This is a genomic window from Nocardiopsis eucommiae (assembly GCF_965344335.1).
In the GTDB taxonomy this organism is placed as follows: Bacteria; Actinomycetota; Actinomycetes; order Streptosporangiales; family Streptosporangiaceae; genus Nocardiopsis; species Nocardiopsis eucommiae.
The window spans coordinates 57,672-115,342 of the sequence record NZ_CBDRIY010000007.1 but is presented as its reverse complement, the minus strand read 5'-3'; the positions used below and the strand labels follow the sequence as shown (position 1 = coordinate 115,342).

Here is a 57,671-nt window from a genome sequence, read left to right as displayed (position 1 = left end):
GAACTGGACGAGTTGGACGTTCTCGGGTCGGTCACTGGTGAGGTGGCGGGCGAGTTCCTGAGCCACGTGAGTCTTCCCGGTTCCGGGTGGACCGTAGAGGACCAGTTGGGGTTTGTCGCGCAGGAGATCGACGCATTCGGCGAGCCAGTCCTCGTCCATGAACACGCGGTGCGCGAGCTCGGGTGTCGGAGAAGGGAGTGCGGCCTCCATCGGTGTCGAGGGACGATGCGAAGCTCCGGAAAGGAGCTCGTCCAGTTCCTGGGAGAAACCGGTGAGGTCGAGCAGGTCAGCGTTGGGTGTGCCGATTCTGGATGCGAGCTCGGTCGAGAGATCCGCGAACACGTCCAGCGGCGCGGATCGTGTGTGCCAGTCAATGCGACGTATCAGGTGGCCTGGCAGGAGCGAGACATTGCTTTCCAGCTCGCTATCGGACACCGTTCCGAGGTGGACCTGCCGACCCACGTTGGTCAGGAGGGTGTCCCCGGCGCGCATCTTGGAGACGAAGCTGTGCAGCGCGTAGCTCAGCTGGTCGTGTTCCCTGACCGACCAGTGCGGCAGTAGCTGCTGCACGGTGTCGCGCACCTCGGCTTCGCTCACCCCTGTGCGCAGGGTGTCGGCGCCTGCCGAGGGTATGGCGCAGATGCCGCGCGCCAACCAGAGCGCATCGACGCTCGAGTCGCCACCGACGCCAGTGCTGCGGAGCAACCAGGCCCTCGGGGGAACGTTGGTTTCCTCCTGTGTGTCTTCCCGCGCGGTCGATCCGAGCAGATCCCGCAACTCCTTGAGGGAGACACGGTAGCTCGTGAGCGTCCAACCTCCGGGCCCGAGGATGGCATCCGCCTCCAACAACTTGTTGGCCTCGGAGTTCTCCCGCTCAGTGAGATGCGCCGAAGCGGGGGACCGGGCTTCCTCGTCGAGAACGCGGTGCCAGCCTTCGGGCCGGACCGCGGAGAGGTGCTGGGCCAAGCACCCCTCGTCCAGGCCCGTCAACATGGCGAGATCGGGCAGAGCCACCCAACCCCCTTCAGGCAGGGACTGGAGCACGGCGTAGGCACATTCGTGTTCGCTCTGCTTCCGCCTCCACGTCAGGTACCGAGTTCGGATGAGGCGGTAGAGCTCACTTCCGTCACTCGCCTCAGAAAGAATGTGCAGGCCCGCCCCAGTCAGCGTCCAAGTGCCGTTGCCGTCCTTGCGTATCCAGCCAGCCTTGACCGCTTCGGTGGCAATCCATCCCATGTGCATGGACGGGGTGGTCGTGCCTTCCACCACCTTGACCCATCCCGTCTCCAGGTCAGGAATCGAGTCGCGAACACGCTCCTGGACCGAATTCTTGTGGAGGCCCTCCGGATGCTCACTCAAGACCTCGAACAGGGCACGTGTGATGCGGGAGCTGAGTTCGCTTCGGGACGCCACGTGGTTCGCCTTCCGGGACAGGGGCACAGCCGGGGAACGAGCGTACAAGTCGCATAGATGCCTGTTGTGCAGTCCTGGACTCGCAGGGCATTCCTTTTGTCGCATGGCCGGTTCCGGTCAGTGGCCGCAAGTCCCTGACGAACGACGTATCCGGCTGGTAGACCTGCGTGGCGGAGTGTCAGCGGGTCGTGACGGAGCGGCCCCTTGTCGGGGAATCGGGAGAACGCGCGCGTGGAGCCGAGCGAGCTGGTGGCCAGGGTCGACTTCGACGAGGACGTCACGGAGGAAGAGGCGGAACAGCACACCCGGGACCTGGTGCTCCTGTTGGAGGACCTGGACGTCGACGAGGTCGGTGTGGCGGAGGGTGAGGCAGCCGAGAGGACCAGGTCCGCTGATCCCGCGCTGCTCGCGGGGGCGGTGGTGGTGGCCGGTGCGATCCTCAAACCGGTGCTCGCCGCTCTGGTGACGCTGTTGGGGCAGTGGATCGAACAGAGCGGCCAGCGGTCGGTGACGGTCGAGTACGGCGACGCCAAGGTCACCGTGAAGGGACGCGTGGCCACGAAGGACGTCGAGGCCTACGCGCGGGCCCTGAACGAGGGGCGCAAGCCCCGGGGGACCGGTGACTGATGCGCCGGACAGCGATCCTCATCGGGGTCAACCGCTACGAGGACCTGGCAGGGCTCGACTCACCGCGCGAGGACGTCCGAGCCATCGAGAGGGTCCTCAAGGCCAACGGGCACTACGACCGGGTCCAGCCCCTGCTGGAACCCACCCGCAACGAGGCCATGGAGGCCCTGGAGACGGCGCTGTCGGAGGGCAGGCCCGACGACCTGCTCCTGGTCTCCTTCTCCGGGCACGGGGTGAAGGACAAGCGGGGACGACTGCACCTGGCACTACGGGACACGCGCCGCAAGCGCCTGGAGACGACCGCGCTGTCCGCGGAGGTCCTCAAGCGGTTGCTGGAGGACTCTCGGATGCGCAGCAAGGTGCTGTTGCTGGACTGCTGTCACGGAGGGGCTTTCGCTGACGGCTTCGCGACCCGGTCCGGTGGTGGGGAGGAGGCCGAACCCCTCGATCTGGAGCGCCAGCTCAGCGATGGTGCGGGGACCTACGTGATCGCGGCCTCGGGCGCCCTGGAACTGGCCCGGGAGGGTGACAACAGAGCGGGTGCGCGTCCGTCCCCTTTCAGTGCCTCCGTGGTGCGGGGGTTGGCGGGCGCGGCCACCGACTCCAACGGGGACGGGTGGATCGACGCGGTCGACCTCTACCAGCACGTCCACCGCGAGGTCGACCACGTCGAGGGCCAACGCGTCACCGTCTCCTCTCTGGGAGTGCGCGGGTCGCTGGTGCTGGCCCGGCACACGGGGTCGGCGACCGCCGCCGACCTGCCGAAGGCGTCCGGATCGGCCGGAACGGGGGAAGGGGGGAGCGCCGGGGAGGGACGTCCGGATGCTCCCACCGGAGAGGAGAGCCGCGGCGCTCCCCGTGCGGGTGGTGTGTGGGGCTGGGGTCCCTACCTCGACTACCTGCGCGACTGCCTGACGAGGCAGAGCGTGCTACAGCAGCTGCCGGACGCGAACGGCCGGGACGCGGCGGTCTGCGACATGGGCTCGGAGGTGCTCCTGAGCAGGGTGGAGGACCGGTGGCGACTGACCGGTCGGGCCGAGGGCCTGGCCCGGGAGGCGGTCGACGAGGGCCGCCCCCTGCGCTACGGCTATCCGACGGTGCTCTTCGATCCGGTGCGGTCCGAGCGCGGCCGTGGCCGCAAAGCCAAACTCGCCCCGCTGTTCGTGATGGACGTGGAGGTCGAGGAGGAGGACGGTGAGCACTTCCTGGTTCCGGTCGGCGAGCCGGAGCTCAACCGGGAACTGCTGGTCTCGGCAGCCGACCTCGATGAGGGGGACATCGAGGAACTGGTCACCTGGTTCGAGGCCGACTGGGACGGCGGTGGGGTCTCGGGCCTGGCGGACAAGGCGCGCACGGTCTGCGTCAAGCTGGACCTGACCAGGGTCGACGACCTGGTCGCCGGGGAACTGCGCTCGTCGTGGGACGTGCGGCACGGTGCCCGCAGGGGTGCCCAGAACGTCGCTGTCCTCTATCGGGGCGACCCCGCCGGGGCGGCCGTCAAACAGCTTCTCGGTGATCTGGACCGGAGCGGTGGCGGGATCCGCCTCGAGAGGATCGGCGGGACGGCGCTGGGAGCCCTGTCCGGCGCCTCTCCCATCGACGGTGCGGCGCGACCGGTGCCGCCCGTCGTGACCGGCCGCAGCAACACCGCGCAGGAGGAGATCCTCGCCTCCGCCATGAGCCAGGTACTGACCGTGGCCACGGGCGCTCCCGGAACCGGTAAGAGCGAACTCATCACCTCCGTGGTCACCACGGCCGTCGCGGCGGGCCAGTCGGTCCTGGTCGCCTCCACCAACAACACGGCCGTGGACGAGGTGGTCACGAGGGTGAACAAGCTCGGACCGGAGGCGGACCTCATGGTGCGCACCGGCAACCAGGAACACCGTGCGCGTGAACCCGAAAAACTCAACGCCCTGTTGGCCGCCGAGTGGGACGAGGCGGACGCGGCCACCGCGCACGCCCGTCTGGCGGTCCATCAGCGGGGGTTGGACACGGGCCGTGACGAGCTGGCGGAGGCGGAGCGGACCGAGCGGCGGCTGGCGCTCCTGGCCGAGGCCCGCAACCGGTTGCGGCGCGGACTGCCGACGGCGGTCGCCGCGTCCGCCTTCGAGAGCACACGGGACCGGAACCGCTGGACCCGCAGGGTGGAGGCGGCGCTGGAGTCACGCTGGGCGGGGTGGTGGCACCGGTGGTTGACGTGTCGTGGGCTCGGCATCTCGGGGACGGACCAGGAACTGTCCGGCATCCTGGCCTACCTGACCACGGAGAACGAGTGGTGGGAGCTGCGCGAGCGGTCGGAGCGGGGGCCGACTCCCGAGCAGACCGTCGACAGGATGCGCGAGCTGCGCGAGGAACGGCGCGAAGCCAGCACCGAGTACCTGCTGGGTCGGGTCGCGGACTCGCTGCGGCGGGGGAGGACCGTCATCGAGGGGCGTCTGCGTAATCTCGCCTCGGGTCAGAACGGGTGGAAGGGCATGAAGGCGCTGGTGCGCACCGTGCCCGCCTGGGCCACCACGTCCCGCTCGGTGCGCGGGGTCTTCCCGCCCGAACCCGGGCTGTTCGACCTGGTGGTGATCGACGAGGCCAGTCAGTGCACGGTCGCGGATCTGGTCCCGCTGCTCTACCGGTCGCGACGGGCCCTGGTGATCGGCGATCCCTACCAGCTGCAACCGGTCAATCCCATGACCGCACGGGACGACCGGCGAATCCTCTCCGTCCACGGGTTGCCCGCGGTGGAGACGGAGGAACGGTCGCTCTCCTTCGGTGGGTCCTCCGCGTACCACGCGGCGGCGTCCGCGCTGGTCGCAAGCGGTGGCGAGGTCCTGTGGCTGGACGAGCACTACCGGTGTCACCCCGACATCGTCGCACCGGTGAACCGGCGCTTCTACGGCGAGCGCCTGGCGGTACGCACCAACAGCGCGGCACTCGTCGCGGCGGGGGACCCCGCCGTGCGGTGGATCGACGTGCGCGGTGCCTGCGAACGTCCCGGGGGACGGTCCTGCCTCAACCGGGAGGAGGCGGAATCGGTGCTCGACCTGCTCCGCAAACTGTGGCTTTCCCTGCCTCCGGAGGCGAGCATCGGTGTGGTGTCGCCCTTCGCCCCGCAGGTGCGCCTCATCGAGGAGAAACTCGGGGACGGGGCCGCCGACCGCATTCGCGTGGGCACGGCTCACCGGTTCCAGGGTGGGGAGCGCGACGTCGTCGTGATCTCACCGGCGGCGGCGACCGGTGTGCACCGGAGCAGCGGGAACTGGGCGCGTCAGCAGCAGAACCTGTGGAACGTGGCGGTCACCCGCGCTCGCTCGCGCCTGTACGTGGTCGGCGACCGCGAGTACTGGGCCGACCAGGGCGGGCTGTTGGGTGACCTCGCGGCGCAGACGGAGGATCCGAGCGGCGGCGGGGGGCTCGACGAGGCGGGCAGCCTTCTGTTCGAGGCGCTCACCACGCGCGGAACGGGCCCGAGGGTGGGCCACCGTGTCGAGGGGTACGCCTGTGACCTGTGGGTGCCGGGGAACACGGACACGGCCGTGATCGTCGACCGTGCCGGGGTCGGTTCCACGGCCGCTCCTGCTCCGGGGCGGACACTTCAGCGGGTTCTGGACAGGGCGGCCCTGTTCGAGGAGGTCTCCGGCGTTCGTACGGTGCGCGTTCCCGCCTGGCGATGCCTCGTCGAACCCGAGGCGGTGGCCGAGGAGCTCACCACGGCCTGAGCGGGGCGGAGCCGTCATCCGGCTCGGCCCCGCACCCCCTCGGTCAGAGCTGCTCGGGGGCGTGGTGCCAGGAGTGGCCCGAGACCCCCGGGGTTCCCCCATGTGAGGGAAGGTCCAGGTCGGGTTCCCAGCCCTGGGCCAGCAGCCAGGCGCGGACGTCGTCGCGCTCCTCGCGGACGCGCCGGTAGGCGTCGCGGACCCTCGCGTACCGGTCCCCGCGTCCGGGGCGTTCGCGCCGGAGATCGCGACGGGCCCGGGTGATCCTGCGTCCGTAGTACTCCTCGACCACCGCGGCGGCGTTGAGGTGGCTCAGGAAGCCGTGCTCCTGCCAGTCGGACAGGTCACGGGCGCGGAGTTCCTCCAGGTCCCGGCCGGTGCCGTTCGGGTCGGCGCCCGAGGCCCGCGCGGCGCGTGCCGCGCCCTGGGTGCTCTCCAGGCGGCCGGTGAGGAACTCCTCGATGGCGGCCAGCGCCGTGGATTGCGTGGCCCGTGCGTCCGACGCCATGGTCGCCTCCGGTCTCGGTCCTGCTCGGTGCGGGTGCGTGACTGCGGGTCACCCACGCCCAGGTTCGCACGGCGGCGGGGACGAGCGGTACGCGGCGGCGGGCCATGGGGTCGAACGGCCGGTGTTCAGCTCCCCGTGTTGAGCCACCAGATGGAGAAGTTGAGCGCGGTCGCGAACGCCACCCAGGCCCAGTAGGGCACCAGGAGGGCGGCGGCCCAACGGGACACGCGGGCGAACAGGACGATGGTCACCGCCAGCGCGCCCAACAGCAGGACGATGTCGACCAGGGCGGTTCCGCGAAGCCCGGCGGTGAAGAACAGGGGGGACCACGCCGCGTTCAGGAGCAACTGGACCGCGAACAGGGACAGTTCGGTACGGGCTCCCCTCCAGCCCCGCTGGCGCCACACCAGCCAGCCGGACACGGCGATCATCACGTACAGCACCGTCCAGACCGGGCCGAAGAGCCAGGACGGCGGTGCCCACGACGGTTGTTGCAGAGCGGCGTAGTCCGTGGCGGTCCCCGGGTTGGAGAGCACCCCGACGAGCGCGGCCGCGGTCACGGCGGCGCCGAACACCAGGGCCGCGAGGAGCGCGGACGTCGTCGACGGGGTGTTGCTGGGCGTGGCGGCGGTCATGGGTTCCCTTCGAGCGCGGGAGCGCTGGCGTGTGGTGCTCCTGGAGTGGTGGTTCCACCGTGGAGCTCATTACTCGTATACCAAGTAGCTCGGATTCCAAACGTTTTTGGTCGCACTGAGTAGGCGATCCTGAGCGCGGCGTTCGGGCAGCCCTGCCTCCCCGCTTCGGGTCGGGGTCGGCCGCATACTGCCCTCAGGGGCGGACACGGCCGTCGAACACCGGGGTCGAGGGCCGACCGGGCCGGGCCGCACGTCGCCGGGAGGGCGTCACCCGGGGTGGGCCGGGCGCGGAGCCCGGTGTTCGCGTCTCGCACGATCCGACACCCGACACCGGAGAGAGCAGGTCCAACATGACCCAGGACAAACCGTTGTGGTTGTTCGGTGACCAGCTCGGCGGGCACTTCCACGGAACCCGGCGGAACCGGGGCAGGCCGATCCTGCTGATCGAGTCCGAGCGGGCCCTGCGGCACAGGCCCTACCACCGGCAGAAGCTGCACCTGGTCCTGGCGGCCATGCGGCGGCTGGCCGAGGACCTCGGTGAGCGGGTCACCTACGTTCGGGCGGCGACCTACCGGGAGGGGCTGCGCCGGTTCGGTCGGGTGGTGGACGTGCACGAACCCGGGTCCCACGCGGCGTGGGCCCTGGTCGAGCGGCTGCGGGACGAGGGCCTGGTCCACGAGGTCCTGCCCACCCCCGGGTTCGCGTTGGGCAAGGCCGGGTTCGCCGAGTGGGCGCAGGGTCGGTCGGGCTTCCGGATGGAGGACTTCTACCGGGACCAGCGGCGGAGGTTCGGTGTCCTGCTGGAACCGGACGGCGGGCCCGTGGGCGGCGGGTGGAACTTCGACAAACACAACCGCGAGGGGCCGCCGGGAGCCTCGACGCTGGGCGTGCCCGCCCCCTACCGGCCCCGGGAGAACGACGTCGACCGGGGGGTGCGGCGGGACCTGGACGCGTGGTGCGGGGAGGCCGGGAGCAGGGTGGTGGGCGGGGACGGCCCCCGTCTGTTCGCGGTGAGCCGTGCCGAGGCCGGGCGGGCGCTGCGCCGGTTCCTCGACGAGCGGCTGCCGACGTTCGGCACGCACCAGGACGCCATGCTGGAGGACGACTGGAGCATGTCGCACTCGCTCCTGTCGGTCCCGCTCAACCTGGGGCTGCTGGACCCGCTCCGGGTGGTCGAGGCCGCCGAGCGCCGGTACCGGGAGGGCACCGCTCCGTTGGCGTCGGTCGAGGGGTTCGTCCGGCAGGTGCTGGGCTGGCGGGAGTGGACCTGGCACCTGTACTGGCATCTGGGCCCGGAGTACCTGCGGTCGAACCACTTCGGTGCGACGGCGGAGCTGCCCGGGTGGTGGCGCGCACTCGACCCCGAGGGGACCGAGGCCCGGTGCCTGAGCCGGACCATGGCGGGGGTGCGCGAGCGGGGGTACGCCCACCACATCGAGCGGCTCATGGTGCTGGGCAGCCACGCCCTCCAACGGGGCTACCGACCCGACCGGCTGAGCGCGTGGTTCGCGACCTCGTTCGTGGACGGCTTCCCCTGGGTGATGGCCACCAACGTCATCGGGATGAGCCAGTACGCCGACGGAGGGCGGGTGGCCACCAAGCCCTACACCTCCGGTGGCGCCTACATCCGTCGCATGAGCGACCACTGCGGTTCGTGCCGGTTCGACCCCGGAGTGCGGGTGGGCCCCCGGGCCTGCCCGTTCACCGCGGGCTACTGGGCCTGGATGCGGGACAACGAGGAGGCGCTCTCGGGCAACCACCGGATGGCGCGACCCCTCGCGACGATGCGTCGGCTGACGGACATCGAAGCGGTCGTGGAGCAGGAACGACAGCGGAACCAGGGGTGATTCGGGGCTTTCGGGAGTTATCTGCGGTGACCGAAAAGAAACGAGTTCGGTGGTCGTGGATCCGCGAAGGAACCCGGCTATGGTCCGATTTTTGGTCATTGATGGGTGCCTTGGGTGGCTATGTCCGCGTGTTGTGGGCGTCGGGCGGTGGGAGAGATCGGATTCTCATCAGTGCTGCTCATGTTGGGTGTATCGCTGATCTGGGTGGGTGAAGTGAGTCGAAGGTCCCGGTTTGGGAATCGGAGAATGTCAGGATGATCTTCTTGCGTCTGAAAAGGAGATTCCTGGGATTTCGCGGTGGTGTTCCTCGTAAGGTGGGCCGCGGTTTGTGGGGGACGGTTCGGGAGCGGTCGTATTGCGCCTGTCCCAGTGGTTTGCGTCCCCTTCGCCCTCTCAGTCCGTGCACGACGGCCCCACCGTCGGGCACGGGTACACGCGACCACGACGAAGAGAGACACCTTCGATGTCGATCGACTCAGCCCCCGAGGTTCGGACCAGCGAACAGCAGAGCCTGGCGACCGCCGCCGCGCGGAACCTGGCGACCACCACCAAGTCCGCGCCGCAGATGCAGGGGAAGAGCTCCCGCTGGCTGCTCAAGACGCTCCCCTGGGTCCAGACCGACGGCGGCGCCTACCGGGTGAACCGCCGACTGACCTACACCATCGGCGACGGCCGGATCGACTTCGAGCAGACCGGCTCCGAGGTGCGCGTGATCCCGCGCGAGCTCGGGGAGCTGGCCGTGCTGCGCGGCTACGACGACATCGAGGTCCTGGAGGCCCTGGCCGGGCGCTTCACCCAGCGGGAGTTCGAGCCGGGCGAGGTCCTCGCACAGGAGGGCACGCCCGCGGACCGGCTGTTCCTCCTGGCGCACGGGCGCGTCCACAAGACCAGCGAGGGCGCCTACGGGGAGACCAACCGCCTCGGTGTGCTCGCGGACGGAGACAACGTCGGTGAGCGGTACCTCCTGGACACCGACCCCGTCTGGGGATTCACCGTCAAGGCGGCCACCGCGGGCACCCTCCTGGAGCTGCCCCGCCGGGAGTTCATCGCCCTCCTGGACGACTCGCCCAGCCTCCAGGCACAGGTCCAGGCGTTCCTGTCGGTCCCCGGACGCAGCCAGAACAAGTACGGCGAGGCCGAGATCGCCCTCTCCTCCGGGCACTCCGGTGAGGTCGAGATCCCCGGCACCTTCGTCGACTACGAGCTCAGGCCCCGTGAGTACGAGCTGAGCGTCGCCCAGACCGTGCTGCGCGTGCACACCCGGGTGGCCGACCTCTACAACAAGCCGATGAACCAGACCGAGCAGCAGCTGCGTCTGACCATCGAGGCCCTGCGTGAGCGCCAGGAGTTCGAACTGGTCAACAACCGCGACTTCGGTCTGCTGCACAACGCGGACTTCCGCCAGCGCATCCAGACGCACTCCGGCCCGCCCACGCCGGACGACCTCGACGACCTGGTGAGTATGCGGCGCAACACCCAGTTCATGTTCGCGCACCCCCGGGCCATCGCGGCCTTCGGCAAGGAGTGCAACAAGCTGGGCCTCAACATCGGCACCGTCGAGGTCGGCGGCCACCACCTGCCCGCGTGGCGCGGGGTGCCGATCCTGCCCTGCGGCAAGATCCCGATCTCCGAGCACCAGACCTCCTCGATCATCGCGGTGCGTACCGGTGAGGACAACGAGGGCGTCATCGGCCTGCACCAGACCGGCCTGCCCGACGAGGTCGAGCCCGGCCTCAACGCCCGGTTCATGGGCATCGACGACAGGGCGCTCATCTCCTACCTGGTGAGCACCTACTACTCCGCCGCCGTGCTCGTCCCGGACGCCCTCGGCGTCCTGGAGAACGTCGAGGTCCGTCCCCGTGCCTGAACGATCCGCACCGTCAGGGAAGGAGGCCTGAGTGTCACTGCTCTCCCGGATGTCCTCGACCAGCGCCGGGCACTCGACGGCGGAGCTGGTGCGCTCGCTGCTGCGCGACCCGCAACGCCCCGGGAAGGCGGACCTGTTCGCGGCCCCGACCCGGTCCGTCAGCGGGATGGGCCTGCCCGGCGGGCCCACCGGCCTGGGGACCTCGGCCGCCCGGGTCCTGCTGCCCGCCCGGCCGCCCGTGTCCGAGCCGAGGGGCGCGGGGACCGCCACCCTGGTCCCGCCCGCGCCCGCGGGCCCCGGCCTCCCGAAGGACGACGGCGGCGCACCGGTCCCGGTCCTGTACTGCCCTCCCGCCGTCCGGGACGACCCGGCGCTGGGGGAGGAGGTCAACGACCGGCTGGTCGCGTGGGCCGAGGAGGTGGGTGTGTACCCCGGTCAGCTGGACCGGGTGCGCGCGTGCGACTTCGGACGCCTCATCATGCTCGCCCACCCGGAGTCCGACGACCCCGAACGGTTGCTGGCCGCCGCCAAGTGCGCGCTGTCCGAGTGGTCGGTGGACGACCACTACATGGACGGTGAGGTGGAGGAGGCCCGCCCGGAGCTGCTGGGGCAGCGGCTGGCGATCGCCCACTCGGTGATCGACCAGGCGCACCTGCCGCTGCGGTACGCCCCGCAGCTGGAGGAGGTCGTCCAGGCCGACCCGGTCATGGTGGCGCTGCGCGCCGCCCTGGACAACCTGTCCGACCACGCCTCGGCCGCGCAGGTCCGGCGGCTCCGGCACGAGCTGGCGATCATGTTCGTGGCCTACAACCAGGAGGGGGTCTGGGCGGCGACCGGCCAGCGGCCCCCGGTCTGGGAGTTCCTCATGCACCGGCACGAGAACAGTTTCGTGCCGTGCATGGTGCTCATCGACGCGGTGGCGGGCTACGAGCTCTCCCAGGAGGAGTTCTCCGACCCCCGGGTGCGGAGGGTCTTCACCCTGGCGGGGTCCGCCAGCGTGATCGTGAACGACCTCTACTCGATGGGCAAGGAGGACCCCTCCGACTTCAGCGTCCCGAGGCTGATCGCCACCGAGGAGAACTGTTCGGAGCGCGAGGCGATCGAGCGCTCGGTCCTCCTCCACGACGAGATCATGCACACCTACGAAGCGGAGGCGGCCGCGCTCGCCCTCGCCGGATCACCGGAACTGCGCCGCTTCCTCGCCGGTGTGTGGGCCTGGCTCGGGGGCAGCCGTGAGTGGCACGCCCGGACCGCCCGCTACCACGGCGCCGCCGCGCACTGACGACACCCCTCCGGGCGGGGGCACCCGTCCCCGCCCCGGTTCGGCGTGCCCGAACCGACGACGAACATCCATGACAAGGAGCAACACGCGATGACCACGACCATGCCCTCTCACAACCCGGTGCGGAACCAGGTCCTGCGCACCGCCTACCAGAAGTCCGTGGCGGACTACTGGAACGCGGAGAAGGACCCCGTGAACATCCGCCTCGGTGAGGTCGACGGTCTCTTCCACCACCACTACGGGATCGGTGACTACGACCCGTCCGTGCTCGAGGGTCCCGAGGAGACGCGGGAGCAGCGGATCATCGAGGAGATGCACCGCCTGGAGACCGCACAGGCGGACGTCCTCCTGGACCACCTCGGTGACATCACCCCGGACGACCGCATCCAGGACACCGGCTCCGGCCGGGGCGGCACCAGCTTCATGGCCAACGCCCGTTTCGGCTGCCACGTGGACGGCGTGAGCATCTCCGAGCAGCAGGTGGACTTCGCCAACGCCCAGGCCCGTGAGCGGGGCGTGGACGACAAGGTGCGCTTCCACTTCCGCAACATGCTGGACACCGGCTTCGAGTCCGGTTCGCTGCGGGCCAGCTGGAACAACGAGTCCACGATGTACGTGGACCTGTTCGAGCTCTTCAGCGAGCACTCCCGCCTGCTGGAGTACGGCGGCCGCTACGTCACCATCACCGGCTGCTACAACGACGTGACCGGTGGCCGGTCCAAGGCGGTCAGCCGGATCGACGAGCACTACACGTGCAACATCCACCCCCGGAGCGCGTACTTCCGGGCGATGGCCGCCAACAACCTGGTGCCGATCAACGTCGTCGACCTCACCGCCGCCACCATCCCGTACTGGGAGCTGCGGGCGCAGTCCCAGGTCGCGACCGGTGTCGAGGACCCGTTCCTGACCGCGTACAAGGAGGGCAGCTTCCACTACCTGCTCATCGCGGCCGACAAGGTCTGACCCTCCCGCCCGCGCACACGGCCCGGCCTCCGGGGCGCCCCCTCCCTCAGGGGCCGCCCCGGCCGGGCCGTGACCGCGCGGCACGCCACACCACCGTCGAACACGAAGGGCGCTCATGACCACCGACACCCACGCCGGCTCCGTGAACGAGTCCTCGCGGGACGAGCCCCGGCCGATCATGCTCGAGCTGGTCGACGAGGACGGGACCACGACGGGCACCGCCGAGAAGCTGTCCGCGCACCGGGCCCCGGGCCAGCTGCACCGGGCCTTCTCGGTGTTCCTGCTGGACGAGCGGGGACGACTGATGCTCCAGCGCCGTGCCCTCTCCAAGTACCACTCGCCGGGCCTGTGGTCCAACACCTGCTGCGGCCACCCCGAACCCGGTGAGCTCCCCTTCGTGGCGGCGTCCCGGCGCACGGGGGAGGAGCTGGGGGTGGCACCGGCGCTCATGCGCGCGGCCGGAACGGTGAGCTACCACCACACGGACCCGGTCTCCGGGCTCGTGGAACGCGAGTTCAACCACCTGTTCGTCGGGGTGGTCCGGGGTCGGACCCGTCCCGACCCCGAGGAAGTGGCCGAGACGGCCTTCGTGGACGCCGCCGGGCTGGAGCGGCTGCGCGCGGCCGCCGCGTTCTCGGTGTGGTTCCCCACGGTCCTCGACGCCGTGCGTCCGTACCTGAGGGAGCTGGGCCCGGGGGCGGGCTGGTGAGCCGGAGCCGGGACGGCGGGTGCGACACCCGTCGTCCCGGTCGGGACCGGACCAGTGACCGGAGGTTCAGGCGTCGCAGTCCTTGCAGCGGCTGGTGGCGACCCTGTCGGTGTTGCCGTGAGTCGCGCGCAGGGGTGAACTCTCACTGATCCGGCGCCACGCGGCGGGATCGGCGTCGAGGACCCAACCCCACCGGGGGGCGTGGACGCCGCCCGGGTACTGGTGCGGGCAGCCGGGAAGGTGGGCCTTCCCGCTGCTGTGGATGTGGATCTCGCTCACGGGGGGCGCCTGACCGCGACGACGGTCGGTTCCGAGCGCGCAGGCGCAACCGCCGTCCAGGGGGAGTTCGCAGAATTCACAGCGTTTCATCGCACCATCATGCCGAGCCGGTGAACCGTCCGGAACCCCCTCGCCCCGCACGGTCCGGGGCGCACGGTCCCCGCCGCACGGGGCCGGGCCGTGCGGGCCTCGGCCCCCACGGCCCGGAGCGGTCAGCAGCGGGCGTTGATGGTGCCCTGGATGGAGGACTTCTCGGTGCTGGTCACGGACAGCCCGTAGCGGTGCTTCACGTTGACCCAGGCCTTGACGTAGTCGCAGTGGATCGCGGTGCGCGGCGGCATCCAGGCGGAGGGGTCGCGGTCACCCTTGGAACGGTTGCTGCTGGCGGACACCGCCCACAGCTGGGGCGCGGAGACGTCGTTGGCGAAGGCGCGCCGCTGGTTGGCGGACCAGCCGTTGGCGCCCGACCGCCAGGCTTCGTGGAGCGGGACCATGTGGTCGATGTCGAACGAGGACGCGTCGTCGGTCCACACGCCGTCGTACTCGCTGGACCACCGGCCGGACGTCGGTCGGCAGTCGCCGTCCACCTGCACGGTGTGGCCGTCGCGACGCAGGACGGTCTCGCGCGCGTCGCAGGGGCTGGTGATGACCACCCAGTGCGGGAAGAGGCTGCGGTCGTAGCCCGCGCCGTTGTTCTTGGCCCGGACGGTGAGGCCGTTGAGCTGCGACTGCGCGGCGGAGGTGGAGGGGATACCGGGCGGCAGGACGTGGTGGGCCAGGGCCGGGGTGGCCCAGCCGAGGACGGCGACGAGTACGGCGGCGGTGAGGGCGGCCAGGGCGCCGACCACCGTTCGGCGCGCGGGGGTGACGGGGGACGTACGGGGGATCGCGGGCAACGCTGCTCCTTGGGGGAGGAGGTGTCGGTCGAACCCTCACACCATGGAGTGTCGCGGCCGGTCTGACCAGACCCCTCCGCGTGAAATCCGTCCCGGGTTCCGGTTGCGGCGCGGTGACGGACCGGCGGGCGCCCGGTACCCGACGCGCCGACCTCGCCCGTGTGCGGCGCCCTCCCGGTCGCGCCGGGGGTGACCGCCCGTCAGGGGGAGACGCTCCGGAGCGGTCGCCGTGCGTGGGATCACGGACACCCACGGTCTCACCTGTCACACCTGTAACTTCCGTCACCTGATCGTTTCTTACCGGGGTCGCGGTAAACGATGCCTTTCACGTGGGTGAACCATGCCTAACCTGTGGGTGTCCCCACGGGACCACCATCCCGATTTCCCCGAAAGGCCTGATCCGTGATCTCTCAGCGCAGCGCGGCCGCACTAGGACTGGTGGGCGGCACGGCACTCCTCCTGTCCGGCTGCGGCTCCCCCCAGGGCGGCGGAGCCTCCTCGGAGCCGGTGACCGGAGGCGAGCTCGTGGTCGCCTCACTGCCCGCCGTCATCGATCCGCACGCCACCACCTCGCGTTCCAACTGGATGGTCGCGGCGTCGGTGTGTGAGGGCCTGTTCGCCAACGCGGCCGACACCTCGATCCAGGACGGCCTCGTGGAGTCCTACGAGTACGACGTCGACGCGGGCGTCTACACGCTGGACCTGAGGGAGGGCGTCCCGTTCCACGAGGGCGGCCAGCTCACCGCCGCCGACGTCGTGGCCTCGCTCGACCGCTACGCCGACTCCGACCCGGGTGAGCTCTTCAACAGCCTGGTGGAGGAGGTCGCCGAGACCGACGAGCTCACGGTCACGATCACCACCGTCAACCCCACGGGCGCGATCCCCGCCCTGCTCTCCACCCCCGACACCGGCGCCTACGTGATGTCGGCGTCCTCGCTGGAGGCCGCCGGGGACGACGAACTGTCCTCCCTGGACTGCACCGGCCCCTATCGCCTGGACGAGTTCACCGTGGACCGCCAGGCCACGGCCTCCCGGTTCGACGAGTACGCCCCGCGCGACGAGGACCCCGACGGCGCGGCGGGGGCGAAGACCGCCCACGCCGACACCCTGAGGTTCGTCCCGTTCAACGAGTCGAACACGCTCAACCAGCTGCGCACGGCCGAGGTGAACGTCGCCCCGCAGTTCCTCGGCGTCGACCAGCTGGACGTCTACGAGGCCGACCCCTCGCTCCGGGCGGTGCTCAGCGAGGACTCCGAGTTCTCCATCATGCAGTTCAACCTGCGGTCCGAGCTGATGGGCGACGTGCTCATGCGCCGCGCCGTGCTCAACGCGCTGGACTTCGCGGAGATCGAGACCCAGTACCTCGGCGGGACCGACTACTTCACCGAGGACTCCAGCTTCTTCCCACCCGGTTCGCCCTGGTACTCCGACTCCGGGTCCGAGGCCTACACGGACCGCTCGGCAGAGGAGGCGGAGCGCCTGCTCGACGAGGCCGGGTACGACGGCACGCCGGTGCGCGTGCTCTACCGCCCCTCCAACGACAACTACGGCCCCATCGTCCAGCAGCAGCTGGAGGCGGTCGGCCTCAACGTCGACCTCCAGGCGATGGACGCCGCCACCTTCGGCTCCACCCGGACCGAGGAGGACACCTGGGAGGTGTTCCTCGGCGGCGGAGCGGCCTACTCCGACCCCCTGACCGTGGTCTTCCTCAACGACGACTTCCCCGGCTGGTGGGCCACCGACGAGAAGGCCGAGCTCATGGCCGCCGTCACGGAGGGCGAGGACACCGAGAGCCGCAAGCCCGCCTGGGACGAACTCCAGGGCCTCATCTGGGAGGACGTCCCGTTCATCCGCTTCGGCCACGAACCCCGTCTCGCGGTGACCTCCGCGGACGTCGGCGGTTTCGAGGCCACGCAGGGGACCGTCCGCGGTTTCTACAACATCTGGATCGACCAGTAGGACCGCCGCCCGGCGGCCCACCCCGCGGGGCCGCCGGGTTCCGGAACCCACCGCGCACGAAAGACTCCTCATGAGAACCACCCTGCGGTCCCTGTCCAGGGACCCGAGCGCGATGACGGGCGCCGCGATCGTCGCGGTCATCACGCTGCTGGCACTCCTCGCCCCCCTCCTGGGCGGCGACCCCGACCTGCTCCGGCCGAGCGAGCGGCTCCAGGCCCCCGGAACCGGCGGCCCCCTCGGGACCGACGAACAGGGCCGCGACATGTGGACGGTGCTCCTCCACGGCGCGCGTACGTCGCTCGGTATCGCCGCCGCCTGCACGCTGCTCGCCATCGTCGCCGGGTTCCTCACCGGCGTCGTCTGCGGCTACTTCCGCTGGGTGGACGCGATCGTCATGCGCGTCATCGACGGCCTGATGTCGTTTCCCAACATCATCCTGGTCATGAGCCTGGTCGGCGTCCTGGGCCGGGGCGTGGGGCCGGTCCTGTTCGGCCTCACCGTGGTCCTGGTACCGCCGATCGCCCGTGTGGTCCGCGCGGCCGCGCTCACCGCGCGCTCGGCGCCCATGGTGGAGTCCGCCCGCGCGCTCGGGGCCCGTGACTCCTGGATCCTGTTCCGCTACGTGGCACCCGAGTCCGTCTCGGTGCTCATCGTCCAGGCGACCATGGGCTTCGCAGCCACGGTGCTGTCCATCGCGGCCCTGAGCTTCCTCGGTATCGGACTGCCGCCGGACGTGCCCAGCTGGGGCGCGAGCCTGTCCGCCGCGCAGCAGTACGCGGCGGTGGCCTGGTGGATCGGGGTGTTCCCCGGCGCGGCGATCCTGCTGACCGTCCTCGGGCTCATCCTCCTCGGAGACGGGCTGCGCGACGCCATGGACCCGCGGGCCCGGCGCCTGGCCGAGCTGGCGCGCTCCTCGAAGTCCTCGGCCCGGTCCTCGCGCCGGACCCGGACCGCCGTCCGCTCCGACGAGAAGGACGGGTGACCCGTGCTCTCCTACGTGTTCAAACGCTTGCTGGCGCTCATCCCGACCGTCGCCGTGCCGATGGTGCTCCTCTTCGTCCTGCTGCGGCTCACCCCGGGCGACCCGGCCGCCGTCATCCTCGGTGAGAACGCCACGGCGACCGAGATCGCGGAACTGCGCACGGAACTGGGCCTGGACGCCCCGATGTGGCAGCAGTTCCTCGACTGGCTCGCCAGGATGGCGCGCTTCGACTTCGGGGAGTCCATCTTCCTGCACGCGCCCGTGGCCGAACTGGTCCTGTCCGCGGCGCTCGTGACCGGCCAGCTGGCCCTGATCTCCATGCTCCTCGCGCTCCTCATCGGACCCGCGCTCGGCGCCGTCGCCGGAGCCACGAGGTCGAGGGCCCTGGACCGGACCATGGTGGTCGGGTCTGCGGTGGGCGTGGCCATGCCCACCTTCTGGCTGGCCATCCTGATGGTCATGCTCTTCGGGGTGACCCTCCAGTGGCTCCCGGTCGCGGGGTTCACCCCGATCACCGAGGACCCGGTCCAGTACGTGCGCTACATGGCGCTGCCGTGCCTGGCGCTGGGCACCCTGGAGGCGGCCACGCTCTTCCGCTACTCGCGCAACGGCGTGCTCGACGCCAAGCACCAGCCCTTCGTGGCCACCGCCCGGGCCCAGGGCCTGCCCGAGCGCACCATCACCCGCTCCTACGTCTTCCCGGCCGCGCTCGCGCCCCTGGTCACCGTGGTCGGGCTCTCCCTGGCCTCGATGCTCGGCGGAGCGGTCGTGACCGAGAACGTCTTCTCCCTGCCCGGGCTGGGCAAGTTGCTCCTCACCGCCGTCGAGCGGCGCGACTACCCGCTCATCGAGGGCTGCATCTTCTTCATCGCGGTGGCCTTCGTCCTCGTCAACCTGCTGGTCGACGTGGTCGCCGCCACGCTCGACCCCCGGATCAGGCTGGAGGCCAAGGAGTGACCACGAACTCCACCGACGACGTCCTGTTGGACGTGCGCGGACTCGACGTCGACGTCCTGACCCCGGAGGGTCCGCGCCGCGTGGTGCACGCCCTCGACCTCACCCTTCGCCGTCAGGGCACCCTGGGCATCGTGGGCGAGTCCGGTTCGGGCAAGTCCATGACCGCCACCGCGGTCATGGGCATCCTCCCCGAGACGGCGCGCGCCTCCGGGCAGGTGCTCTACCGGGGCCGCGACCTGCTGTCCCTGCCCGCCCGCGAACGGCGCGCCATGGCCGGACGCGAGATGGGCTTCGTGTTCCAGGAGCCCATGAGCGCGCTCCACCCCACCAAGACCATCGGCGCGCAGATGGCGGCGCCCCTGCGCCTGCACCTGGGGCTGACCCGGCGCCAGGCCCGGGCGCGCAGCGCCGAACTCCTCGACCTGGTCGGGATCCCGCCTTCCCGGGGCGTGCTGGACGCCTACGTGCACCAGCTCTCGGGGGGTATGCGCCAGCGCGTCATGATCGCCATGAGCATCTCCTGCGAGCCCGCCCTGCTCATCGCGGACGAACCCACGACCGCGCTCGACGCCACCATCCAGAAACAGATCCTCGACCTCCTGGCCGACCTGCGTGAGGAACTCGGGCTGTCCGTCCTGCTCATCAGCCACGACCTGGGACTGGTCTCCCGGTACACGGACGACGTCGTGGTCATGCTCGACGGTCACGCCATGGAGTCGGGCCCCACCGACCGGGTGGTGTCCGCACCGGAGTCCGGCTACACCCGCGGCCTGCTGGAGGCCTCGCCCCGGCTCGGGCACAGCCCGGACCGCCTCCCCGTCATCGACAAGAGCCGATTCACCAAGGCGGTGCAGTGATGAGCACGACCGACGGCGCGGCGGGAGCCGAACCCGTACTGCGCATGGAGCACGTGACCAAGAGGTTCCGCCTCGGCGGGGTCCTGCGCCGCACCGCGCACGTGGCGGTCCGGGACGCGTCGCTGGAACTGGGCCGCGACGAGGTCCTGGGCCTGGTGGGCGAGTCCGGTTCGGGCAAGTCCACCCTGGGTCGCATGGCGATCGGTCTGATCCGGCCCACCTCGGGCTCGGTGACGGTGCTGGGCCGGGACATCCTGTCCCTGCGCCGGTCCGAACTGCGGACCTACCGCCGCCGCATGCAGATGGTCTTCCAGGACTCGTCCAACTCCCTCAACCCGCGCATGACCCTGCGCGAGCTGCTGGAGGAGCCCTACCGGGTCCAGGGGCTGCACACCCCCGCCGAGCGGGAGGTCCGGGCCCTGGCGCTCGCCGACGAGGTCGGGCTCGCCCGGTCCTGGATGGGGCGCCTGCCCCACGAGTTCTCCGGTGGCCAGCGCCAGCGCGTGTCCATCGCCCGCGCCCTGGCCCTGGAACCCGAACTGATCGTCGCCGACGAGCCGGTCTCGGCACTGGACGTGTCCGTGCAGGCCAAGGTCCTCAACCTGCTCAAGGACATCCGCCGGGCGCGCGGCCTCTCCCTGCTCTTCGTCAGCCACGACATGGCCGTCGTGGACTTCATGTGTGACCGCGTCGCCGTCCTGAACGGCGGCCGGGTCGTGGAGTCCGGCCCCACGTCCCAGGTGCTGCGCGCCCCCGCGGACGACTACACACGCACGTTGATCGAGGCCGTGCCCCGACTCTGACCGCACGTCCCCGCCCGTCCCGCCCCCTTCCGCTCTGGAAGAAGGAGAACATGACCACCCGACACGCGCAGGCGAAGCATGCCCTCATCCGGGGACCCGTCCCCGAGACCGAGGGGGACCGGGCCGTGGTGCTCGAACCCTACGGGGTCGACCGCATCCCGACCTACGACTACGTCCAGGAGGAGTACCTCGTCTCCGGCACGGCCGCCGGCGACCCCTACAGCACCCGCATCCTCATCCGACGTCCCGCGGACATGGCGTCCTACACGGGGCGGGCGCTGGCCGAGGTGAGCCACATCTGGGGCGGGAACTCGGTGTGGCGGGCCTTCAACCGCCAGATCATGCGCGGGGGCTTCATCTGGGTGGGCATCGACTCCCAGGCCCCGTCCGCGCTCGACCTCATCAAGGGGGTCGACCAGCGCCGGTACGCGGAGATGACCTTCTCCTCCGGGGAGCTCGCCAAGGACTTCGCGGGCAGCATCCCCTTCACGGAGAACCCCACACCGGAGGTGCTGGCCCGCGAGTACGACGAGTTCAAGGAACGGTGGTGGCGGGCCACGCCGCAGTCGTTCGAGATCATCGCCCAGGTGGCCAACGCCCTGCGGGAGGGCCTCCCCGGCCTGCCCGAAGCCGCCGTGCGCACCCTGCTGTTCGCCGGGATCTCCCAGACCGGCGGTGTCGTGCGCAGGTTCGTGGAGCGCCACCACGCCGTCCTGCGACGCCCGGAGGGAGGACCCGTCTTCGACGGGTACATGCCCTGTGCCTCGGGAGGCCCCGCGCTGCCGGACGTGGACGTGCCCGTCATGGAGGTCCTGGGGGAGGCCGAGTTCCAGTCCGTGCGCTGGGCGTGCGGGGTGTCGGGCCAGGTGCGGGGGCTGACGCACCGCAGGCCGGACTCGCCGTCCTTCCGGCTGTACGAGGTGGCCGGGATGGCGCACCGGGAGACCCGGCACATGAGTGACCGGGACCGTGAGCGCCTCCGGGACTGCCCGCTGCCGGAGGGCGCCCGGTGGTCCACCTTCCCCAACTCCCACGTGTACAACGCCCTGTTGGAGTCGTTGTCCGCGTGGGCGCGGGGGGAGGCGACACCCCCGGCCTCCCGCCTCCTGGAGACGGAGGGCGACACCGACACCGTGCTCAGGGACGGGTTCGGCAACGCCCGAGGCGGGCTCCGCACCACGTACACCGACGCACCGCTCTCCACCCTGGTGGCCGCCACCCCGATGGGCCGGCCCTCCTGGTACCACGGCAGTGAGACCCCGCTCGGTCGCGAACGGCTCGTCGAGCGCTACGGGGACGCGGACGGCTACCGGCGCGAGCACGCACGGGTCCTCGACCGGATGCTGGCCGCTGGTTTCGTCCGGCCGGAGGACGCCGAGCAGCTGCGGCTGGAGGCGGAGCTGGTCGACTTCTGACCGGCGCGGCTCCCCGTTCCGCGCGCGTGTTCGGGCCGGAGTCCGGCGCGGGGCCCGGGGGAGGGGGTGGGACACCGGGCGCGGCACCCACCCCTCCCGGGCCTCACTGCACGAGCCGGGTGAGGAACTGGTGCCCCAGCGAGTAGACGGTGCCGAGTCTGATGCGGTGGCGTACCAGCCTGCCGTCGCGCACGGACTCCAGCAGCCCGGCCTCACGCAGGCGTCGCAGGTGTCGGGAGACCTGGGGTTCGGTCATCCCCACCCGCGTCGCCAGTTCGCCGGTGGTGCAGTGCTCGTTGACCAGGTGTCGGCAGAGCACGAGCCGGGCGGGGTCCGAGAGCACGGCCATGCGGTGCTGCAACTCCCGGAGGGGGACGTCGGTGGTGCCCAACTCGGTGATCGGGAACTGCACCACGATGGGCAGGTTCGCGCGGGGCTGCGCCTCCTCGAACTTCACCACCAGGTGGGGGCGGGTGAACAGGCTGGGCACCAGGACCAGATCGCGCCCCGCGCAGGAGACGAAGGCGTTCTGGAGCTTGTCGTAGGCCACCTGCGCGGTCTGCGGAAGGTAGTGTCCGCCCGGTGTGAGGGAGGCCAGCACGACCCCGAGCCGGTCCTGGGAGAAGCGCCCCCGTACCTCGCGTTCGGCCGTGGTGAGCTGGGGCAGGGTTGCCTCCCAGCGGGCACGGAAGAACGTGTCGTGGCAGTGCTGGAGCAGGTCGGACAGGTTCTGGCGGAAGGCCGCACGGTCCGCCAGGAAGAGCTCACCCAGCTCCTCCCGCTCCTCGCTCTTGGCCCGGCAGACCTCCAGGAACTCCGCACGGTGGTCGTCGGGGTCACGCAGGCCGTAGTAGCGCTCCCAGCTCCCACTGGCGATGGTCTCCGCCACCATGGAGTCGAACACCGGTGCGGGCATGGCGTTCATCAGGGCGAGCTCGTCCTGGAACGTCGCGGGGTGGCTGGTGTCCAGGGGCAGCAGCGCGCGCAGCCGGAACCTGGCCCACAGGGGAGCGAAGGTGCGCAGGCGCCGCTCGGTGGCCCGGTCCACCCCGGATCGCACGGCGCGGATGTCCCGGCTCGCGCCCGGATGGTGGCCCGGTTCGGCGACGCTGTGCAGGAACGCCATCAGTTCGGCGAGCGGCGAGGGCCGTACCACCACACGTGAGGCGTCGGTGCTGACCAGGTCGAACACGATGGGCATGCCCAGATCCTAGTGACCCCTGGCGCCCGCCCCGCCGCGCGCCCCTCGGCGCGGGAGCCCCGAAGGGCCGCGAGGCTCAGCCCCCGGCCCGCAGACGGTCGAGTTCGGTGCGCAGCTCGGCGGCGAGGGCCACGGCGCGGTCGAGACCTCCCTGCGGCCCGCCTCCCTCAGGCGGGGCGCCGCGTGGTGGCTCCGCCGGAGCCGGAGCGGCGGCCAGGGACGGGCCCGGAGCGATACGGACCTGGTCGGTGGCTCCGTCCGCCTCGATGTCGAAGACGACGCGGTCGGAGCGGTGCCAGCTCTCGAACCACTCCAGCGGCAGGCCGTCCTGGTCGAAGGTGCCGCCTTCCAGGAGCAGGAGCGGCACCCCGTCGGGCACCCCCAGTTCACGGGCGATGCGCGGGTCGGCCGGGACGGCGCGGATCTGCCTGCGTCCGCTGCTGGGCACCGCGCCGAATCGGACCTCCATGAGCCGGTGCAGGGAGGCGTTGGCCAGCATGGCCGCGTCCAGTTCGGCGAAGCGCCCGGCGGGGAGCCAGGTGCGCACGTAGGACAGGGCCTCGTCGTCCACCGAACGGACGCGTTCCAGGCGCAGCAGGTCCTCGGTCACGAGGTGGTGGACGGCTGAGGGCGGGCCGGTGCGGGCGCGTTCCAGGGAGAGCACGGCGGTGCGCAGGCTCAGCCCCTCGGCGGAGAACTGGTCGAAGAGCCCGGTCACCCGCTGCACGAGCCGATGGTGCTCGGTGGGGATCGCGGCGACCGGAGCCCGGCCCCGGGTCCGGCGGACCGACCCCTCGTCCTCCAGGGTGGCCAGGGCCTGTCGGACCACGCTCCGGGAGACACCGAAGCGCTCGCGCAGGGCGGCCTCGCTGGGCAGGGCGTCTCCGGGCGGGATCGAGCGGTCGCGGATCTCCGCGCGCAGGGCGTCAGCCACCTGGGCGTGCAGGGGCCGGGAGTCGGAGCGGTCGACAGGCATGGCCGTCATTCTAGGGCGTGGGGTGCGGGAGCCACGGAGCGTCGGGGCCTCCCGGTCCGCGTTCGACGCGTCGCCGGACGCGGCGCGCCCCCGCCTCCCGGAATCGGAGGGCGGAGGCGCGCGGTGGTGGGCCCGTGCGGTCAGGAGGCGGTGGCCTTCCACACGTGTCCCCAGCCGGGGGCGAGCTCGGCGGCCCGGCGCAGTGCCAGGACCAGGCTGGCCTCGCGGGCGATGCCCTGGCCCGCGATGTCGAAGGCGGTGCCGTGGTCCACCGACACCCGCACCACCGGCAGTCCGGCGGTGATGTTGACGCCGTCATCGCCGTAGACGGCCTTGAAGGGCGCGTGCCCCTGGTCGTGGTAGCAGACCGCGACCAGCTTCCACTTGCCCCGGACGGCCGCCGGGATGAGCGCGTCGGCGGGGATCGGCCCGTGGGCGTTGATGCCCTCGGCGCGGGCGCGTTCGATGGCGGGGGCGAGCACGTCGGCGTCCTCGTCCCCGAAGAGGCGGTTCTCCCCGGCGTGCGGGTTGAGCCCGGCCACGCCGATGGGCTCGTCCGCCTCACCCTGGGCGCGGGCGAACGCGCTCATCAGCCGCAGCACCTCGAGGGTGCGTTCCTGGGTGACGTCCTCGATGGCGCGGCGCAGGGAGACGTGCGTGGTCAGGTGGAAGAAGGAGAGCTCACCCGCGGACAGCACGAGGCTGTAGTCGCTGACGCCGAACTCGTGCGCGAGCAGCTCGGTGTGGCCCGGCCACTGGTGCCCGCCCAGGTGCATGGCGGCCTTGTTCAGCGGGGGAGTGACGATCCCGTCGACCAGACCCCGCTTGGCCAGGTCCACGGCCTCGATCACGAAGCGCGCCGCTCCGTCGCCCGCCTCCGCGCTCAGTTCTCCGTAGGGCACGTGGCCGAGCGAGGGGCCGGTCTGCACGACGTCGATCACGCCGGGTGCGTCGGCCGCGTCGGCGGGGGAGTCGATCGGGTTGACCGCCGACGCGTCCCCGCCCACGGCGGTGACGGCCCTGCGCAGGGCGTCCGCGTCACCGACGACGACGGGCCTGGACAGTTCGCGGACCTCCGGGTGGTGGAGGAGCGCCTTCGCGGTGATCTCCGGACCGATGCCCGCGACGTCACCGAGGGTGACCGCGAGGGTGGGGCGGCTCATGAGTTGCTGCCTTTCGTGTTGCGGACCGCGTCAGCGGCCTCGATGAGGGCGGTGGGGGAGCCGAAGCCCCCGGCCTTGGTGACGATGGCCAGTCCTTCCCGGGGGCCGCCCGCCAGGGTGCCCAGCGGGATGCCCGGGGCGACCTCGCCGGTCAGGGCGATGGCCCGGGCCCGGAGGGACGCGGTGAGGGCGCGGGCTCCGTCGCCACCGGTGACGACGAACCCGGACAGCGGGTACCGCTCGGCCACGCGGGCGGCCAGCTCCCCGAAGCGCCGGGCGACCAGGGCGGGGTCGAGCCCGCTGGTGCGGTCGTCGGGGGCCACGAGAGCGGTGTGCGGGTGGGCGGGGTCGAAGGTCTCCACGACCCGGTCGGACCACTCCCGCCAGGCGGCGTCGTCGGCCAGCGCGTGCGCGTCGGGCTGTTCCACCCGCGTCCACTCGTCGGCCAGGAGCTCCGCGACCTGTCCGCGCGCGGCCTGGTGGAGCGAGGTCACCACCACCAGGGCCGGGGCGGGTTCCCGGACCGGGCGCCAGGTCTCGGCCAGCCGCGCGGCGAGACCGGCCGAACCCACGGGGACGGCGCGGTCGCCCAGGACCGTGACGGCGTCGGCGACCCGTGCGAGGTCGGCGTCGGTCTCCGCGTCGACCACGGCCACCGGCGCGGAGTCACGGAGCAGGGCGGCGTTCGCCTCGGGGTCGTCACCGGTCAGTCGGACGTACCGGGCGCCCAGGAGCTCCGCGATCCGGCTCTCGGTCACCGGGGAGACCGGGTCGTCGCCGACGGCGGTCCGGTGCACCTCCACCCCGTCCACCAGGAGGACGCCGTCGCGGACGACGCGGCCGTTGGCGGGGAAGGCCGGGCAGACCACGGCCACGGTTCCGGGCGGGGAGACGGAGAGGACCCCGTCGATCTCCGCGCGGATGGGGCCGCGCAGGGTCGAGTCGACCTTCTTGTAGACCAGGTCCGTGCCCGCGTCGCGCAGCCCGCGCACGGCGTCGGCGGCGGCGGTGGCCGCCCGTTCCGGCGGCAGGGCGCGGGAGTCGGTGGTCACGGCGACCACGTCGGCGGTGGACTCCGCCGTGCCGAGCTGGAGCTCGGTGCTCCAGCCGGCGCGCACGAACTGGACGGCGGTGTCGCCCGCGCCGGTGAGGTCGTCAGCGACCACGGCGACGCGCGGTGTGCGTGAGTGGGTCATGACCGGGTCTCCTCCGGGTCGGTGGGGTCGCTCGCCGCCCCGTCGGCGGCCCGCTGCCGTTCCGCGATCTCCTGGCGCTCGGCCTCGGCGGGCGCGGCTCCGGCCCGACGCAGCACCCAGGTGGTCACCAGCGGCGCGAGCAGGGCGGTGACCAGGACGCTCGCGGCGACCTGGGTGGTCGCGGTCCCGGCGTAGGAGAGGAAGGACGGGTCGGCGGCGGCGATGATGGCCGGGGTGGCGACGGCGTTGCCCGACGCTGTGCCCGCGGCGAATCCGATCCCCGACTCCTTGCCGCGCCGCAGGAGGAAGCGGTAGCCGAGGTAGACGAGCCCGCCGGTGACGAAGGTGATCGCCACGCCGAGGAGGACCCCGGACAGGCCGCCCCTGGCGACGTCGGCCAGGTTGATGCCGGTGCCCAGGGCGAAGGCGAAGAACGGGATGACGATCGCGGGAACCGGCGTGAGGAGTTCACGCCACTGGGAGTCGAGGTTGCCGACGAGCACGCCGAGCAGGAACGGGATGATCGCCGCGACCAGGGTGAGGAAGGGGATCTGCCCGAGCCCGGAGGCGCCGATGAACAGCAGGGCGAAGAACGGGCCGTCGTTGATGGCCCCGGCGATGTAGGCGCCCCGGTCCTTCGTCCGTCCGTACTGTCCGGTCAGGGCGAGCCAGAGGCCGCCGTTGGCGTTGGTGGCCGCGGCGAGCATCGCCATGATGGAGATGCCCAGGACGCCCTCGGGTCCGGTGACCATCGCGAGGGCGATGATGAGCAGACCGGGGATGATGCTCTTCCCGAGGAGGACGACACCGGTGGTGGCCAGCACCGGACCGCTGGTGCGGAGGGTGACCTGGGTGCCCGTCGCGAAGATGAGGAGGGCGATCAGCGGCATGGCGCTGTCCTTGAACAGCGCGGTGGTGAAGCTGCCGATGTCCAGGGCCGCCGGAGCGAAGGTTCCCAGGACCGATCCGAGGACGAGGGGGATGAGCATGGCCCCGCCAGGGACCTTGTTCATCCACTTAAGGAGGGGTACCAGCGACCCCTGGCTGTCACGCATAAGAGTCCGTTCACATGGGACCGGGATCGTGGACCGACGTCACACACGGCACCGGTACACGCGTTGTCCGTACAGATTGTACGTACAATTTCGCGTGAGTCCACCGAACGGGCACAGAAGTTCACACCACGGGTGACCTGGGGGTCCCTGTCGGGGCATCGCTAGCCACGGGTCCGGGTGCTCGGCATGGGTGGGATCGGCCGGTCGGTGCGCGCGTTCCTGCCCGCCTGGCGGGGCGCGCGGTCCTCCCGGACACACGCCAGGACCTCCGTGGCCGCGTACCGTCCGGCGACCTCGAAGCTCCAGGGGTTGGAGTCGATCTCGCTCCACAGGGCGTCGCGGAGCACGATCCGCGTCGCGTGGACGGACCTGCCCTTGCCGCGCGCTTCCAGGCCCACGCGGACCCCCTCCGCGAAGGCGTTCCGGAAGGCCTCGGGGAGGGGCGCGTCGGGGCGGGGGCAGGTCGCGGGCAGGTCGTCGACGAACTCGAAGTCCGCGCCGCTCAGCGCGGGTCCGGCGTCGAGCCACACCAGGGCGAAGTATCCGGGGCACGCGGTCTGCAGGACGTTGCGGACGAACACGCCCCTGACCGTCCGGGGCAGTGGGGGGAGGGGCGGACGAGGGAGGGGCCGTGGGGCGGGGGAGTCGGGGGTGAAGGGCATGTGTACTTTTTAGTCCCCGCTAGTCCCCGGTATCCGGTGGATCGTGACGCAAGTGTGGTGTCCTGAGCCGTCGCTGGCGAAGAAAGCGGACTAAGTTCTCATTTGCCCCATAGAGAACGAAAGTCAGCGTCATGCCCCCACGTATCGCCGCCGCCCCCTGGGCCGCGGTCCTTCTCTCCCTCCCCCTCGTCGCCTGCGCCCCGGCCCAGGACCTCCTGGACCGCGCCGTGCCCGGAGCGGGCGTCCGGTCCCAGTCGGACCCCGTCGACCGAGTGGACCGGGACGACCCCTTCGCGGGCAGCGCGGCCGAGGACTACGGGGAGGGTTTCCCCGTGCCCGAGGCCGAGGCGGTCGGCCCCTACTCCCGGGAACAGGTCGAACGCGCCTACGCCCACACCCAGGAGCTGTTGGAGGCCGTCTACCTCAACGAGGACGCGGTGTTCGGTGAGGACAACAGCGAACTCACCGGGCTCCTCACCGGACAGACCCTGGAGTGGTACCTGGACAACCTCGGCAACCGGGACCACGAGCTCAACAGCCGCCACCTGCCCTTCAACCTCACTCCCGGTACCGCCGAGCCGATCGGTGACGAGGTGCGCGTGGACGGCGTGATGCGCGCGGAGGAGGGAAGGGACGACCAGGGCTGGGACTACCTCTCGGTGGTCACGGAGTACACGATCGTGCACCCGATCGCCGAACCCGGTCGGTCGGCCTCCACCCGCCTGGTCACCTCGCACCTCGGCGAGGTCGGCTTCTACGACGTGGGAGCGGAGGAACTGGAGGCGGCGCCGATGTGGTCGCGCGCCGTGGCACCCGTGCACTGCGTGGAGGAGTTCACCTTCACCCCCAGCTACGGGGAGGAGTACCCCGAGGGGGAACGCCCCCGGGGCGCCGTCGAGGACGCCTACGACCTGGACGCCTCCCGGGAGCTGGAGGGCTGCGGGTCCGTCCGGGACACCTGACCGGCGCCCGCCGGAGGACCCGGGTCGGGGACCCCCGGCGGGCGCGCGCGACTCACACCAGGCGCTTGAGCAGGTCCGGGAGTTCGGCCTCGTGCGCGACGGTGAGACGCCTGGTCGCGCGGGTCACCGCCACGTACAGGTCGTTCGCGCCGCGCGGCTGGGCCAACAGTTCCTCGGGACGCACCACGATCACCGAGTCGAACTCCAACCCCTTGGACTCCGTCGCGGTCAGCACCACCACGGCGTCCCCGGGGGCGTCGCGCGACGCGTCCGTCTCCACACCGGGCAGCGCGCCCGCCACCTCGGCCAGGGAGGCGTCGGAGGTGATGACCGCGATGCGGCCCTCGCCGACGGCCTCCCGCTCCTCGGTGACCAGCGCGGGCAGGTCCGAGGGGTCTGTGAGCCGCACCGCACGGGGGGCGTCGCCGTCCGCGCGCACCGACTCGGGGACCTCCTGGCCCGGGGCGGCCACGCGCAGCACGTCGGCGGCGACGGCCATGATCGGTGCCGGGGTCCGGTAGTTCACCCTCAGGTGCTCCACGTGCAGCCGGTCCGGGGCGTACGGTTCCAGGGCGGCCTCCCAGGAACCGGTTCCGGCCGCGCTGCCGGTCTGGGCGACGTCCCCGACCACGGTCAGGGACCGGGTCGGCACCCGGCGCATCACCGTGCGCCAGGCCATCGGGGACAGTTCCTGGGCCTCGTCCACGATCACGTGCCCGTAGGCCCACTCCCGGTCCGTCCCGGCCCGGTCCGCGGTGCTCAGGTCCGGGCCGGTGTCGCGGTGGCGGTCCGCGAGCAGGCGCGCGTCCAGCCCCTCCCTCGGGTCCTCGGTCAGTCCGGTGAGGTCCAGGACCCCCTGCGCGTACCGGACCTCCGCCTCCCGCTCGGCGTCGCGGCGCCGCTGGTGGGCCCGCAGGTGGCTGTTGTCCCGGCCGAGGAGGTCGGCCGCCTCGTCGAGCAGCGGGACGTCCTCGACGGTCCAGGGAGCCCCCGCCGGGCGGGCCAGGCGTTCGGCGTTCGCGACACCGGCCTCCGCGCCCACCCTCCTCAGGGCCTCGCCGTCGGCGTACAGGTCGCGGAGCAGCCGCTCCGGGGTGAGGTCGGGCCACAGGGCGTCCAGGGCGTGCTGGACGGGTTCCTCCTGCCAGAGCCGCGCGCCCACGTGCGGGAGGTCCTCATCCGCGACCGGACGCCCGAGCCGCCGGGACTCGTCCCGGGCGAGCTCGCTGAGCAGGGTGTTCACCAGGTACTTGCGCGCGGTGTTGTGCGGCAGCCGCAGGTTCCGGGTGGTCTCCAGCACGTGTCGGCACACGTCTCCGGGGACGACGAGGGTCCCCGCGTCGGTCTCCACGCGCAGGTCGGCCTCTCCGAAGGCGCGCAGGGGCGAACGCTGCCGGTCCCGGACGGCGGCGCCCACGAGGTCGACCATGCGCGTCGACCCCTTGGCCGTCGCGACGGCGTGGGGGTCGCGGGCGGCGGCCTCCACCCCCGGGAACAGCTCCCCGACCGTGCGCATCACCACGTCGGTCTCCCCGAGGGAGGGCAGGACGTTCCCGACGTAGCGCAGGAAGGCCGGGTTGGGTCCCACCACCAGGACGCCCCGGCGCTCCAGGACCCGCCGGTGCGTGTAGAGGAGGTAGGCGGCGCGGTGGAGCGCCGCGACGGTCTTGCCGGTGCCCGGACCGCCCTGGACGACAAGGATCCCGGCCAGCCGGGCGCGGATGACGCGGTCCTGTTCGGCCTGGATGGTGGAGACGATGTCGGCCATGCGACCGGTGCGTCCTCGCTGGAGGGAGGCGAGCAGGGCCGCCTCACCGACCAGCTGACGGCGGTCGCCCTCGGTGAGGCCGTCGACGTCGAACACCTCGTCGTCCAGCCCGACGACCCTCCTGCCGCGCACCCTGAGGTGGCGCCGCCGGGTGACCCCCTCCGGGGCGCTGGGCGTGGCCGCGTAGAAGGGACGGGCGGCCGGGGCCCGCCAGTCCACGAGGATGGTGTCGTACTCGGCGTCGCGCAGCCCGATCCGCCCCACGTAGCGCGCCTCGGTGTCCCCGGGGCCGTGGGAGACGTCGATCCGACCGAAGCACAGCCCCTCCTCGACCGAACCGAGCTGGGCCCTGCGGCGGGCGTGCTCGTAGGACCGGGTCTCACGCTCCACGATGGCGGCGTACCCGGCGCGCTCCTGGAGGTGGGCGTCGGCCAGCCGCCGCCCGGTCCGGGCGCGCAGGGCGTCGAGTCGTTCGTACATGGCGCTGACACGGGCCTGCTCGACCGTGATCGCGGCCTCCTCGGGAGAGGGGGTCGCACGGTCGGATTGACAGGAGTCCATCTGGTGGCTATCCTTGCGATTAGGAAGTTCTGTGATGGCTTTAGAAGGGCTTGAATCCCGTAGCTTAGCAGAGCTTCCGCACGCGTGTGTCGGCCCGTGCTCGGCGAGCGCGTCGAACCCTCTCCCGGAACCGGACGGAGGGTTTTTCGGTTTCCGGCGCGCTCTCCGTCCCGCACCCGCTACACTCGGCCCCATGCGAACCAGTCCGACCCACCAGGGACAGTGGTGGCGCCGCTCCTAGGCGGCGCACCGACAGTTCGCGTTCCACGAACACCGCAGCGACCGCCCCACACCGGCGGTCGTTTGTCGTTTCCGACGGCCCCGGACGGCGATGACCACCGACCGCAGAGCGCCAAAGGACCGGCCGTGAACCCCAGCGACGCACAGACCACCACGTACCGCACCCCGAGCGGCGTGACCGTCCACCGCACCGCCACCCCGTGCGACCCCGAGATCCTGACCGAACTCGTCGCCTCCGTGGAACACCGCCGGGGCGGGGTCCTCTCCTCCGGGATGGAGTATCCGGGTCGCTACGACCGCTGGCACCTGGGGTACGTGGACCCCTGCCTGGAGATCAGCACCCGAGGGCGCCGAGTCACCGCCACCGCCCTGAACGACCGGGGGCGGGTCCTGCTCCCGGTCCTGGCCGACGCGCTCGACACCGTGCCCGGGGCCGCCGACCGCGCGCAGGGACCGGACCATGTCGCCGTCACCGTTCCCGAGCCCGACCCGGACGCCTTCTTCACCGAGGAGGAGCGCAGCCGCCGCCCGAGCGTGTTCACCGCCCTGCGCGCCGTCGTCGCCGCTCTGCGCAGCCCCGAGGACTCCAACCTGGGCCTGTACGGCGCCTTCGGCTACGACCTCGCCTTCCAGTTCGAGCCGGTCCAGCGCCACATCGACCGCGACCCGACCGACCGCGACCTGGTCCTGCACCTGCCCGACGCGATCGTGGTCCGCGACCGCAAGCGCGAGACGTGCGTGCGCCACACCTACGAGTTCACCGTGCCCGCCACGGAGGCGCGCCCCCAGGCCACCACCCAGGGACTGCCCCGCGAGACCGCACCCACCCCGCCGGTGGTCGCCGCCGAGGTTCCGCCCGGCCCCCGGCCGGGCTCCTACGCCGAGGTGGTCGCGGAGGCCAAGAAGCGGTTCCGCCGGGGCGACCTGTTCGAGGTGGTCCCAGGCCACCGCACCTACGCCCGCTGCACGTCCCCGGCCCGCTTCTACGAACTGCTGCGCGAGCGCAACCCCGCGCCCTACGAGTTCTTCTTCAACCTGGGCGAGGGGGAGTACCTGGTCGGCGCCTCCCCGGAGATGTTCGTGCGGGTCAGCGGGGAGCCCGGGACCGGCCAGCGGGTGGAGACCTGCCCGATCTCCGGCACGATCCGCCGGGGCGAGGACGCGCTGGGCGACGCCGAGAACATCCAGGAGCTGCTCTCCTCGGTCAAGGAGAAGTCCGAGCTCACCATGTGCACCGACGTGGACCGCAACGACAAGTCGCGCGTGTGCGAGCCGGGCAGCGTCAAGGTGATCGGCCGCCGCCAGATCGAGATGTACTCGCGGCTGATCCACACCGTCGACCACATCGAGGGCACCCTGCGTCGCGACTTCGACGCCCTGGACGCCTTCCTCACCCACATGTGGGCGGTCACCGTCACCGGGGCGCCCAAGACCTGGGCGATGCGGTTCATCGAACAGCACGAGACCAGCCCCCGCCGCTGGTACGGCGGCGCGGTCGGGGTGGTCAACTTCGACGGCTCCATGAACACGGGCCTCACCCTGCGCACCGCACACATCCGTGACGGGGTCGCGGCCGTGCGGGTGGGTGCGACCCTCCTCTACGACTCCGACCCCGAGGCTGAGGAGAAGGAGACCTTCCTCAAGGCCCGCGCGCTGCTGGAGACGCTGGCCCTGGGCGAGGAGACCGCCGACGCGACGGTCCCCGCGGTCAGCGCGCCCGCACCGCGCCCCGGGGAGGGTATGAGGGTGCTGCTCGTGGACCACGAGGACTCCTTCGTCAACACCCTCGCGGACTACGTGCGCCGCCACGGTGCCGAGGTCACCACGGTCCGCTACGGGTTCGCACCCGAGCTCCTGGACCGGATCGCGCCGGACCTGGTGGTGCTCTCGCCCGGCCCCGGCCTGCCGGTCGACTTCGCGATGTCGGACCTGCTGGACGCCCTGGCCGCCCGCGGCCTGCCGGTGTTCGGGGTGTGCCTGGGGCTCCAGGGGATGGTCGAGCACGCCGGGGGAGAACTGCGCACCCTGGACGCGCCGGTGCACGGAAAGCCCGGCCGCGTCCGGGTGTCCGGGGGGCGGCTGCTGCCCGGCCTGGGTGAGGACGGCGCCTTCCCCGCCGCCCGCTACCACTCCACGTACAGCACCCCGGACCTGGTGAAGAACTTCGAGGTCACCGCCGTGCTGGACGGCGATCCTGGCGAGGAGCCCGTGGTCATGGCGATCGAGGACCCGGCGGCGCGCTGGTACGCGGTGCAGTTCCACCCGGAGTCGATCCTCACCGCCGGCGTCGGTGAGGGCATCGTCGCCCGCGTCCTGGAGCTCGCCCGAGAGTGACACACGTGGTGGGCGGCGGTACGACCTGTGTCACAGTGACCGCCGCTCACCTGGAATGATGTCGCACGACAATAATTGCTTCAGGGATACTGTTTGATTCGCTCGTGACCGGACAGGTGGTGCCTATGGGTATTTTGCTGACTGTCCTCGGAATCGTCCTCATCGTCTCCGGTGTCCTCGGTGTGCTGCGCGGGCAGCTCCTCTGGGGCATCATCGCCATCGTCGTCGGACTCTTCGTGGCCCCGGGCTACTTCTACGGGATCTGACGGACCTCCGTCCGACCTGCGAGGGGCCGGGTGGCCGACCACGCCCGAGCGCGTGTCGGCCACCCGGCCCCTCGGCTCGTCGGCCCGGCTCCGGACCGACCACGGCGAAGCAACGGGACGTGTACCCTCGGGAGAGGTCAATCGGCCCCGCCCCACACACGCTCCCGTGCTCCGGAAACCCTGGTCGCGGCCATGACGCGTGCCCTGGGCGGGGGAGTTGCTAGGAGAGGGTGCCGTGAAGAAGGTCGAGCCCCAGGTCCGCCTGGTTGCACGTCCGCAGGTGGACTACGACGCGATCACCGACTACCTCAAGGAGGTCGGCGGCGAGGCGTGGTTGGAGCGGTTCGACCGGGGTGAGCTGGACGCCCACCTCAACGACCCCCAGAACCTCGCGGAGTTCGCTGGGCGCCTGTGCTACCGCTCGTGGGAGCCGGGCCTGAACCCGAACGTCACCCGGGTGCGCAAGGACCAGGACGCCTACCTGGGCAACATCCTGGCGAGCCTGCACGGTTCGGTGCTGGAGCACGTCAGCTTCAGCTTCGTGCTGCACAACGTCTCGCGGGTGCTCACCCACGAGCTCATCCGACACCGCCCCGGTGTGGCCGTCTCGCAGGAGTCCCTGCGGTTCGTGCGCCTGACCGACCTGCCGTTCTGGTTCCCGGAGTGGGCCGAGGAGGACCCCGAGCTGATGGAGCGCGCCACGGCGATGCTCCAGCAGATGGAGGAGTTCCAGTTCTGGATGGCGGAGCACTTCGGCCTGGACGACGAGGGCGTGAAGTTCGCGGAGAAGAAGCACAAGACCTCCTTCATGCGCCGCTTCGCCCCCGAGGGCGTGGCGACCGGCCTGGTGTGGACCGCCAACGTGCGCACGCTGCGGCACACCCTGGAGGCCCGCACGGCTCCCGGAGCGGAGGAGGAGATCCGCCTCCTGTTCAACCTCATCGGCGAGACCCTGAAGGAGGAGGCCCCCGCGCTCTTCGGTGACTACACCGTCGAGGACGGCGTGTGGGTGCCCCAGCACCGCAAGGTCTGACCGTCCCGAGCGCCCGCACCCGAACCAGGTGCGGGCGCCGCGTCGTCTCTCAGGTGTCCAGGGCTCTCAGCTGTTCCTCCACCTCAGGGGTACGCGGATCGTCGTGGTCCCTGAGATAGTCCAGGGCGGCTGTCCAGACCTCACGCGCCCGCTCCGGTTCGCCCAGCTCGACGTGGGACCTGCCCAGGCCGCGCAGTGCCACGGCTCGGCTGTCGGAGTCCTCGTACCTGTCGAATGCGGCGATGGCCGATCGGTACTCAAGGGTGGCTTCCGCGGCCCTGCCCGTGCCGGTGAGGATCCGTCCCAGGGAACAGCGGGCCCAGGCCTCGCTCCATTCGGCGTCGATCTCCTCGAAGGCGTCGACCGCCGCTCGGCAGAGGCTGAGAGCCTCCTCCCAGCTGCCCAGATCGGCGCGGAAATCCGCCAGACCGAGCAGGGACATGGCTTCGCCCCGCCGCTCTCCCGCCTCCCGGAAGATCGCACGGGAGCGCTCCATCCTCTCCACGGTGCCGGGCCCCCGTTCGCCGCTCTGCCAGGCCACCAGAGCCAGTTGCCGGAGCGCGAACCCCCGCACCCAGGAGTCACCGCTCGCCAGGGCCGTCCGGTAGTGGTGTTCGGCTTCGTCGAGGTCCTCCAAGAGCCACAGGGCGTCGCCCATCCCCAGATGGTTGCGGGCCAACCCGAAGGGACTCCCGGCTTTCTCCGCCGCTCTCAGACCGACCCTGTGCAGGTCCACCCACGCGTGCCAGTGCCGGTGGACTTCGAACAGAGGGTAGACACTGGCGGGCAGGCGCCAGGTGACACCGTACTGACCGTGGTCGAAGGCGGCCGTTGTCACGGCGATCAGGTTCGTGCGCTCTGCCTCGAACCACGACAGGGCCTCTTCGGGAGAGGTGAAGTCGGGTAGCTCCTGAGGAGCCTCACCACCGGGTACGACGGGAAAGTGCGGGTGCTCGGCCAGCTGGGCCCGGGAGGCGGCATGGACGTACCACCGAGCCAGCCGCCCGATGCTCTCGGGAATCGCTGGGAGTCCGTCCTCGGCACGCACCCGTTCCACGACGAACAGACGCACCAGGTCGTGGAGGCGATAGCGGTCGACGTGCGGGCGTTCCACGAGGTTGGCTCGTCTCAGTCGATCCAGCAGCCTGCGGGCCTCGGCACCCGGGACACCGGTGAGCGCGGCAGCTGCCGCGACGGAGAACTCCGGCCCCGGATGCAGTCCCAGGGAGCGGAAGAATCGTGCGGTGCCGGCGTCCAGGCCCTGGTAGGAGGCGCTCATCACGGAACGCAGGTCACTCAACTCGTCCTCCTCCGCGAGAGTGTCCAGACGGGATTCCTCGGCCGCCAGCTCGTTGACCAGCTCGATCAGCGCTGTGTCCGGCCGGTCGACGAGCCGTTCCGCCGCCACTCTGAGGGCCAGCGGCAGGCGGGCGCAGTGCTCGACCAGGCTGCGCGCGGCCTCCGGTTCGGAGTCCACCCGGGCTCCCACCGCTCCTCGAAGCAGGTCCACGGATTCGACGAGCGGGAGTGCCCCCAGGAGCAGGCGCTCCGCTCCTTCGCGAGCGACCAGTCCGGGTAGCGTGCTTCGGCTGGTCACCACCACCATGCTTCCGGTCGAGGCGGGCAGCAGAGGCCGCACCTGTGCCGGATCGAGTACGTCGTCGATGACCACCAGAAGGCGCTGGCCGTGCACCTCGGATCGGTACAGCGCCGAGCGACCGTCCATGTCCAGGGGTATGCGGTCGGCACGCACCCCGAGGGCTCTCAGGATCGAGTCGAGCGCCTGGGCGGCTTGCCCACGCGGTCCGGGGGCGTGGCCGTGCATGCTGACGTAGAGATCCCCGTCCGGAAACCGGACACGTGACCGATGCGCCCAGTGCACGGCCAAGGCGGTCTTGCCGACGCCTGGTGGCCCGGCCAGGATCGCGACCGGGACACTCCGCCCTGACGCCTGGGCCGTCAGTGCGTCCAATCGCCGCAGGTGATGCTCGCGATCCACGAACACCCTGCTGAGGTGCGGAAGTTGACGTGGAGCGGCGACGGCACGGGCGGGTTTCGAGGTGATGTGGACATCCCCGTGCACGGCTCCCGTCTGCAACAGGGCCTCCGGGGAGCCGTGCGCGGTGTTGGTGGTCGCACGGTTCTCGGTGTCCGTCACAGAGGCCGCATATCCGCGTCGAAACGCTTCTCGTACTCAGGGAAGGGTGTGGCCACGTGCAGCGCCCGGTCGCGTACGGCGTTGGCCCGCACGACCTCCTCCGGGGCGGTCACCAGTTCAGGGGTGAGCATGGTTCCGTCCGTGGTGTAGTTCATGCGCACCAGACGCTCCGAGTCGAACAGCCAGTAGTCGAATCGAGGGATGTCCTTCGGCCAGGATCCCTCGTCGACGGGCAGGATGTTGACGTCCTCGCCCGCTTCGACACTGGCGCGGTAGGCGCACACACTCTCGAACCGCAGGTAGTCGGTGAGGGGTTCGGTGACCACGTGGACACGGCGGAAGCGTCGTCCGCTCCCGACGATGCGGGTCCACTCCCGGTGGGACGCGGTGGAGATCCTCTCCCCGTCGGCCAGAAAACGGCGAAAGGCCTCCTCCTCATAGCCGACGTCGTAGACCTGGAGCGTCTCCAACCGGAAGGCGGTGTAGCGGCACTCCTCGAAGAAGCGATCGAACTCGCCTTCTCGCAGTGGGCGGGAACCGGTTTTCGGAGGGGTCACACACCCCTCCGCCGGTACTGATCGACGGCGGCGAGCACGATCTCGGGCGAGATGCGTACGGCGGTCTCACCGGGCAGCGGATGGGCCAGCTTCGCGAAGTCGGCGTCAGCGAGCCCGGCCCCCTGGACGACGAACTCGCCGGTGTCACTGATGTAGACGGAGGGGCAGCCCTTGCCGCCGGACTTGTCGTCGGTCGCGAGCAGTTCCAGCTCCATGGTGCTCCGATCAGGCCTGGGGAGAACGTTCCGCGGAGCCTGAAACTAACACGGGAACCCCTGCCCGCTAAGGCTTCTGGCTGTAAGCGGACTACACTTTCAGGTGCCTTCGACGGATCCGTTCCGCTTCGTCCCCATCACCCTCACGCGACGCGCGCACCAACCGTTTGATGTCGGCCGCGGCGAGTGTGTCGGGCAACGTCCGGTGTCGCTCGGAGCCCTCGTTGCCAGCTTCGCGCCGATCCTCATCCATGCTTTCCAGCACACCACACGCGTCGTCGTCTCAGGGGCTCTCCACCGTGTCCTGGCGGAGGACCAGCGGCTCATCGTGCCTCCCGAACGCGAAGCGCGACAGCTGGAGGGCGGTGGGCGCTTCTTCGTGTTCGGGGTGCGCCGACGTCAAGAGCCGTGCCATGGGACGTCATGTGGGGTTCGCGAGAGTCGGCCCCGGCCAAGTGGGGTCTTATGGCTGGCACTTCCTTGTTCAGGGAGTGACCGCGGGGCCTTTGCGGGCTCCGTGCCGGGGGTACGGGCCCGGCGAGTACGGGGCACACGTCCCGTTCCGTGAACAGGGAGGGAGGCCCCGTGACAGGCGAACTCGTACCAGAGAACCTCGTCGGCCACCGTGTGCTCGACGCCGAGGGCACCAACGTGGGGAAGATCAAGCAGGTGTTCCTCGACGACAGCACCGGGGAACCGAGCTGGGTGTCGGTCCACACCGGGCTGTTCGGCATGCGGGAGACCCTCGTTCCGCTCCAGGGGGCGCGACCCGTGGAGGAGGACATCCAGGTCCCCTACGACAAGGGGGTCGTCAAGGACGCTCCACAGGTCGACGCCGAGCGGCACATCACCCCGGAGGACGAGGCCCTCGTCCGCGACTACTTCGCGCGACAGGGTGGCTTCCCCCGGCAGGCCCAGGGGGAGGGCGACACCAGGACCGCGGACCCGGACGCCGGGGCGGCCGGCCCGGGCCACCAGACCACGGCCGCGGGCGTGCCCGCGGGGACAGGCGGCCACGGTGACTTCGCGGACCCGCGTGAAGGGCGGGGAGACGAGCCGCAGGCCGGTGACCCGTTGGACCGGTACCACGGCGAGGAGCGCCTCGGCGGGTCCCGCGACACCGACGACCTCTCCGTCCTGCGCCATGAGGAGCGGGTGGACATCGGGGTCGAGCGCCGCGAGGGCGGGCAGGCGCGGATGCGCAGGCACGTCGAGACCGAGCGCTTCGAGGAGACCGTCCCGCTGCACCACGAGGAACTGGAGGTCGAGCGGCGACCCGTCACCGACCCGTCCCAGGTCCTGGACCCGGGGCACATGGAGGAGGACGAGCGCACCTTCACCCTGTACGAGGAGCGTCCGGTCGTCTCGAAGGAGGAGGTGCCCGTCGAGGAGGTCCACGTCCGCAAGCGGGACGTCACCCGTGAGGAGCACATCGAGGGCGAACTCCGCAAGGAGCGCATCGACTTCGAGGACGAGGACGGGCTCCCGCCACGGGGCCCCGACGACGCTCCCTGACCCGACGCGTGGTTCACGCTACCTCCGAGTGGCCCCTCGACCGAGGGGCCACTTGCCTGGGTCGGCTTCCTCGGTATTTTTGGTATACCGCTACCAGGAAGGCTGTCATGACCCAGCAGAATCCCCCCACGATCTTCCGCGACGTACGTCCCATGGGCGGCGACCCCGTCGACCTGGTGGTGGTCGACGGGGTGGTGGCCGAGAGCGCCCCCGTGGGCGGGGCCGAGGTGGTCGACTGCGGCGGGCGGATCGCCCTGCCCACGCTGGTCGACGCGCACATCCACCCGGACAAGACCTCCTGGGGGGAGCCCTGGCAGTCGCGCCGGCCCGCGAAGGGGATCGCGGAACTGGGTGAACAGGACGCCGCGTTCTTCCGGAACTGCTCCAGCCCCGTGGCCGACCGCGCCGAACGCCTCATGGGTCACGCCGTCACGCGCGGTACCCGGGCGATGCGCGCGCACGCCGACATCGCCCCCGCCTACGGGCTGGACGGCCTCCACGGTGTGCGGGAGGCCGCCCGTCGACTGGAGCACGCGCTGGACGTGCGCGTCGTCGCGTTCCCCCAGCACGGGGTCCGGCGCGCCCCCGGCACCGACGCCCTCCTGGAGGAGGCGCTGCGTACCGGCGTCGCCGACCTGGTCGGCGGGATCGACCCCGAGGGCTTCGACGACGACCTGGACGGCCAGCTCGACCTCGTGTTCGGCCTCGCGGACCGGTACCGGGTGGGGGTCGACATCCATCTGCACGACAGCGGATCCGTGGGCTCGCGCACCATCTGGGCGATCATCGAACGCACCCGGGCCCTGGACATGGGCGGCAACGTCACGGTCAGCCACGCCTTCGGGGTGACCCCGGCGGCCGGCGACTTCGAGGCCGTGGCGGCCGGTCTCGGAGAGGCGGGGGTCGCGCTCACCACGGTGGCCCCGGACCCGTCCCGCGTGCTTCCGGTGGCGCGGCTGCGCGAGCACGGGGTACGGGTCGGCGTCGGCTCGGACGGGGTCCGTGACTCCTGGAGCCCGTTCGGTGACGCCGACATGCTGCACCGCGCCCACCTGCTGGCCAGGGCGCTGCGCGCACGGCTCGACGAGCAGCTCTCGGACGCCTTCCTCACGGCGGCGCACGACGGGGCGGCCCTGGTGGACCTGCCGCGCGCCGACTTCGCGGTGGGTGCGCCCGCGGACTTCCTGCTGGTGGACGGCGAGTGCCTGCCGCAGGTCGTGGTGGACCTGCCCCCGCGCCACGCGGTCGTCCGCGCGGGGCGGGTCGTCGCCCGTGAGGGCCGACTCCTCTGACCCCTCCGGGAGCGGAAGAAATCTGAAAGCATTGCGCACTAGGTTTCCTGACTGACGGACGCCGGGGCGTCGGTGGTGACACCATGACCCCCGGTGCGGACGTGGACCCCGGGCTCTGCCACCCGGGGGCCCGGAGTGGTCAGGACGGGACCACTCGTTCGTTCGGGCCGGTCAGGACGGGACGGGCCCGCGCACGTGGGGACGGCGGTGAGTCGGAAGAGCGCTGACCGCCGTCCCGCCCGCCCTCGTTCCGACCTCCCTCGCTCCGTCCCCACCTCGCGTTACAGTCGTGGCCCACGCCCGGACCGACCGGGCGGTGCGGAGGCAGGAGACCGGATGAGTGTGCGAGGGAACGGACGGGTCGACCGGGCGGAGCGGACCATCGCGGCGCCGCCGTCCGAGGTCTACGGCGCGCTGACCGACGGCGCCGCCCTTCAGGCCTGGCTGCCCCCGGAGGGCATGTCCGGGCGGATCGAGGACTTCGACCCCCGGCCCGGCGGCGGGTACCGGATGGAGCTCACCTATCGCGAGGCCGACTCCGGGCACGGCAAGACCTCGGAGTCCACCGACGTCACCGAGGTGCGTTTCGACGAACTCGTACCCGATCAGCGGATCGTGCAGGTCATCGACTTCAAGTCGGACGACCCCGCCTTCCTGGGGGCCATGGTCATGACCTGGCGGCTGGAGCCGGTCCCCGAGGGCACCACGGTGACGATCGAGGCGACCGACGTGCCCCCGGGCATCCGACCCGAGGACCACGCGGTCGGCCTCGCCTCGTCACTGGCCCACCTGGCCGCGCACGTCGAACCCTGACCGCTCCGTGCCGGGGTCCTCTGGTGTGTCCCTCCCGGGTCGGGACAGACCGGGCGCTTAGGGTCACTCATGTCGGGCCGCCGACACGGAGGGGGGACGCCATGAGCGAGGACGTGGGCGCGGAGATCACCGAGGAGGAGGTCTCCGGCGAGGAGCACGAGCAGGGGGAGGCCCCCCGTGCCGAGCCCGAGCCGCGTGGACGCGAGGCCGCGCCCGGGCGCGGCCACACCATCGTCGTGGGCGCCGGGATGGCCGGGCTGGCCGCCGCCGACCGCCTTGCGGAGCAGGGTGAACGCGTCACCGTGGTCGAGGCCAGGGACCGCACCGGAGGCCGTATCCACTCGGTGCGCGACTGGGAGGGATCCACCCTGGACGTGGGGGCCTCCTGGATGCGCGGCGAGGAGAACAACCCGCTGTCCCGGCTGGTGGAGGAGGCGGGCGCACGCACCGCCGTCTTCAACCGCTCCACCGAGACCGCCTACGACCCCAAGGGCCGCAGGCTCCTGTTCGACCGGCACCGCCGCAACCTGGAGGACGTCAACCTCCTCCACGAGCACATGTACTGGGCGACGGTCGGCGCGAGCCCGGAGGAGTCGATGGAGGAGGGCATCAACCACGCCCTCTACGACGTCAACCTCGTGCGCTCCCGGGCCAGGGACGCGGCCGAGATCGTCCACCGGTTCGCGGAGGCCGACCACGGAGCCGACGCCGAAGAGGTCGCCTTCGCGGCGGTCGCCTCGCGGCACGAGTTCAGCGGCGACGACGTGGTCTTCCCGGACGGCATGAGCCAGCTCACCGACTATCTCGCGCGGGGGCTGGACGTCCGCCTGGAGCACGTGGTCCTGGGGGTCACCCACGACGACCAGGGGGTCGGCGTGCGGGTGGACACACCCGACGGTGAGGAGACACTGACCGCCGACCGGGTCCTCGTCTCCCTGCCCCTCGGTGTCCTCCAGTCCGGGCAGGTCGACTTCTCCCCCGAACTGCCCGAGGACAAGCGGGACGCACTGGCGCGCCTGGGCAACGGCCGACTGGAGAAGCTGTTCCTGCGCTTCGACGACGTCTTCTGGGGTGACGCGGAGGTCCTGGTCCACCTGGGCACCGAGGAGGGCACCTGGTTCCACTGGTACGCCGGACAGAACGTCCTGGGCCAGCCCATCCTGGTCAGCCGCAACGGCGGCAACGCGGCCAGGTTCCTCGCCGGGATGGAGGACGGTGACGTGGTCGAGCACGCCATGGCCTCCCTGCGAGGCATGTTCAGGAAGGCCCCGGACCCGGTGGACCACCACGTGACGCACTGGATGGACGATCCCTTCGCGCGCGGCGGGTTCTCGTTCACCGCCGTCGGTGCGGGAGACGGGGACCGCGTGGCCCTGGGCGACCCGGTCGGGGACCGCCTCTTCTTCGCCGGGGAGGCCACCGAGATCGAGCACTCCGCGACGGTGCACGGCGCCCTGCTGTCCGGACGGCGGGAGGCCGACCGCATCCTCGACCTCGGCTGAACCACCGACGGAGTGTGTGTCCCCGCAGGTCGCGCCCCGGTCCAGGGTGAAGCCCGTACACGGTACGATCAGCGTGCGGACGTCCTTCCGGGCCCCGGGTTCCGGCGGGGTGCGGGGTGGCGGGAACGACGGTCCCGCCCGTTATCGTTGGCGGTATGGGGCGATCCGCGCAAGAAGGCAGACACGAAGCGGGGGGCAGCGTGGCCAGCCCGGTGGTCAGTGACCGCATCTGGACGGTTCCCAACCTGTTGAGCATGCTCCGGTTGTTGGGCGTGCCGTTGTTCCTCTGGCTCGTCCTGGTACCCCAGGCGGACTGGTGGGCGCTGCTCGTGCTCGCCCTGGCCGGGCTCAGCGACTGGCTGGACGGCAAGATCGCCCGAGCCTGGAACCAGGCCACCAGACTGGGTCAGATCCTCGACCCGCTCGCGGACCGCCTGTACATCTTCGCGGCCCTGCTCGGTCTGGTCCTGCGCGGCATCATCCCGTGGTGGCTGATGGGCATCCTCGTGCTGCGCGACGTCCTCATCCTCGGCGCGCTGCCGCTGCTGCGCCACTTCGGCTACGGGCCGCTGCCCGTCAACTTCGCGGGCAAGGCCGCCACCCTCTGCCTGCTGTACTCGTTCCCCCTGCTGTTCCTCGCCGGGTACGCGTCCATCGTCGGAGATGTGGCACGGATTATAGGTTGGGCCTTCGCGCTGTGGGGAACGGCTCTCTACTGGTGGGCCGGACTGCTCTACGCCGTCCAGGGACTGGGTCTGATCGGCCAGTCCCGCCGCGACGAACGCGATGATCACACGGGTTCCCCCAGGGGTTCCCGGGACAGCGACGCCGCACGCGGCGACGGTGTGGACCGACCCGATCCGTCCGCTCCGGCGACCGCTGACGGCGAACCCGGCGCGGAACCCGAGGGCTCGGACGGACCGGGCCTGCCGGACCAGGGCCGGACCGCGCCCTGATCCACCGAGCGAACCGGCGGACCGGCTCACCAGAGTCCTGTCGGATCGAAAGGGAGTGTCGTCTCCGCAATGAGAACATGTCCCACCGCGCGCGACCGTGCGCGTTCCGAGAAACCGTCCTTCGCCGCGTCTCCTGACGGCACCGCCGTTCGGGGGTGCGCGCGATGACCGCACCCGACTCCGCACCCGTCCCCCCGGGTGAGGCCACCGCACCCCCCATGAAGGCCGTCGTGATGGCGGGCGGCGAGGGCACGCGCCTGCGCCCGATGACGGCCAACCAGCCCAAACCGCTCCTCCCGGTGGTCAACCGCCCCATCATGGAGCACGTGCTGCGCCTGCTGCGCAAACACGGGTTCACCGAGACCGTGGTCACCGTCCAGTTCCTGGCCACGCTCATCCGCAACTACTTCGGGGACGGCGAGGAGCTCGGCATGAAGCTCCACTACGTCGCGGAGGAGGTTCCGCTCGGCACCGCCGGGAGCGTCAAGAACGCCGAGGAGCACCTGCGCGGCGAACCGTTCATCGTCATCTCCGGTGACGCGCTCACCGACATCGACCTGACCGACATGGTCCGGTTCCACAAGGAGCGCGGAGCCAAGGTCACCATCGCCCTGAAGCGGGTGCCCAACCCGCTGGAGTTCGGCATCATCATCGTGGACGACCAGGGCCGCATCCAGCGCTTCCTGGAGAAACCCACCTGGGGCCAGGTCTTCTCCGACACCGTCAACACCGGCATCTACATCATGGAACCGGAGGTGCTCGACCGCGTCGCCGCGGGCGAGGTGGTCGACTGGTCCGGCGACGTCTTCCCCGAACTGCTGGAGGAGGGCGCGCCCCTGTACGGGTACGTCGCCGACGGCTACTGGGAGGACGTGGGCACCCACGAGAGCTATCTCAGCGCCCAGGCGGACGTGCTCTCGGGCAAGGTCGACGTCGAGATCGACGGCTTCGAGGTCTCGCCGGGGGTGTGGGTCGGCGAGGGCGCCGAGGTGGACACCAGCGCGGTGCTCAAGGGCCCGCTCTACGTCGGTGACTACGCCAAGGTCGAGGCCGGGGCGGAGCTGCGGGAGTACACGGTGGTCGGCAGCAACACGGTGGTCCGGGCCGAGGCCTTCTGCCACCGCACGGTGCTGCACGACAACGTGTTCATCGGCCGGGGCGCCAACCTGCGCGGCACGGTGATCGGCAAGAACACCGACGTGATGGCGGCCGCCCGGATCGAGGAGGGGGCGATCGTCGGCGAGGACTGCGTCATCGAGTCCGAGGCGTACGTGAGCAACGACGTCAAGGTGTACCCGTTCAAGACCATCGAGGCCGGTGCGGTGGTCAGCACCAACGTCATCTGGGAGTCGCGCGGGCAGCGTTCGCTGTTCGGTCCCCGGGGCGTGTCCGGGCTGATCAACGTCGAGATCACCCCGGAGCTCGCGGTGCGGCTGGCCAACGCCTACGCGACCACGCTCAAGAAGGGCGCGATCGTCACGACGTCCCGTGACGTCTCTCGGGCGGCGCGCACGCTCAAGCGCGCGATCATCAGCGCGCTCACGGCCGCCGCCATCGAGGTGCGGGACCTGGAGGTGGTCCCGCTGCCGGTGGCGCGCTTCCACACCTCGCAGAGCGGTGTCAGCGGCGGCATCACCGTGCGCACCAGCCCCGGCGACCCCGAGTCCGTGGACATCATCTTCCTGGACGGACAGGGCGCCGACCTCTCACCGGGAGCCCAGCGCAAGCTCGACCGGGTCTTCTCCCGAGCCGAGTACCGGCGCGCCTTCCCCGGGGAGATCGGTGAGCTGTCCTTCCCGTCGCGCAACGTGGAGAACTACTCCCATGAGCTGCTGCGGTCCGTGGACACGTCCGGTGTGGCCGAGGCCGAGCTCAAGGTCGTGGTCGACTGCGCCGGCGGCACGGGTTCGCTGATCCTGCCCTCGCTGCTGGGCCGGATCGGCGTGGACGTGCTCACGGTGAACAACCGGCTGGACGAGGCCTCGCCCACCGACACCGTCGCGAAGAAGATGCGGGACCTGGAGCGGCTGGGCGAACTGGTCGCCAACTCCGGCGCCGACTTCGGCGTGCGCTTCGATCCGGTGGCCGAGCGGCTCTCCATCGTGGACGAGAACGGCGAGCTGGTGGACGGCGACCGCGCACTGCTGGTGGTCCTGGACCTGGTCGCCGCCGAACGCGGCGGAGGCCGGGTGGCGCTGCCGGTCACCACGACCCGCGTGGCGGAGAAGGTGGCCCGTTCGCACGGTGCCGAGGTGCTGTGGACGGCCACCGCCACGGACGAGCTGACCAAGGCGGTGCGCTCGGAGGGCGCGGAGATCGTGCTCGCCGCTGACGGCCGGGGCGGCTTCGTGGTCCCCGAGTTCAGTCCGACCAGTGACGCGATCGCCGCGTTCGTGCGGCTGCTCGGGTTGGTGGCGCGGACCCGGCGCTCGCTCGGCCAGATCGACCGTGCGATCCCTCAGGCGCACCTCCTGCGCCGTTCGGTGCCCACCCCGTGGGCGGTCAAGGGGAGCGTGATGCGCGCGGTCGTGGAGGCCGCCGGAGACCGCGAACTGGACACCACGGACGGTGTCCGGGTGATCGAGCCCGACGGCAGTTGGGCACTGGTCCTGCCGGACACGGCGGAGGCCGTGACCCATCTTTGGGCTGAAGGTCCTGATTCGGACACGGTGCAGAGTCTGCTCGACGAGTGGGCCGCCGTGGTGGAACGGGCCGAGAGCTAGCGGCCTGGCTCCGCGCCCTCTGGCGCGCGGGCACGGGCGGAGGGTGACGCCCGTGCCCACGTTCCGTGTCCGGGTCGCGCCCCGGGGTGTTCCCACCCCGGGGCGGAGCGGGGGATAAAGTGGACGAAGGCGCAGGTCGAGGCAGGGGCCGGAAGTTCACGAAAATCCACCCCGCGTGACGGAGAACCAAACGCCCGGGCCGGGCATCTGCTCCAGAACAGGTGTGGGTCTCCCCATGAGGCCTGTCTCCGGTCGTGGCGGTGCCCCGGGCACCGACGCGAGCGGACCCCGCCACGCGGGCGCCCCGACGGGTGTTCGCGGCGGGCCGAGGGGGAGCGAAACCCTGTCTGGACAGGGATATGGTTTAAAGTCGAGTGTTCCCTGAAGCACCGTGTCACCTCCCGCCACGGAATCCCGGCAACGGCGGACATCCAACGGGGGTGACAAGGAGTCCTACTTGGGGGATGAGACCTAGCGACCGACCGTGTGAGGCGAACCGCTGCCGCGACCGTGGACAGTGGACCGACTCACCGTGTTCCGGACGGTGAGCGGGCCCCGTTGCCCGCCTGGCGCCCGGAACGCGCCACCGATCAGCCGAATCAAGCACCGCCCCGTGCGGTAGGAGGCCGAGCCGACCTATGTCGAGCGTTTACTGCACGCAGTGCGGTCACGCCGTTGCGGATGATGCCCGTTTCTGCTCCCACTGTGGAACACCGGTCCGTAGGGCCGAACAGCAGAGCCCACGGCCCAACGCCGGCGGTGACTCCGCTGGGGATGTCACGTCGACCATCTCCATCTCCGGTATACAGGCGCTGGAGGAGGAGGAACAGGGCGATGAACTCGGCGGCGACGATCCCGCCAGCACCGACGCGCTTCCACCCGGGACCGCCTTGCTGGTGGTCCGGCGGGGCCCCAACGCCGGGAGTCGCTTCCTGTTGGACAGCGACGTCACCACCGCCGGCCGACACCCCAACAGCGACATCTTCCTCGACGACGTCACCGTGTCCCGACGCCACGTGGAGTTCTTCCGCCGCGGCAACGGCTTCGGGGTCCGTGACGTCGGCAGCCTCAACGGAACCTACGTCAACCGCGAACCGGTGGACGAGGCCGAGCTGGGCGGTGGGGACGAGATCCAGATCGGCAAGTTCCGGATGGTCCTGCTGACCAAGCCGCGCCGATGACGGCGCGCTGACCACGGTCGACGGGGGCGGGTGCGCCGAGGAGGTTTGCGGCCCCCCGCCTCCGGAGAGCTTTGTAACGAAGGGTGCCGATTTCGCCCTCGGGTCCTGATCCGACGGGGGAGCAGGGACGAGCGCCCATCCGGCATGACGACTCGTGGGACGGAGCCGCTGTGAAACACATGGAGGTCGTCGGCGTCCGGGTTGAGATGCCCTCGAACCAACCGATTGTCCTGCTCAAGGAATCCGAGGGGGACCGCTACCTGCCGATCTGGATCGGTGGGGTGGAGGCCTCCGCGATCGCGCTCGCCCAACAGGGAGTCTCGCCCGCGCGCCCGCTCACCCACGACCTGTTCCGTGACGTCCTGGACGCGTTGGACACGGGGCTGGAGACGGTCAACATCACCGGGCTGAGTGACGGCATCTTCTACGCCGAGCTGGTCTTCAGCAACGGTGTGGAGGTTAGCGCGCGCCCCTCGGACTCCATCGCCCTGGCCTTACGGACCGGCACCCCGATCTACGCCCACGAGGACGTGATCGAGGAGGCCGGGATGCCGATCCCGGACGAGCAGGAGGACCAGGTCGAGGCGTTTCGGGAGTTTCTGGACAACATCTCGCCCGAGGATTTCGGCCAACGAGGTACCTGAGACGGTCGGGGCTCGCCCTCCGCGGGCCCCGATTCGTCTATTCGCGGCCTTGACCTGCGGGTTCATGGGTCGCACCGGTGATAGATTGGGTGAACGGAATGGTCGTGGAGGGCGCAGTCGACAACCGCCCAGTGGGTTTCGGCCCGGCGGGGGCCGGGACCGCGACTTCCTTGGTGTGCGCACTTGGCGACGCGCCGCGCGCCTTCGTTGACGCTGCCCTGCGGTCGTCCTACCGTCAGTGCTGTGAAACCCACGGCGCGCCCGTTCCCTGAGTGGACTCCCCTGTCGATGCCGCCGTGGGACGAGAAGCCGGAGGTCGGCGTGGCGGTAGCGAGCGGCAAGCGGGATCACCATGACAGGCGGTCCGCGCTGCGGCTAGCGGGGCAGCAGGGCCTACTGTGCGAAGAGGACGTGATGGCGCTGCCTACGGACGTCGGGTATCGGGGTCCAGCGGCGTGTACGGCCGCCGGGATCACCTATCGACAGCTGGACTACTGGGCCAGGACCGGCCTGGTGGAGCCGAGCGTGCGCACGGGTGCCCACAACGCTCCGCTGTACAGCCTCCCCGACATCCTGATGCTGAAGGTGGCCAAGCGTCTCCTGGACACCGGGATATCGCTCCAACAGATCCGCACGGCCGTCGACCACCTGCGCGGCCGCCCCGCCACCGACCTGTCCCGCATCACCCTCATGAGCGACGGCGTCAGCGTGTACGAGTGCACCTCGCCCGACGAGGTGGTCGACCTCATGCAGCGGGGCCAGGGCATGTTCGGTCTGGCGTTGGCCAACGTCTCCCGTGAACTGGAGGAGGCGCTCGGCGTGGTCCCGGCCGAGGAGAGAGCGGATCTGCCCGCGGCGGCACCCCAGGTCGTGGACGAGCTGGCCATGCGGCGCCGGGAGCGGCGCACCGGGTGAACGCGGTACCGGCGCGGGCGCGTCGACCACGGTGAAGGTGCGCCCTGACTCGGTGTCACGGGGCCGGATCGAGTACGGTCGTAGTCACAACGGGGATGAAAACCGACATTCTCCCTGCTTGTACACACATACAGAGCGTCAGCAGGCCGCTGATACCGCGCGGGAGAGACCTCGGCAACGAGGCGCCGACGGGGCAATACTCCCCAGTAACCTCTCAGGCACCATGGACCGCGCGGAGTAGGCCGCTCTGAAGCCTGGGCGCGGTCGTGCCCGGTGACAGAGGGGGAGACCGTGAGGAACACCGCCGACCCGATCGGCCCTGTCACCAGGAGGTCTCCGTGCCTGACCCGTCGAACGTCCCCACCCCGGGCGCCCCCGCCCGGGTGTTCGCGGACCGCCACATCGGACCCGCCCCCGCCGAGACCGCCGAGATGCTCAAGACGGTCGGCTACGGCTCCACCGCCGATCTCATGAACGCGGCCGTGCCCGCGTCCATCCTCAGCGCCCCCGGCCAGAGCGCGACGCTCGACCTGCCCGCGGCGATCGGTGAGGCCGAGGCGCTGGCGGAACTACGCGACCTTGCCTCGCGCAACAGGCCCACCACCCCGATGATCGGCCGCGGCTACTACGGCACGCTCACGCCCCCGGTCATCCTGCGCAACATCATGGAGAACCCGGCCTGGTACACGGCCTACACGCCCTACCAGCCCGAGATCTCCCAGGGCCGGCTCGAAGCCCTCATCAACTTCCAGACCATGGTCTCCGACCTCACCGGTCTGCCCATCACCGGTGCCTCCCTGCTGGACGAGTCCACCGCCGCCGCCGAGGCCATGACCCTGGCCCGCCGCGTCAGCAAGGTCAAGGGCGACGTCTTCGTGGTCGACTCCGACGTCTTCCCGCAGACCCTCCAGGTGCTGCGCACCCGCGCCGAACCCCTGGGCATCGAGGTCGTCGTCGCGGACCTCACCCAGGGCCTGCCGGAGGGAGACGTCTACGGCGTCCTGGTCCAGTACCCGGCCTCCAGCGGTGTGGTGCGCGACCCCAGCGCCGTCATCGCGGAGGCGCACGAGCGCGGCGCCCTGGCCGTGGTCGCCGCCGACATCCTCGCGCTGACCCTGCTGCGCAGCCCCGGCGACCTGGGGGCGGACATCGCGGTGGGCTCCACCCAGCGCTTCGGCGTCCCGCTCGGCTTCGGCGGCCCGCACGCCGGTTACATGTCGGTGGGGGAGAAGCTCCGCCGTCAGCTGCCCGGTCGCCTGGTGGGCGTCTCCGTGGACGACGCGGGCAAGCCCGCCTACCGTCTGGCCCTCCAGACCCGCGAGCAGCACATCCGCCGCGAGAAGGCCACCAGCAACATCTGCACCGCCCAGGTGCTCCTGGCCATCATGGCCGGGATGTACGCCGTCTACCACGGCCCCGACGGACTGCGTGCGATCGCCCGCCAGGTCCACACCCGCACGGCGGCCCTGGCCGACACACTCGCCCAGCGCGGTTTCGAGGTGCTCCACGGGACCTACTTCGACACCCTGCGCGTGCGCGTGCCCAGCGCCGACCGCGTGGTCGAGCGCGCCCTGGAGGCCGGAATCAACCTGCTGGGCGTCGACCAGGGAACGGTCGGCCTCAGCGTGGACGAGACCACCACCGTGGACGACCTGGAGAAGGTGCTCGCCGCCTTCGGGGAGGCCGACCGGGGTGCCGAGCGCGGCCCGGTGTCCGTGGACGGAGACGCCGACCGCCTCCCCGCCGACCTCGCGCGCGGCGTCGACTACCTCACCCACCAGGTGTTCAACACCCACCGCAGCGAGACCTCCCTGCTGCGCTACATGCGCCGCCTGTCCGACCGCGACCTCGCGCTGGACCGCACGATGATCCCGCTGGGCTCGTGCACCATGAAGCTCAACGCGACCGCCGAGATGGAGTCCATCACCTGGCCGGAGTTCGCGGGGCTGCACCCGTTCGCCCCGCTCGACCAGGCGGCCGGGAGCGTGTCGCTCATCCGCGACCTGGAGGGGTGGCTGGCCGAGGTCACCGGCTACGACGCCGTCTCCCTCCAGCCCAACGCCGGCTCCCAGGGTGAGCTCGCCGGTCTGTTGGCCATCAGGGGCTACCACCGCTCGCGCGGCGACGACCACCGCGACGTCTGCCTCATCCCCAGCTCCGCGCACGGCACCAACGCCGCCAGCGCGGTCATGGCGGGCATGCGGGTGGCCGTGGTGGCCTGCGCCGACGACGGCAACGTCGACCTCGACGACCTGCGCGCCAAGATCGCCAAGCACGGTGCGGAACTGGCGGCCATCATGGTCACCTACCCCTCCACCGCCGGCGTGTACGAGGACACCATCACCGAGGTCTGCCGCCTGGTCCACGAGGCGGGCGGCCAGGTCTACGTGGACGGCGCCAACCTGAACGCCCTGGTCGGCTGGGCCAAGCCGGGCGAGTTCGGCGCGGACGTCAGCCACCTGAACCTGCACAAGACCTTCTGCATCCCGCACGGCGGAGGCGGTCCGGGCGTGGGCCCGGTCGCGGTCCGCTCGCACCTGGCGGGCTTCCTGCCCAACCACCCGGGCCAGCCCGAGGCGGGCCCGCACACCGGCGTCGGACCGGTCTCGGGCGCGCCGTTCGGCTCGGCGGGCATCCTGCCCATCTCCTGGGCCTACGTGCGGATGATGGGCGGCGACGGCCTGCGCTCCGCCACCGAGACCGCCGTGCTCTCCGCCAACTACGTGGCCAAGCGCCTGGAGCCGTACTACCCGGTGCTCTACACCGGCGCCAACGGTCTGGTCGCGCACGAGTGCATCATCGACATCCGCCCGCTCCAGAAGGCCAGCGGTATCAGCAACGAGGACGTCGCCAAGCGCCTGATGGACTACGGCTTCCACGCGCCGACCATGTCCTTCCCGGTGAACGGCACGCTCATGGTCGAGCCCACCGAGAGCGAGAACCTCGCCGAGCTGGAGCGCTTCATCCAGGCGATGATCTCCATCCGGGGCGAGATCGACCGCGTGGCCTCGGGGGAGTGGGACGCCGAGGACAACCCGCTGCGCGGCGCCCCGCACACCGCCGAGGCGGTCACCGCCGACGAGTGGAACCGCGGCTACACCCGCGCGGAGGCCGCCTACCCGCTGCCCTCGCTGCGCCAGGACAAGTACTGGCCGCCGGTCGGCCGGATCGACCAGGCCTACGGTGACCGCAACCTGGTCTGCTCCTGCCCGCCGCCGGAGGCCTTCGAGCTGTAGGAAGGCGAGCACGGGCCACAGGGGTTCCGTGAACGTGTGAGGGGCGCCCACCCGCGCGGGGGCGCCCCTTCCGCGTCCCCCGAGGGGTGCGGGGAGAACCGACGGGCCGCGCACCGCGCCGACACCCGAACCGGGCGCCCGTGACGTCCGGGGGCGGCGCGTTAGAGTTTGCACAGCCGTGGAACCGCCCAGCGGTCGCGGCCACGCCTGCGGCACGCGCTCCCCGTCGCGCGGGCCCGAGACCCCCATGGAAAGCGGAACGAATGACCACGACGTCCGGACCTCCCGCACGCTCTGGCCCCGCCGACCCCGCCGAACCAGAGCCCCGGGCCACGGACCCCGACGACGTCGAGGACACCTCCGGGCCGACGCCGGAGGGTGCCCCGGACCTGTGCGACCAGGCCCAGGACCTCGCTGAGAACGGGCACCTCAAGCGGGCCGCCAAGCTGTACCAGCGTGCCGTCGCGGCCAACCCGCCGCCCCGGGTCCAGGCGAGGGCGCTGCTCGGCCTGGCCGTGGTGCAGGACCAGCGAGGCGACCTGGCCGCCTCCCGGGAGGCCGCGCGCCGCGCGCTCTCCACCGGTGACACCCGGTACGCGCCGCGCGCCGCCCACCACCTGGCGCTCTCCCTGGAACAGGAGGGCGCGCACGGCGAGGCGGTCCGGGTCTGGCGGCGCCTGCTCGATCTCGGCGGCCCCGCCCACGCCGCGGTGGCCCGTTACGGACTGGCGCGCGAGGCCGAGGCGCGCGGCGAGGAGGACGAGGCCGAGGAGCACTGGGAGGCGGCCCTGGAGCTGCCGCCCGGCGACGCGGCGATCAGTCGCCTGCACGCCGCCACCGTGGTGGAGGCCGCGCGTGACCTGGCCGGTCGGCTCCTGGAACGGGGACGGCCGGACGCCGCCGCCGTCGCGGTCGAACGCGGTCTCAGCGTGGGCGACGACCCGGGGCTGCGTATGCTGCGCGCCGCCACCCACCTGGAGAGGGCGATCGCGGACGTGGGCTCCGTGGTGGACGCCGGACGGTCCGACGGGGAGTCGGGCCCGCGCCCGGAACCGCGCACCTCCGGCGCGGCGGTGGAACTGCTCGCCGGCCTGCTGTCCCTGAAGGGGGAGCCCGACGCCGCCGAACGGGTCTGGCGGGCGGGCCTGGACAGCCGTGACCGGAACACGGCGGACGCCGTACGGGGACGCCTGCGGCGCCCCTTCGCGTACCCGGCGCAGGACGGTGGCGAACACGCGGCGCCGTGGTGGGAGGACTACCTGGAGGAGGCCGTGGCCACCTCCAGCGCTCCCGCGCTGGCGGGCGAGCTGTTCGCGGTCGTCACCCAGATGCACGCACTGCTGGCCGTCCCGGTCGTCGAGGGCGAATCCCGCCCGGCCGCCCTGCGCGCGGCGATGGAGACGGCCCTGCGCACACCGAGCGAACTGGTGTGGGGGACCTCCGTGCACGCCGACTTCAGACGTCGGCTCAGCGCGGCGATGGGTGAGGACGTCCTGCCGGAGCACTGGCCGGACGGCGGCTGAGCCGTGGGTCCGGAACGGGCCCGGGGACGGCGTGCTCGGGGGTGCTCGGGGTCAGGCGGCGGCCCGGGGGCGGTGCGGGGCCACGACCGCGCCGTCGGGGAGGAGTTCGCCGGTGTCGTCGAAGAGGACGACGCCGTTGCAGAGCAGGCTCCAGCCCTGTTCCGGGTGGCTGGAGACGACGCGGGCGGCCTCGCGGTCAGTGTCCTCGAAGGAAGGGCAGGCGGGTGAATGGCTGCACATGTCAGAGCCTTTCGTCGGGTGCTCCTCGTTGAGCTGAGGCCAACATTAGTGGCTGACATCACATGATGTTGTCGGTTTAGGTCGACAACGTTCATCGGCGTGTCTTGTTGGGCCTCGCCAAGTGAGACACGCCACACGCTCGACCGGTTCTGCCCCGGGTCACCTTTTCCCGTCCGGATCGTCGGTACCGGCCCCGCACCAGCGGCCGGGAGCCGGTGTCGCCACCATTCAGTAGCCACCTCTTGTGCGGCGTGCCGCCGGTCGGCTGCGCATCCCCGCCCCCGCCAGGCCACCGCGCTGGAAGGCACGCACCAGCTCACCGCCGAGGTTGACCCCGGCGCCCAGCGCCAGCGCCACCATGACCGCCTCGGCGATGCTCAGCAGTCCCGAGACGGCCGTTCCCTGCGTGATCTCGATCAGACCCCGGTACAGGATGCTTCCGGGCAGCAGCGGCGCGATGGAGGGGATCAGGTAGGGCAGCACGGGCCGCTGTGTGCGCCGGGCCAGCCAGTGGCCGACCACGCCCACCGCCATCGCGCCCACGATCGTCCCGACCACCGGCGGCACCTCCAGGAGCAGGCGCAGACCCGCGTAGATCAGCCAGATCATCACGCCCAGGGCGCCGATCGTGGGCAGCATGCGCGGGGGCACGGCCAGGGAGATCGCGAAGGCCATGGCGATCCCCGCCGCGCCGATCAGGACCGGGACGTCCATGGCGGTCCCCGCCGAGGGCAGGTTCTCCAGGTCCAGGTCGATACCCAGACGGGTGGCGGTGTAGGCCACCGAGACCACGCCCGCCACGATCGCGCCCAGGATGAAGAAGGTCTCCAGCAGTCGCGCGGCCGCCGACACGTAACTGCCGCTGATCCCGTCCTGGAGGCTGGAGACCAGGGGACGGCCCGGCAGCAGGGCCATGATGTTACCGGTGATGATCGCGCCCGCCTGGAGACCCAGGTCCAGTTCGGTGCTCACCCACAGCAGACCCACGCCGATGGAGGAGGCCACCACGGCCGCCGCCGACATCTGGTAGAACTCCGCGACCCCCCGGTTGGCCAGGAACACCGACGTGCGGTCGCCCAGCACCGTCGCGAGGAAGGCGACGGCGGCCACGATCAGGCCACCGCCCACCATGAGACTGGCGCTGGAGGCGATCAGTCCGAAACCGACCGCGATCAGCCAGTTGGGGTAGGGCATCCGGGCCCGGCGGATCTGCTCCAGGCGGGCGCTCGCGTCCTCCAGCTCCAGCAGCCCCAGCGCCGCCTGCTGGACCAGTGTGTGCAGCTCGTTGACGCGGAAGTAGTCGAGGGTACGGCGACGCACCACTCGTTCCCCGGTGACCGGGTGGCTGTCGCCGCCGGGGTGGGTGGACAGGGAGATCGTGGTGAAGGTGACCGACACCTCGGAGCGGGGCAGGTCGAAGGCGACCGACAGGCTCAGCATCGCCTCACTGACCGCCTCGGTGCCCTCCCCGCTGGCCAGCATCAGTTCGCCCACCCGCAGCACCAGGTTGATCACCCGGGCGTCGGGCAGGCTGACGTCCTCGCCGTCCTCCAGGCTGTCCGGGGTCAGCTCGCGTTCGTGCTCGGCGCGCCAGTCGCGCATCCGGCTGAGCATGAACTCCTCGCTCGGCGGCCCCGAGCGATCCCGCTTGCTTGGCATGGCTGTACTCCGTTTCCTCCCCGTCGCCCGCACCCCAGATGATCGGCGTACTGCCTCGGCAACCCCAAGGGGGACGCCGCGCCCGTGTGCGCGGTTCGCCCTCCGGCCGCGGCGGCGGCGGTGAGTTCGGTCACCGGATCATCCTGTCAAGGGGCGTGCTTCGTCATGGTGGGCGACGCGCCGGGTCTCGGGCGCTCGCGGGGCTCGGTGACGGTGTTCAGGACGGGGGACCCGGGGCACGCGAGTCACGTGCCCCGTCCTGTTCCGGTTGCTGTCCGGGGCGGACCAGGCCGCTCTCGTACGCGTGCACGACGGCCTGCACGCGGTCGCGCAGGCCGAGCTTGGTGAGGATGCTTCCCACGTGGGACTTGACGGTGGTCTCGCCGACGACCAGGTGCGCGGCGATCTCCCCGTTGGACCAGCCCCGCGCGATGAGCTGGAACACCTCGCGTTCGCGGGCGGTGAGGGTGTCCCGCTCGGGTTCGGGTTCGGGCTCGGGGGTCGGAAGGAGGGGGGCGAAGCGGTCGAGGAGGCGGTGCAGGACGGTGGGGGAGACCACGGAACCGCCCCGGGCGACCACTTCGACCGCCGAGACGAGTTCCGCGGGCGGGGCGTCCTTGAGGAGGAACCCCGAGGCGCCCGCGCGCAGCACCCCGACGACGTACTCGTCGAGGTCGAACGTGGTCAGGGCGAGGACGTGCACCCGGTGGCCGAGCGGGCGGGCCCACTCGACGATCCGTCGGGTGGCCTCGATACCGTCCACGCCGGGCATGCGGACGTCCATGAGGACGACGTCGGGGAGCAGGCTCCGGGCCGAGCGCACGGCCTCGCGGCCGTCCGAGGCCTCACCGACGACGGACAGGTGGGGGGACGACTCCAGGATCATGCGGAAGCCGGCGCGGACGAGGGGTTGGTCGTCGGCGAGCAGGACGGAGACGGATACGGAGTCGGACACGGCCCGATTCTCCCCCAAGTCGACGGTCGCCGGGGCCGTAAACGCCGTGACCCACCCGTGATCTGGGTCGGAGTCGCGTCACACTACCCGCGTCGGGGAGACCCACACCACCGATCTACCCGTGTTCGGGGTCGTCGGCGCCGGACCTCAGGCGGTCGGCAGCGGCGGGGGGGTGCCCCCGAACTCCGGGCACAGGGTCTGGTGCTCGCACCAGCCGCACAGCTTGCTCCGCCTGGGCTCCCAGGTTCCCGCGCGCCCGGCCGCCTCGATCCGCGCCCAGATGTCGCCGATCTCCGCCTCCGCCGCCAGGAGCTCCTCCTCCGTGGGGTCGTACCAGCGCACCGAGCCGTCACCCAGGTAGACGAGCTGGAGACGGGCGGGAACCACGCCCAGGTCGCGCCAGATCATCACCGCGTAGAAGAAGATCTGGAACTTGGCCTTGTCCTCGAACCGGGGATGCGGCG

General features: G+C 71.2%; 48 protein-coding genes and 1 riboswitch (2 of these 49 cut by a window edge). Of the genes, 28 read left to right on the top strand and 20 right to left on the bottom strand.

The features are described from left to right. Positions 1 to 1,413, bottom strand: partial view of an McrB family protein gene (locus tag ACRWK8_RS06355; protein WP_431868886.1) — the 5' portion only. The gene continues 681 nt to the left of window position 1, outside the view; only the first 1,413 of its 2,094 coding nucleotides appear in the window; the start codon lies at positions 1,411 to 1,413; its stop codon lies off the left edge, out of view. Positions 1,414 to 1,644: 231 nt separating this feature from the next. Here ACRWK8_RS06355 and ACRWK8_RS06350 point away from each other — a divergent pair, with 231 nt between their 5' ends. Both ACRWK8_RS06350 and ACRWK8_RS06345 read left to right on the top strand, forming a co-directional pair. Beyond that, positions 1,645 to 2,040 carry a hypothetical protein gene (locus ACRWK8_RS06350; protein WP_431868885.1) on the top strand — a complete coding sequence of 132 codons (396 nt, stop codon included), beginning with the start codon at positions 1,645 to 1,647 and terminating at the stop codon, positions 2,038 to 2,040. Then, entirely contained in the window at positions 2,040 to 5,750 is a 3,711-nt protein-coding gene (locus ACRWK8_RS06345) for a caspase, EACC1-associated type (RefSeq protein WP_431868883.1), read from the top strand. The genes ACRWK8_RS06350 and ACRWK8_RS06345 overlap by 1 nt, the downstream gene beginning before the upstream one ends. Positions 5,751 to 5,793: 43 nt before the next feature. On the opposite strand, the gene ACRWK8_RS06340 is transcribed toward ACRWK8_RS06345, so the two are convergent. Next, complete coding sequence (locus ACRWK8_RS06340; protein WP_431868881.1) at positions 5,794 to 6,255, bottom strand: hypothetical protein; 462 nt, start codon at positions 6,253 to 6,255, stop codon at positions 5,794 to 5,796. Between the two features lie 125 nt (positions 6,256 to 6,380). After that, entirely contained in the window at positions 6,381 to 6,890 is a 510-nt protein-coding gene (locus ACRWK8_RS06335) for a TspO/MBR family protein (RefSeq protein WP_378741646.1), read from the bottom strand. A 350-nt stretch (positions 6,891 to 7,240) separates the two neighbouring features. Here ACRWK8_RS06335 and ACRWK8_RS06330 point away from each other — a divergent pair, with 350 nt between their 5' ends. From ACRWK8_RS06330 to idi, 5 genes are all read left to right on the top strand, one after another. After that, positions 7,241 to 8,737 carry a cryptochrome/photolyase family protein gene (locus tag ACRWK8_RS06330; protein ID WP_431868879.1) on the top strand — a complete coding sequence of 499 codons (1,497 nt, stop codon included), beginning with the start codon at positions 7,241 to 7,243 and terminating at the stop codon, positions 8,735 to 8,737. 463 nt (positions 8,738 to 9,200) lie between these two features. Continuing rightward, the gene (locus ACRWK8_RS06325) at positions 9,201 to 10,604 is read left to right on the top strand and encodes a family 2B encapsulin nanocompartment shell protein (protein ID WP_378741642.1); all 1,404 of its coding nucleotides are present in this window, start codon (positions 9,201 to 9,203) and stop codon (positions 10,602 to 10,604) included. A gap of 31 nt (positions 10,605 to 10,635) precedes the next feature. Next, entirely contained in the window at positions 10,636 to 11,886 is a 1,251-nt protein-coding gene (locus ACRWK8_RS06320) for a family 2 encapsulin nanocompartment cargo protein terpene cyclase (RefSeq protein WP_378741640.1), read from the top strand. 90 nt (positions 11,887 to 11,976) lie between these two features. Beyond that, positions 11,977 to 12,849, top strand: a complete 873-nt coding sequence (locus tag ACRWK8_RS06315; protein WP_378741638.1) for a geranyl diphosphate 2-C-methyltransferase — start codon at positions 11,977 to 11,979, stop codon at positions 12,847 to 12,849. 115 nt (positions 12,850 to 12,964) lie between these two features. After that, positions 12,965 to 13,558 carry an isopentenyl-diphosphate Delta-isomerase gene (gene idi, locus ACRWK8_RS06310; protein ID WP_378741636.1) on the top strand — a complete coding sequence of 198 codons (594 nt, stop codon included), beginning with the start codon at positions 12,965 to 12,967 and terminating at the stop codon, positions 13,556 to 13,558. Positions 13,559 to 13,624: 66 nt separating this feature from the next. Here the strand turns inward: idi and ACRWK8_RS06305 are convergent, their stop codons facing one another. Both ACRWK8_RS06305 and ACRWK8_RS06300 read right to left on the bottom strand, forming a co-directional pair. Then, on the bottom strand, positions 13,625 to 13,927 hold the full coding sequence (locus tag ACRWK8_RS06305) for a hypothetical protein (protein WP_378741634.1): 303 nt from the start codon (positions 13,925 to 13,927) through the stop codon (positions 13,625 to 13,627). Positions 13,928 to 14,049: 122 nt separating this feature from the next. Further along, complete coding sequence (locus tag ACRWK8_RS06300) at positions 14,050 to 14,733, bottom strand: HNH endonuclease family protein (RefSeq protein WP_378741632.1); 684 nt, start codon at positions 14,731 to 14,733, stop codon at positions 14,050 to 14,052. Between the two features lie 402 nt (positions 14,734 to 15,135). Between ACRWK8_RS06300 and ACRWK8_RS06295 the strand changes: the two genes are divergently transcribed. From ACRWK8_RS06295 to ACRWK8_RS06270, 6 genes are all read left to right on the top strand, one after another. Beyond that, complete coding sequence (locus ACRWK8_RS06295; RefSeq protein WP_431868874.1) at positions 15,136 to 16,692, top strand: ABC transporter substrate-binding protein; 1,557 nt, start codon at positions 15,136 to 15,138, stop codon at positions 16,690 to 16,692. Positions 16,693 to 16,762: 70 nt separating this feature from the next. Continuing rightward, positions 16,763 to 17,674, top strand: coding sequence for an ABC transporter permease (locus ACRWK8_RS06290; RefSeq protein WP_378741628.1), 912 nt, complete (start codon positions 16,763 to 16,765; stop codon positions 17,672 to 17,674). Positions 17,675 to 17,677: 3 nt separating this feature from the next. Continuing rightward, positions 17,678 to 18,631 carry an ABC transporter permease gene (locus ACRWK8_RS06285; RefSeq protein ID WP_014910150.1) on the top strand — a complete coding sequence of 318 codons (954 nt, stop codon included), beginning with the start codon at positions 17,678 to 17,680 and terminating at the stop codon, positions 18,629 to 18,631. Then, positions 18,628 to 19,488: an ABC transporter ATP-binding protein gene (locus ACRWK8_RS06280; protein WP_378741626.1), complete on the top strand. Its 861-nt coding sequence runs from the start codon at positions 18,628 to 18,630 to the stop codon at positions 19,486 to 19,488. The genes ACRWK8_RS06285 and ACRWK8_RS06280 overlap by 4 nt, the downstream gene beginning before the upstream one ends. Next, the gene (locus ACRWK8_RS06275; RefSeq protein ID WP_014912473.1) at positions 19,488 to 20,291 is read left to right on the top strand and encodes an ATP-binding cassette domain-containing protein; all 804 of its coding nucleotides are present in this window, start codon (positions 19,488 to 19,490) and stop codon (positions 20,289 to 20,291) included. The genes ACRWK8_RS06280 and ACRWK8_RS06275 overlap by 1 nt, the downstream gene beginning before the upstream one ends. A 50-nt stretch (positions 20,292 to 20,341) precedes the next feature. Next, on the top strand, positions 20,342 to 21,706 hold the full coding sequence (locus ACRWK8_RS06270; RefSeq protein WP_431868871.1) for an alpha/beta hydrolase domain-containing protein: 1,365 nt from the start codon (positions 20,342 to 20,344) through the stop codon (positions 21,704 to 21,706). Positions 21,707 to 21,809: 103 nt separating this feature from the next. Here ACRWK8_RS06270 and ACRWK8_RS06265 read toward each other — a convergent pair whose 3' ends face one another. The 6 genes from ACRWK8_RS06265 to ACRWK8_RS06240 all read right to left on the bottom strand — a co-directional run bounded on the left by ACRWK8_RS06265 (position 21,810) and on the right by ACRWK8_RS06240 (position 27,878). Then, on the bottom strand, positions 21,810 to 22,907 hold the full coding sequence (locus tag ACRWK8_RS06265; RefSeq protein ID WP_431868869.1) for an ArsR/SmtB family transcription factor: 1,098 nt from the start codon (positions 22,905 to 22,907) through the stop codon (positions 21,810 to 21,812). Positions 22,908 to 22,983: 76 nt separating this feature from the next. After that, positions 22,984 to 23,892 (bottom strand): GntR family transcriptional regulator, encoded by a 909-nt coding sequence (locus tag ACRWK8_RS06260; RefSeq protein ID WP_378741618.1) that lies wholly within the window; start codon positions 23,890 to 23,892, stop codon positions 22,984 to 22,986. Between the two features lie 131 nt (positions 23,893 to 24,023). Next, positions 24,024 to 25,046, bottom strand: coding sequence for a 4-hydroxythreonine-4-phosphate dehydrogenase PdxA (gene pdxA, locus ACRWK8_RS06255; protein WP_378741616.1), 1,023 nt, complete (start codon positions 25,044 to 25,046; stop codon positions 24,024 to 24,026). Then, positions 25,043 to 26,242 (bottom strand): four-carbon acid sugar kinase family protein, encoded by a 1,200-nt coding sequence (locus ACRWK8_RS06250; RefSeq protein ID WP_431868866.1) that lies wholly within the window; start codon positions 26,240 to 26,242, stop codon positions 25,043 to 25,045. Before ACRWK8_RS06250 ends, pdxA begins: the two co-directional genes overlap by 4 nt. Continuing rightward, positions 26,239 to 27,297 carry a 2-keto-3-deoxygluconate permease gene (locus ACRWK8_RS06245; RefSeq protein WP_378741612.1) on the bottom strand — a complete coding sequence of 353 codons (1,059 nt, stop codon included), beginning with the start codon at positions 27,295 to 27,297 and terminating at the stop codon, positions 26,239 to 26,241. The genes ACRWK8_RS06250 and ACRWK8_RS06245 overlap by 4 nt, the downstream gene beginning before the upstream one ends. A gap of 161 nt (positions 27,298 to 27,458) precedes the next feature. Then, positions 27,459 to 27,878 (bottom strand): hypothetical protein, encoded by a 420-nt coding sequence (locus tag ACRWK8_RS06240; protein ID WP_431868864.1) that lies wholly within the window; start codon positions 27,876 to 27,878, stop codon positions 27,459 to 27,461. 212 nt (positions 27,879 to 28,090) lie between these two features. On the opposite strand from ACRWK8_RS06240, the gene ACRWK8_RS06235 reads away from it, so the two are divergent. Beyond that, on the top strand, positions 28,091 to 28,921 hold the full coding sequence (locus tag ACRWK8_RS06235; RefSeq protein ID WP_378741608.1) for a hypothetical protein: 831 nt from the start codon (positions 28,091 to 28,093) through the stop codon (positions 28,919 to 28,921). 52 nt (positions 28,922 to 28,973) lie between these two features. On the opposite strand, the gene ACRWK8_RS06230 is transcribed toward ACRWK8_RS06235, so the two are convergent. Further along, positions 28,974 to 31,250 (bottom strand): HelD family protein, encoded by a 2,277-nt coding sequence (locus tag ACRWK8_RS06230; protein WP_431868862.1) that lies wholly within the window; start codon positions 31,248 to 31,250, stop codon positions 28,974 to 28,976. A gap of 366 nt (positions 31,251 to 31,616) precedes the next feature. On the opposite strand from ACRWK8_RS06230, the gene ACRWK8_RS06225 reads away from it, so the two are divergent. From ACRWK8_RS06225 to thyX, 3 genes are all read left to right on the top strand, one after another. Then, positions 31,617 to 33,824 carry an anthranilate synthase component I gene (locus ACRWK8_RS06225; RefSeq protein ID WP_431868860.1) on the top strand — a complete coding sequence of 736 codons (2,208 nt, stop codon included), beginning with the start codon at positions 31,617 to 31,619 and terminating at the stop codon, positions 33,822 to 33,824. 125 nt (positions 33,825 to 33,949) lie between these two features. Further along, the gene (locus tag ACRWK8_RS06220) at positions 33,950 to 34,090 is read left to right on the top strand and encodes a GPGG-motif small membrane protein (protein ID WP_378741603.1); all 141 of its coding nucleotides are present in this window, start codon (positions 33,950 to 33,952) and stop codon (positions 34,088 to 34,090) included. A 235-nt stretch (positions 34,091 to 34,325) separates the two neighbouring features. Continuing rightward, on the top strand, positions 34,326 to 35,123 hold the full coding sequence (gene thyX / locus ACRWK8_RS06215; protein WP_378743521.1) for an FAD-dependent thymidylate synthase: 798 nt from the start codon (positions 34,326 to 34,328) through the stop codon (positions 35,121 to 35,123). A 49-nt stretch (positions 35,124 to 35,172) separates the two neighbouring features. Here the strand turns inward: thyX and ACRWK8_RS06210 are convergent, their stop codons facing one another. From ACRWK8_RS06210 to ACRWK8_RS06195, 4 genes are all read right to left on the bottom strand, one after another. Further along, a complete protein-coding gene (locus tag ACRWK8_RS06210; protein WP_431868858.1) occupies positions 35,173 to 37,095 on the bottom strand; it encodes a tetratricopeptide repeat protein in 1,923 nt (640 codons plus the stop codon). Between the two features lie 182 nt (positions 37,096 to 37,277). Next, positions 37,278 to 37,838 carry a DUF6879 family protein gene (locus ACRWK8_RS06205; protein WP_431868856.1) on the bottom strand — a complete coding sequence of 187 codons (561 nt, stop codon included), beginning with the start codon at positions 37,836 to 37,838 and terminating at the stop codon, positions 37,278 to 37,280. Continuing rightward, positions 37,835 to 38,053 (bottom strand): hypothetical protein, encoded by a 219-nt coding sequence (locus ACRWK8_RS06200; RefSeq protein WP_378743524.1) that lies wholly within the window; start codon positions 38,051 to 38,053, stop codon positions 37,835 to 37,837. The genes ACRWK8_RS06205 and ACRWK8_RS06200 overlap by 4 nt, the downstream gene beginning before the upstream one ends. Positions 38,054 to 38,336: 283 nt before the next feature. Further along, positions 38,337 to 38,468, bottom strand: coding sequence for a hypothetical protein (locus ACRWK8_RS06195; protein WP_378743525.1), 132 nt, complete (start codon positions 38,466 to 38,468; stop codon positions 38,337 to 38,339). A gap of 170 nt (positions 38,469 to 38,638) precedes the next feature. On the opposite strand from ACRWK8_RS06195, the gene ACRWK8_RS06190 reads away from it, so the two are divergent. The 11 genes from ACRWK8_RS06190 to ACRWK8_RS06140 all read left to right on the top strand — a co-directional run bounded on the left by ACRWK8_RS06190 (position 38,639) and on the right by ACRWK8_RS06140 (position 54,353). Continuing rightward, the gene (locus ACRWK8_RS06190) at positions 38,639 to 39,568 is read left to right on the top strand and encodes a PRC and DUF2382 domain-containing protein (RefSeq protein WP_431868853.1); all 930 of its coding nucleotides are present in this window, start codon (positions 38,639 to 38,641) and stop codon (positions 39,566 to 39,568) included. 107 nt (positions 39,569 to 39,675) lie between these two features. Further along, the gene (locus ACRWK8_RS06185) at positions 39,676 to 40,860 is read left to right on the top strand and encodes an amidohydrolase (RefSeq protein ID WP_431868851.1); all 1,185 of its coding nucleotides are present in this window, start codon (positions 39,676 to 39,678) and stop codon (positions 40,858 to 40,860) included. Between the two features lie 336 nt (positions 40,861 to 41,196). Further along, complete coding sequence (locus ACRWK8_RS06180; RefSeq protein WP_378743536.1) at positions 41,197 to 41,673, top strand: SRPBCC family protein; 477 nt, start codon at positions 41,197 to 41,199, stop codon at positions 41,671 to 41,673. A gap of 101 nt (positions 41,674 to 41,774) precedes the next feature. Then, positions 41,775 to 43,175: a flavin monoamine oxidase family protein gene (locus ACRWK8_RS06175; protein ID WP_431868849.1), complete on the top strand. Its 1,401-nt coding sequence runs from the start codon at positions 41,775 to 41,777 to the stop codon at positions 43,173 to 43,175. 200 nt (positions 43,176 to 43,375) lie between these two features. Further along, positions 43,376 to 44,131 carry a cardiolipin synthase ClsA gene (clsA, locus tag ACRWK8_RS06170; protein WP_378744359.1) on the top strand — a complete coding sequence of 252 codons (756 nt, stop codon included), beginning with the start codon at positions 43,376 to 43,378 and terminating at the stop codon, positions 44,129 to 44,131. Between the two features lie 218 nt (positions 44,132 to 44,349). Further along, entirely contained in the window at positions 44,350 to 46,854 is a 2,505-nt protein-coding gene (locus ACRWK8_RS06165) for a mannose-1-phosphate guanyltransferase (protein ID WP_431868957.1), read from the top strand. Between the two features lie 638 nt (positions 46,855 to 47,492). Continuing rightward, positions 47,493 to 48,035 carry an FHA domain-containing protein gene (locus tag ACRWK8_RS06160; protein ID WP_049566369.1) on the top strand — a complete coding sequence of 181 codons (543 nt, stop codon included), beginning with the start codon at positions 47,493 to 47,495 and terminating at the stop codon, positions 48,033 to 48,035. 170 nt (positions 48,036 to 48,205) lie between these two features. Beyond that, on the top strand, positions 48,206 to 48,679 hold the full coding sequence (locus tag ACRWK8_RS06155) for a bifunctional nuclease family protein (RefSeq protein WP_378743599.1): 474 nt from the start codon (positions 48,206 to 48,208) through the stop codon (positions 48,677 to 48,679). Positions 48,680 to 49,093: 414 nt separating this feature from the next. After that, positions 49,094 to 49,594, top strand: a complete 501-nt coding sequence (locus tag ACRWK8_RS06150; RefSeq protein ID WP_378743609.1) for a MerR family transcriptional regulator — start codon at positions 49,094 to 49,096, stop codon at positions 49,592 to 49,594. A 150-nt stretch (positions 49,595 to 49,744) separates the two neighbouring features. Continuing rightward, positions 49,745 to 49,835: riboswitch (glycine riboswitch) on the top strand. Between the two features lie 97 nt (positions 49,836 to 49,932). After that, complete coding sequence (gene gcvP / locus ACRWK8_RS06145; RefSeq protein WP_431868846.1) at positions 49,933 to 52,830, top strand: aminomethyl-transferring glycine dehydrogenase; 2,898 nt, start codon at positions 49,933 to 49,935, stop codon at positions 52,828 to 52,830. Between the two features lie 263 nt (positions 52,831 to 53,093). Then, positions 53,094 to 54,353, top strand: coding sequence for a tetratricopeptide repeat protein (locus ACRWK8_RS06140; RefSeq protein ID WP_378743631.1), 1,260 nt, complete (start codon positions 53,094 to 53,096; stop codon positions 54,351 to 54,353). Positions 54,354 to 54,404: 51 nt separating this feature from the next. On the opposite strand, the gene ACRWK8_RS06135 is transcribed toward ACRWK8_RS06140, so the two are convergent. The 4 genes from ACRWK8_RS06135 to ACRWK8_RS06120 all read right to left on the bottom strand — a co-directional run. Beyond that, positions 54,405 to 54,593, bottom strand: coding sequence for a DUF5999 family protein (locus ACRWK8_RS06135; RefSeq protein WP_378743644.1), 189 nt, complete (start codon positions 54,591 to 54,593; stop codon positions 54,405 to 54,407). A gap of 228 nt (positions 54,594 to 54,821) precedes the next feature. Beyond that, complete coding sequence (locus ACRWK8_RS06130; RefSeq protein WP_378743661.1) at positions 54,822 to 56,252, bottom strand: threonine/serine exporter family protein; 1,431 nt, start codon at positions 56,250 to 56,252, stop codon at positions 54,822 to 54,824. Positions 56,253 to 56,469: 217 nt separating this feature from the next. After that, positions 56,470 to 57,207, bottom strand: coding sequence for a response regulator (locus ACRWK8_RS06125; protein WP_378743674.1), 738 nt, complete (start codon positions 57,205 to 57,207; stop codon positions 56,470 to 56,472). A gap of 147 nt (positions 57,208 to 57,354) precedes the next feature. After that, positions 57,355 to 57,671, bottom strand: the final stretch of a protein-coding gene (locus ACRWK8_RS06120; protein WP_431868843.1) for a RecB family exonuclease. 487 nt of this gene lie beyond the right edge of the window; only the last 317 of its 804 coding nucleotides appear in the window; its start codon lies off the right edge, out of view — the gene reads right to left on this strand; its stop codon occupies positions 57,355 to 57,357.

Excerpts from the sequence above, each read along its gene's own strand:
- ACRWK8_RS06180 (WP_378743536.1), top strand. The coding sequence starts at position 41,197 with ATGAGTGTGCGAGGGAACGGACGGGTCGACCGGGCGGAGCGGACCATC.
- ACRWK8_RS06135 (WP_378743644.1), bottom strand. The coding sequence starts at position 54,593 with ATGTGCAGCCATTCACCCGCCTGCCCTTCCTTCGAGGACACTGACCGC.
- ACRWK8_RS06250 (WP_431868866.1), bottom strand. The coding sequence starts at position 26,242 with ATGACCCACTCACGCACACCGCGCGTCGCCGTGGTCGCTGACGACCTC.
- ACRWK8_RS06335 (WP_378741646.1), bottom strand. The coding sequence starts at position 6,890 with ATGACCGCCGCCACGCCCAGCAACACCCCGTCGACGACGTCCGCGCTC.
- ACRWK8_RS06330 (WP_431868879.1), top strand. The coding sequence starts at position 7,241 with ATGACCCAGGACAAACCGTTGTGGTTGTTCGGTGACCAGCTCGGCGGG.
- ACRWK8_RS06185 (WP_431868851.1), top strand. The coding sequence starts at position 39,676 with ATGACCCAGCAGAATCCCCCCACGATCTTCCGCGACGTACGTCCCATG.
- ACRWK8_RS06130 (WP_378743661.1), bottom strand. The coding sequence starts at position 56,252 with ATGCCAAGCAAGCGGGATCGCTCGGGGCCGCCGAGCGAGGAGTTCATG.
- ACRWK8_RS06340 (WP_431868881.1), bottom strand. The coding sequence starts at position 6,255 with ATGGCGTCGGACGCACGGGCCACGCAATCCACGGCGCTGGCCGCCATC.
- ACRWK8_RS06220 (WP_378741603.1), top strand. The coding sequence starts at position 33,950 with ATGGGTATTTTGCTGACTGTCCTCGGAATCGTCCTCATCGTCTCCGGT.
- ACRWK8_RS06175 (WP_431868849.1), top strand. The coding sequence starts at position 41,775 with ATGAGCGAGGACGTGGGCGCGGAGATCACCGAGGAGGAGGTCTCCGGC.
- ACRWK8_RS06165 (WP_431868957.1), top strand. The coding sequence starts at position 44,350 with ATGAAGGCCGTCGTGATGGCGGGCGGCGAGGGCACGCGCCTGCGCCCG.
- ACRWK8_RS06345 (WP_431868883.1), top strand. The coding sequence starts at position 2,040 with ATGCGCCGGACAGCGATCCTCATCGGGGTCAACCGCTACGAGGACCTG.
- pdxA (WP_378741616.1), bottom strand. The coding sequence starts at position 25,046 with ATGAGCCGCCCCACCCTCGCGGTCACCCTCGGTGACGTCGCGGGCATC.
- ACRWK8_RS06290 (WP_378741628.1), top strand. The coding sequence starts at position 16,763 with ATGAGAACCACCCTGCGGTCCCTGTCCAGGGACCCGAGCGCGATGACG.
- ACRWK8_RS06305 (WP_378741634.1), bottom strand. The coding sequence starts at position 13,927 with ATGAAACGCTGTGAATTCTGCGAACTCCCCCTGGACGGCGGTTGCGCC.
- ACRWK8_RS06270 (WP_431868871.1), top strand. The coding sequence starts at position 20,342 with ATGACCACCCGACACGCGCAGGCGAAGCATGCCCTCATCCGGGGACCC.
- ACRWK8_RS06245 (WP_378741612.1), bottom strand. The coding sequence starts at position 27,297 with ATGCGTGACAGCCAGGGGTCGCTGGTACCCCTCCTTAAGTGGATGAAC.
- ACRWK8_RS06160 (WP_049566369.1), top strand. The coding sequence starts at position 47,493 with ATGTCGAGCGTTTACTGCACGCAGTGCGGTCACGCCGTTGCGGATGAT.
- ACRWK8_RS06140 (WP_378743631.1), top strand. The coding sequence starts at position 53,094 with ATGACCACGACGTCCGGACCTCCCGCACGCTCTGGCCCCGCCGACCCC.
- ACRWK8_RS06230 (WP_431868862.1), bottom strand. The coding sequence starts at position 31,250 with ATGGACTCCTGTCAATCCGACCGTGCGACCCCCTCTCCCGAGGAGGCC.
- ACRWK8_RS06315 (WP_378741638.1), top strand. The coding sequence starts at position 11,977 with ATGACCACGACCATGCCCTCTCACAACCCGGTGCGGAACCAGGTCCTG.
- ACRWK8_RS06325 (WP_378741642.1), top strand. The coding sequence starts at position 9,201 with ATGTCGATCGACTCAGCCCCCGAGGTTCGGACCAGCGAACAGCAGAGC.
- ACRWK8_RS06265 (WP_431868869.1), bottom strand. The coding sequence starts at position 22,907 with ATGCCCATCGTGTTCGACCTGGTCAGCACCGACGCCTCACGTGTGGTG.
- ACRWK8_RS06260 (WP_378741618.1), bottom strand. The coding sequence starts at position 23,892 with ATGACGGCCATGCCTGTCGACCGCTCCGACTCCCGGCCCCTGCACGCC.
- ACRWK8_RS06195 (WP_378743525.1), bottom strand. The coding sequence starts at position 38,468 with ATGGCACGGCTCTTGACGTCGGCGCACCCCGAACACGAAGAAGCGCCC.
- ACRWK8_RS06200 (WP_378743524.1), bottom strand. The coding sequence starts at position 38,053 with ATGGAGCTGGAACTGCTCGCGACCGACGACAAGTCCGGCGGCAAGGGC.
- idi (WP_378741636.1), top strand. The coding sequence starts at position 12,965 with ATGACCACCGACACCCACGCCGGCTCCGTGAACGAGTCCTCGCGGGAC.
- ACRWK8_RS06150 (WP_378743609.1), top strand. The coding sequence starts at position 49,094 with ATGGCGCTGCCTACGGACGTCGGGTATCGGGGTCCAGCGGCGTGTACG.
- ACRWK8_RS06235 (WP_378741608.1), top strand. The coding sequence starts at position 28,091 with ATGCCCCCACGTATCGCCGCCGCCCCCTGGGCCGCGGTCCTTCTCTCC.
- ACRWK8_RS06275 (WP_014912473.1), top strand. The coding sequence starts at position 19,488 with ATGAGCACGACCGACGGCGCGGCGGGAGCCGAACCCGTACTGCGCATG.